Annotated in this window: 47 protein-coding genes and 1 pseudogene (1 of these 48 cut by a window edge); 27 read left to right on the top strand and 21 right to left on the bottom strand. The window is 66.6% G+C overall.

Features of this window, described 5'->3' with window-relative positions; translation table 11 throughout:
• Positions 1-141, bottom strand: the 5' portion of a protein-coding gene (locus tag ACIQ67_RS06040) for a TetR/AcrR family transcriptional regulator (protein ID WP_397533455.1). It extends 591 nt beyond the left edge of the window; the window shows 141 of its 732 coding nt (coding positions 1-141); its start codon is at positions 139-141; the stop codon falls past the left edge of the window.
• A 159-nt stretch (positions 142-300) separates the two neighbouring features.
• Between ACIQ67_RS06040 and ACIQ67_RS06035 the strand changes: the two genes are divergently transcribed.
• The 11 genes and pseudogenes from ACIQ67_RS06035 (at position 301) to ACIQ67_RS05985 (ending at position 12,627) form a co-directional block, all read left to right on the top strand.
• On the top strand, positions 301-1,908 hold the full coding sequence (locus ACIQ67_RS06035; protein WP_397533454.1) for a carboxyl transferase domain-containing protein: 1,608 nt from the start codon (positions 301-303) through the stop codon (positions 1,906-1,908).
• Between the two features lie 9 nt (positions 1,909-1,917).
• Positions 1,918-2,379: pseudogene (locus tag ACIQ67_RS06030) on the top strand (GNAT family N-acetyltransferase); the annotation flags it as partial.
• A 39-nt stretch (positions 2,380-2,418) separates the two neighbouring features.
• Positions 2,419-2,964 (top strand): DinB family protein, encoded by a 546-nt coding sequence (locus ACIQ67_RS06025; RefSeq protein WP_397533460.1) that lies wholly within the window; start codon positions 2,419-2,421, stop codon positions 2,962-2,964.
• Positions 2,937-4,214: an alpha/beta hydrolase family protein gene (locus ACIQ67_RS06020; RefSeq protein WP_397533453.1), complete on the top strand. Its 1,278-nt coding sequence runs from the start codon at positions 2,937-2,939 to the stop codon at positions 4,212-4,214. Before ACIQ67_RS06025 ends, ACIQ67_RS06020 begins: the two co-directional genes overlap by 28 nt.
• Positions 4,211-4,993 carry an enoyl-CoA hydratase/isomerase family protein gene (locus ACIQ67_RS06015; RefSeq protein WP_397533452.1) on the top strand — a complete coding sequence of 261 codons (783 nt, stop codon included), beginning with the start codon at positions 4,211-4,213 and terminating at the stop codon, positions 4,991-4,993. Before ACIQ67_RS06020 ends, ACIQ67_RS06015 begins: the two co-directional genes overlap by 4 nt.
• 16 nt (positions 4,994-5,009) lie before the next feature.
• Entirely contained in the window at positions 5,010-6,434 is a 1,425-nt protein-coding gene (locus tag ACIQ67_RS06010; protein ID WP_397533451.1) for an aminotransferase class III-fold pyridoxal phosphate-dependent enzyme, read from the top strand.
• Positions 6,409-7,695 (top strand): 8-amino-7-oxononanoate synthase, encoded by a 1,287-nt coding sequence (gene bioF, locus ACIQ67_RS06005; protein ID WP_397533450.1) that lies wholly within the window; start codon positions 6,409-6,411, stop codon positions 7,693-7,695. Before ACIQ67_RS06010 ends, bioF begins: the two co-directional genes overlap by 26 nt.
• Positions 7,692-8,408 carry a dethiobiotin synthase gene (gene bioD, locus ACIQ67_RS06000; protein WP_397533449.1) on the top strand — a complete coding sequence of 239 codons (717 nt, stop codon included), beginning with the start codon at positions 7,692-7,694 and terminating at the stop codon, positions 8,406-8,408. Before bioF ends, bioD begins: the two co-directional genes overlap by 4 nt.
• Before the next feature lie 59 nt (positions 8,409-8,467).
• Positions 8,468-9,571: a biotin synthase BioB gene (gene bioB, locus ACIQ67_RS05995; protein WP_397533448.1), complete on the top strand. Its 1,104-nt coding sequence runs from the start codon at positions 8,468-8,470 to the stop codon at positions 9,569-9,571.
• 142 nt (positions 9,572-9,713) lie between these two features.
• On the top strand, positions 9,714-11,705 hold the full coding sequence (locus ACIQ67_RS05990; RefSeq protein WP_397533447.1) for an acetyl/propionyl/methylcrotonyl-CoA carboxylase subunit alpha: 1,992 nt from the start codon (positions 9,714-9,716) through the stop codon (positions 11,703-11,705).
• A gap of 7 nt (positions 11,706-11,712) precedes the next feature.
• A complete protein-coding gene (locus ACIQ67_RS05985) occupies positions 11,713-12,627 on the top strand; it encodes a hydroxymethylglutaryl-CoA lyase (RefSeq protein ID WP_397533446.1) in 915 nt (304 codons plus the stop codon).
• 38 nt (positions 12,628-12,665) lie between these two features.
• On the opposite strand, the gene ACIQ67_RS05980 is transcribed toward ACIQ67_RS05985, so the two are convergent.
• A complete protein-coding gene (locus ACIQ67_RS05980; RefSeq protein WP_397533445.1) occupies positions 12,666-13,136 on the bottom strand; it encodes a hypothetical protein in 471 nt (156 codons plus the stop codon).
• 249 nt (positions 13,137-13,385) lie between these two features.
• On the opposite strand from ACIQ67_RS05980, the gene ACIQ67_RS05975 reads away from it, so the two are divergent.
• The gene (locus ACIQ67_RS05975; protein ID WP_397533444.1) at positions 13,386-13,952 is read left to right on the top strand and encodes a PaaI family thioesterase; all 567 of its coding nucleotides are present in this window, start codon (positions 13,386-13,388) and stop codon (positions 13,950-13,952) included.
• Between the two features lie 26 nt (positions 13,953-13,978).
• Here ACIQ67_RS05975 and ACIQ67_RS05970 read toward each other — a convergent pair whose 3' ends face one another.
• Together ACIQ67_RS05970 and ACIQ67_RS05965 are read right to left on the bottom strand one after the other, a co-directional pair.
• Entirely contained in the window at positions 13,979-15,034 is a 1,056-nt protein-coding gene (locus tag ACIQ67_RS05970; RefSeq protein ID WP_397533443.1) for a hypothetical protein, read from the bottom strand.
• A gap of 121 nt (positions 15,035-15,155) precedes the next feature.
• Entirely contained in the window at positions 15,156-15,812 is a 657-nt protein-coding gene (locus ACIQ67_RS05965) for a dienelactone hydrolase family protein (protein ID WP_397533442.1), read from the bottom strand.
• A 127-nt stretch (positions 15,813-15,939) separates the two neighbouring features.
• On the opposite strand from ACIQ67_RS05965, the gene ACIQ67_RS05960 reads away from it, so the two are divergent.
• Positions 15,940-16,935, top strand: coding sequence for a hypothetical protein (locus ACIQ67_RS05960; protein ID WP_397533441.1), 996 nt, complete (start codon positions 15,940-15,942; stop codon positions 16,933-16,935).
• Here the strand turns inward: ACIQ67_RS05960 and ACIQ67_RS05955 are convergent.
• Positions 16,917-18,302 (bottom strand): ATP-binding protein, encoded by a 1,386-nt coding sequence (locus ACIQ67_RS05955; RefSeq protein WP_397533440.1) that lies wholly within the window; start codon positions 18,300-18,302, stop codon positions 16,917-16,919. The two genes, ACIQ67_RS05960 and ACIQ67_RS05955, sit on opposite strands and share 19 nt — an antisense overlap.
• Positions 18,299-18,976 carry a response regulator transcription factor gene (locus ACIQ67_RS05950; RefSeq protein ID WP_397533439.1) on the bottom strand — a complete coding sequence of 226 codons (678 nt, stop codon included), beginning with the start codon at positions 18,974-18,976 and terminating at the stop codon, positions 18,299-18,301. The genes ACIQ67_RS05955 and ACIQ67_RS05950 overlap by 4 nt, the downstream gene beginning before the upstream one ends.
• A gap of 194 nt (positions 18,977-19,170) precedes the next feature.
• Here ACIQ67_RS05950 and ACIQ67_RS05945 point away from each other — a divergent pair, with 194 nt between their 5' ends.
• Positions 19,171-19,947 (top strand): MipA/OmpV family protein, encoded by a 777-nt coding sequence (locus ACIQ67_RS05945; RefSeq protein ID WP_397533438.1) that lies wholly within the window; start codon positions 19,171-19,173, stop codon positions 19,945-19,947.
• Between the two features lie 13 nt (positions 19,948-19,960).
• Here ACIQ67_RS05945 and ACIQ67_RS05940 read toward each other — a convergent pair whose 3' ends face one another.
• Positions 19,961-21,178, bottom strand: coding sequence for a 6-phosphofructokinase (locus tag ACIQ67_RS05940; RefSeq protein WP_397533437.1), 1,218 nt, complete (start codon positions 21,176-21,178; stop codon positions 19,961-19,963).
• Between the two features lie 156 nt (positions 21,179-21,334).
• On the opposite strand from ACIQ67_RS05940, the gene ald reads away from it, so the two are divergent.
• Together ald and ACIQ67_RS05930 are read left to right on the top strand one after the other, a co-directional pair.
• A complete protein-coding gene (gene ald, locus ACIQ67_RS05935; RefSeq protein ID WP_397533436.1) occupies positions 21,335-22,447 on the top strand; it encodes an alanine dehydrogenase in 1,113 nt (370 codons plus the stop codon).
• 77 nt (positions 22,448-22,524) lie between these two features.
• Positions 22,525-22,833, top strand: a complete 309-nt coding sequence (locus ACIQ67_RS05930; protein ID WP_397533435.1) for a YqjD family protein — start codon at positions 22,525-22,527, stop codon at positions 22,831-22,833.
• A 33-nt stretch (positions 22,834-22,866) separates the two neighbouring features.
• Here the strand turns inward: ACIQ67_RS05930 and ACIQ67_RS05925 are convergent, their stop codons facing one another.
• Positions 22,867-25,116, bottom strand: a complete 2,250-nt coding sequence (locus ACIQ67_RS05925) for an EAL domain-containing protein (protein WP_397533434.1) — start codon at positions 25,114-25,116, stop codon at positions 22,867-22,869.
• Between the two features lie 263 nt (positions 25,117-25,379).
• Here ACIQ67_RS05925 and ACIQ67_RS05920 point away from each other — a divergent pair, with 263 nt between their 5' ends.
• Positions 25,380-25,766, top strand: coding sequence for a phage holin family protein (locus ACIQ67_RS05920; RefSeq protein ID WP_397533433.1), 387 nt, complete (start codon positions 25,380-25,382; stop codon positions 25,764-25,766).
• Complete coding sequence (locus ACIQ67_RS05915) at positions 25,766-26,062, top strand: hypothetical protein (protein ID WP_397533432.1); 297 nt, start codon at positions 25,766-25,768, stop codon at positions 26,060-26,062. The genes ACIQ67_RS05920 and ACIQ67_RS05915 overlap by 1 nt, the downstream gene beginning before the upstream one ends.
• Positions 26,063-26,077: 15 nt before the next feature.
• Here the strand turns inward: ACIQ67_RS05915 and ACIQ67_RS05910 are convergent, their stop codons facing one another.
• Complete coding sequence (locus ACIQ67_RS05910; RefSeq protein WP_397533431.1) at positions 26,078-28,450, bottom strand: YgiQ family radical SAM protein; 2,373 nt, start codon at positions 28,448-28,450, stop codon at positions 26,078-26,080.
• A 122-nt stretch (positions 28,451-28,572) separates the two neighbouring features.
• The gene (locus ACIQ67_RS05905; RefSeq protein WP_397533430.1) at positions 28,573-29,301 is read right to left on the bottom strand and encodes a TetR family transcriptional regulator; all 729 of its coding nucleotides are present in this window, start codon (positions 29,299-29,301) and stop codon (positions 28,573-28,575) included.
• A 174-nt stretch (positions 29,302-29,475) separates the two neighbouring features.
• On the opposite strand from ACIQ67_RS05905, the gene ACIQ67_RS05900 reads away from it, so the two are divergent.
• Genes ACIQ67_RS05900 through ACIQ67_RS05890 form a run of 3 tightly spaced genes read left to right on the top strand, consistent with a single transcriptional unit; the run spans position 29,476 to position 35,360 of the window.
• Positions 29,476-30,744: an efflux RND transporter periplasmic adaptor subunit gene (locus ACIQ67_RS05900; protein WP_397533429.1), complete on the top strand. Its 1,269-nt coding sequence runs from the start codon at positions 29,476-29,478 to the stop codon at positions 30,742-30,744.
• Positions 30,745-30,768: 24 nt separating this feature from the next.
• On the top strand, positions 30,769-33,942 hold the full coding sequence (locus ACIQ67_RS05895; RefSeq protein ID WP_397533428.1) for an efflux RND transporter permease subunit: 3,174 nt from the start codon (positions 30,769-30,771) through the stop codon (positions 33,940-33,942).
• On the top strand, positions 33,939-35,360 hold the full coding sequence (locus tag ACIQ67_RS05890) for an efflux transporter outer membrane subunit (protein ID WP_397533427.1): 1,422 nt from the start codon (positions 33,939-33,941) through the stop codon (positions 35,358-35,360). Before ACIQ67_RS05895 ends, ACIQ67_RS05890 begins: the two co-directional genes overlap by 4 nt.
• A gap of 93 nt (positions 35,361-35,453) precedes the next feature.
• Here the strand turns inward: ACIQ67_RS05890 and ACIQ67_RS05885 are convergent, their stop codons facing one another.
• From ACIQ67_RS05885 to ACIQ67_RS05865, 5 genes are all read right to left on the bottom strand, one after another.
• The gene (locus tag ACIQ67_RS05885; RefSeq protein ID WP_397533426.1) at positions 35,454-35,672 is read right to left on the bottom strand and encodes a hypothetical protein; all 219 of its coding nucleotides are present in this window, start codon (positions 35,670-35,672) and stop codon (positions 35,454-35,456) included.
• Between the two features lie 247 nt (positions 35,673-35,919).
• Positions 35,920-36,126: a cold-shock protein gene (locus ACIQ67_RS05880; RefSeq protein WP_397533459.1), complete on the bottom strand. Its 207-nt coding sequence runs from the start codon at positions 36,124-36,126 to the stop codon at positions 35,920-35,922.
• A gap of 220 nt (positions 36,127-36,346) precedes the next feature.
• Positions 36,347-38,581 (bottom strand): molybdopterin-dependent oxidoreductase, encoded by a 2,235-nt coding sequence (locus ACIQ67_RS05875; RefSeq protein WP_397533425.1) that lies wholly within the window; start codon positions 38,579-38,581, stop codon positions 36,347-36,349.
• 88 nt (positions 38,582-38,669) lie between these two features.
• On the bottom strand, positions 38,670-39,350 hold the full coding sequence (locus ACIQ67_RS05870; protein ID WP_397533424.1) for a protein tyrosine phosphatase family protein: 681 nt from the start codon (positions 39,348-39,350) through the stop codon (positions 38,670-38,672).
• On the bottom strand, positions 39,347-40,144 hold the full coding sequence (locus tag ACIQ67_RS05865; RefSeq protein WP_397533423.1) for a nitroreductase family protein: 798 nt from the start codon (positions 40,142-40,144) through the stop codon (positions 39,347-39,349). The genes ACIQ67_RS05870 and ACIQ67_RS05865 overlap by 4 nt, the downstream gene beginning before the upstream one ends.
• A gap of 89 nt (positions 40,145-40,233) precedes the next feature.
• On the opposite strand from ACIQ67_RS05865, the gene ACIQ67_RS05860 reads away from it, so the two are divergent.
• Entirely contained in the window at positions 40,234-41,082 is an 849-nt protein-coding gene (locus ACIQ67_RS05860) for an alpha/beta fold hydrolase (protein ID WP_397533422.1), read from the top strand.
• 18 nt (positions 41,083-41,100) lie between these two features.
• On the opposite strand, the gene ACIQ67_RS05855 is transcribed toward ACIQ67_RS05860, so the two are convergent.
• Both ACIQ67_RS05855 and ACIQ67_RS05850 read right to left on the bottom strand, forming a co-directional pair.
• Complete coding sequence (locus ACIQ67_RS05855; RefSeq protein WP_397533421.1) at positions 41,101-41,457, bottom strand: PilZ domain-containing protein; 357 nt, start codon at positions 41,455-41,457, stop codon at positions 41,101-41,103.
• Positions 41,458-41,526: 69 nt separating this feature from the next.
• A complete protein-coding gene (locus ACIQ67_RS05850) occupies positions 41,527-41,964 on the bottom strand; it encodes a hypothetical protein (protein WP_397533420.1) in 438 nt (145 codons plus the stop codon).
• Positions 41,965-42,179: 215 nt separating this feature from the next.
• Between ACIQ67_RS05850 and ACIQ67_RS05845 the strand changes: the two genes are divergently transcribed.
• Entirely contained in the window at positions 42,180-42,779 is a 600-nt protein-coding gene (locus tag ACIQ67_RS05845) for a DUF1134 domain-containing protein (RefSeq protein ID WP_397533419.1), read from the top strand.
• On the opposite strand, the gene ACIQ67_RS05840 is transcribed toward ACIQ67_RS05845, so the two are convergent.
• Entirely contained in the window at positions 42,776-43,453 is a 678-nt protein-coding gene (locus tag ACIQ67_RS05840) for a GGDEF domain-containing protein (protein WP_397533418.1), read from the bottom strand. The two genes, ACIQ67_RS05845 and ACIQ67_RS05840, sit on opposite strands and share 4 nt — an antisense overlap.
• Before the next feature lie 266 nt (positions 43,454-43,719).
• Between ACIQ67_RS05840 and ACIQ67_RS05835 the strand changes: the two genes are divergently transcribed.
• Positions 43,720-47,799 (top strand): LAGLIDADG family homing endonuclease, encoded by a 4,080-nt coding sequence (locus ACIQ67_RS05835; RefSeq protein WP_397533417.1) that lies wholly within the window; start codon positions 43,720-43,722, stop codon positions 47,797-47,799.
• Positions 47,800-48,034: 235 nt separating this feature from the next.
• On the opposite strand, the gene ACIQ67_RS05830 is transcribed toward ACIQ67_RS05835, so the two are convergent.
• On the bottom strand, positions 48,035-48,799 hold the full coding sequence (locus tag ACIQ67_RS05830) for a PEP-CTERM sorting domain-containing protein (RefSeq protein ID WP_397533416.1): 765 nt from the start codon (positions 48,797-48,799) through the stop codon (positions 48,035-48,037).
• A gap of 282 nt (positions 48,800-49,081) precedes the next feature.
• Here ACIQ67_RS05830 and ACIQ67_RS05825 point away from each other — a divergent pair, with 282 nt between their 5' ends.
• The gene (locus tag ACIQ67_RS05825) at positions 49,082-50,461 is read left to right on the top strand and encodes a sensor histidine kinase (protein WP_397533415.1); all 1,380 of its coding nucleotides are present in this window, start codon (positions 49,082-49,084) and stop codon (positions 50,459-50,461) included.
• Between the two features lie 33 nt (positions 50,462-50,494).
• Here the strand turns inward: ACIQ67_RS05825 and ACIQ67_RS05820 are convergent, their stop codons facing one another.
• Positions 50,495-51,139, bottom strand: coding sequence for a response regulator (locus tag ACIQ67_RS05820; protein WP_397533414.1), 645 nt, complete (start codon positions 51,137-51,139; stop codon positions 50,495-50,497).
• A gap of 336 nt (positions 51,140-51,475) precedes the next feature.
• The gene (locus ACIQ67_RS05815) at positions 51,476-53,308 is read right to left on the bottom strand and encodes an alpha/beta hydrolase family protein (RefSeq protein WP_397533413.1); all 1,833 of its coding nucleotides are present in this window, start codon (positions 53,306-53,308) and stop codon (positions 51,476-51,478) included.
• Positions 53,309-54,103: 795 nt separating this feature from the next.
• Between ACIQ67_RS05815 and ACIQ67_RS05810 the strand changes: the two genes are divergently transcribed.
• Positions 54,104-55,366 (top strand): nitronate monooxygenase, encoded by a 1,263-nt coding sequence (locus ACIQ67_RS05810; RefSeq protein ID WP_397533412.1) that lies wholly within the window; start codon positions 54,104-54,106, stop codon positions 55,364-55,366.
• 146 nt (positions 55,367-55,512) lie between these two features.
• The coding region (locus ACIQ67_RS05805; protein ID WP_397533411.1) for a tripartite tricarboxylate transporter substrate binding protein at positions 55,513-56,473 on the top strand (961 nt) is incomplete at its 3' end.

Here is a 56,473-nt window from a genome sequence, read left to right as displayed (position 1 = left end):
GGTAGCGCGCTCGTAGCCGGTGGTGGCGAACACCTCGCGCCCAACGCGCAGGATGTCCTTGACGCGCTGCTCCGACTTGGCGCTGGCCGGCGCACGGCGTTGCGGCTGCGGCGGTGTCAGGGGCGGTGCCTTGCGTGTCATGGGACTGATTCTGCACAAGAGTTGAGTAAGACTCAAGTCATGCTTGTGCCGCGTCGGCAACTCATTTATTCTTGGCGCCTCGATGTGATTTCGAGTATTGACAGCGCAGCTTTCAGAACTTATTGAGCCTTGCTCAAGCCAAGGCGCCCAGGAGACTCCATGCCGTTCATCACCACCAAGCTCAATGCCCGCTCGGCCGACTTCAAGGCCAATGCCGAGGCCATGCGCAGCCAGCTTGACGATCTGAACGCCCGCCTGGCCAAGATTGCCGAGGGCGGCGGCGAGGCGGCGCGGGCCAAGCACACCGCGCGCGGCAAGCTGCTGCCGCGCGAGCGGGTCGAGCTGCTCCTCGATCCCGGCACGCCCTTCCTGGAGATCGCGCCGCTGGCCGGCCTGAACATGTATGACAACGCCGCGCCGGGCGGCGGCATGATTGCCGGCATCGGCCGCGTCAAGGGTGTCGAGTGCGTGATCGTCTGCAACGACGCCACCGTCAAGGGCGGCACCTATTACCCGATCACGGTCAAGAAGCACCTGCGCGCGCAGGAGATCGCCGAGCAGAACCGCCTGCCCTGCGTCTATCTGGTGGACAGCGGCGGCGCCAACCTGCCCAACCAGGACGAGGTCTTCCCCGACCGCGACCACTTCGGCCGCATCTTCTTCAACCAGGCCAATCTCTCGGCCCAAGGCATCCCGCAGGTGGCGGTGGTGATGGGCAGTTGCACCGCCGGGGGTGCCTATGTGCCGGCGATGAGCGACGAGACCATCATCGTCAAGAACCAGGGCACCATCTTCCTGGGCGGCCCGCCGCTGGTGAAGGCCGCCACCGGCGAGGTGGTCAGCGCCGAAGACCTGGGCGGCGGCGATGTGCACACGCGCCTCTCCGGCGTGGCCGACCATCTGGCCGAGAACGACACCCATGCTCTGGCGCTGGCCCGCAATATCGTCGCCAACCTGAACTGGACCAAGCCCAGCCCGCTGCGCCTGCAGGAGCCGAAGGCGCCGCTGCTGGACCCGAGCGAGCTGCACGGCGTCATTCCCACCGACACGCGCAAGCCTTTCGATGTGCGCGAGGTGATCGCGCGCGTGGTTGATGGCAGCGAGTTCGACGAATTCAAGGCCCGCTACGGCGCCACGCTGGTGTGCGGCTTCGCGCATATCGAGGGCATGCCGGTGGGCATCGTCGCCAACAACGGCATCCTGTTTGCCGAAAGCGCCAACAAAGGCGCGCACTTCATCGAGCTGTGCTGCCAGCGCAAGATCCCGCTAGTCTTCCTGCAGAACATCACCGGCTTCATGGTCGGCCGAAAATACGAGAACGAGGGCATCGCCCGCGCCGGCGCCAAGATGGTGACGGCGGTGGCCTGCGCCAATGTGCCCAAGTTCACCGTCATCATCGGCGGGTCTTTTGGCGCCGGCAATTACGGCATGTGCGGCCGCGCCTACAGCCCGCGCTTCCTGTGGATGTGGCCCAACGCGCGCATCAGCGTGATGGGCGGCGAGCAGGCGGCCAGCGTGCTGGCCACCGTCAAGCGCGACGGCATCGAGGCCAAGGGCGGCCAGTGGAGTGCCGCCGAGGAGGAAGCCTTCAAGGCTCCGATCCGCCAGCAGTACGAAGACCAGGGCCATCCTTACTACGCCAGTGCCCGTCTGTGGGACGACGGCGTGATCGACCCGGCTGATACGCGCCGCGTGCTGGCCCTGGGCCTGAGCGCCGCGCTGAACGCGCCGATCCCCGACGCCAAGTTCGGCGTGTTCCGCATGTAAGCGCCTGCGATGAGCCTCACGCTGCGGCCGTTGGCCGCCACCGATTCACTGCCGGAACTCACCGCGCTGCTGCACAAGGCCTACGCGGCGCTGGGCGCACAGGGCTGGAACTTCACCGCGGTGGACCAGAGCGTGGAGCTGACCGCCAAGCGCGTGGCCGGCGGCGGCTGCCTGGTGGCTGTAGATGAGGCGGAGCGCTTGGTCGGCACGGTGAACATGCGCGGCCCTTACCGACCCGAGCAAGACGCCTGGAGCCTGGCCACGCCCTGGTATCTGCGTGATGACACGGCCATCCTGTCGCAGTTCGCGGTCGACCCCGACTGCCAGGGCCTGGGCCTGGGCGCGCGCCTGATGGACGCGGCCGAGGCCTGGGCGACCCAGCGCGGCCACCTCTACGTGGCGCTGGACACTGCCGAGCCTGCCGAACAACTGCAGCGCCGCTATGCGCAGCGCGGCTACCGCAGGGTGGGCCGCACGCAGTGGGAGGGCAAGACCTACGCCAGCGTGCTGATGGCCAAAGCCCTGCCGCACTCGCCGCTGCGCGCTGCGCTGCTGCGCCTGGCGCACTACGAGCTGTGGGCCACGCGGCGTCTGCTGAAGGCGGTGGATGGCTTGAGCGACGCGCAGTACCGCCAGGACGCCGGCCTGTTCTTCAAGAGCGTGCATGGCACGCTGAACCATCTGCTGGTGGGGCAGTCGCTGCTGTGGCTGCCGCGCTTTGCCGAGGGCGGCTCGCCGGTGATGGCGCTGAATGCCGAGGCCGAGCCCGACCGCGCCCGGCTGTGCGAGCGCCTGCTGGACGGCGCGGCGTGCTGGTCCGCAGCAATCGCGGCGCTGGACGAGACGCGGCTGAGCGAAGGCACGCTGGACTACCGCACCAGCCAGGGCGAGCCGGCCAGTGTGCCGATGGCCGCCTGCCTGCAGCATGTGTTCAACCACGGCACCCACCACCGCGGCCAGATCAGCGCCGCGCTGACGGCGCTGGGGCAGGCCGGCCCAGAGCTGGACCTGATGCACATGCTGCGCGAATGGCCAGTCGCCAAGGAGATGCGATGACGGCGCCGCACGAGACGCAAGGCCAGGGTCTGCCGACCAGCACCCAGGCGGGCGCAGGCCGGCGGCGCTCCGGCCGGGCTTGGGCTGCGCTGGCAGGCGGGCTTGCCGGCCTGCTGGTGACACTGGCTTCGTGGGCGCAGGCGCCTGCCGCCGAGCGCCTGCACATCGATGTGCGCGAGGCCATCGTGCGCGTGCCGGCCGAGGTGAAGGATGCCTTCGGCAAGCCCAGCATGGGCGAGCTGCTGGTCACCACGTTCAAGCCGGTGGGGCCGGGCCCGTTTCCGCTGGTCGTCATCAGCCACGGGCGCTCTTCCGAGAAGCGCGCCAGCTACCCGCGCCAGCGCTACGAGACTGCCGCGCGATTCTTCGTGCGCAAGGGTTTTGCCGTGGCCGTGCCTTTGCGTCTGGGCTACGGCGAACTGGCCGAGGCTGGCGATCCGGAAAGCAGCGTCTCCTGCCAGAGCCCGCGCTTCGAGCCCGCCGTGGCCGCTGCAGCTGCGCAGATCCTGGCGGTGGCGCGGCATCTGCAGGCGCAGCCCGATATCGACCCGGCGCGCGTGGTGCTGCTGGGGCAGTCGGTTGGGGGCATCTCCACCGTGGCCGCCACCGCGATAGGCCTGCCCGGGCAGGTAGCGGCCATCAACTTTGCCGGCGGCCATGGCGGCGATCCCGAGAAGCGACCGGGCGACCCTTGCGGCGGCGAGCAGCTGCGCCGGCTCTATCGCGAGTACGGTGAACTCACGGTCAAGCAGGCGCCGCAGCTGCCCTCGCTGTGGATCTACACCGAGAACGACAAGTACTTCGGACCCAGGGTGAGCCAGCGCTGGGTCGCCGCCTTTGCTGAAAGCGGTGCGGCGCTGGAGGCACGTTTGCTGCCTGCCTTCGGCGAGGACGGCCATCAGCTCTTTGGTGCCGGCAATGACCTGTGGCAACCCCTGGTCGACGAGTTCCTGACGCGGCTGGGCTTTGGCACGTCAGGTCGTGTCGCGCTGCCAGAGCCCAATCCGGCGCTGGATGTGCGGGATGAGCAGGCCGTTCCGGCCCCCAGTGCTTCCGCCCGCGAGGCCTACCGGAAGTTCCTGGCGGCCCCGGCGCCGCGCGCCTTTGCTTTCAATGCCGAGGGCCGCGTGGGCTATGCCTATGGCGATGCGGCGCCGGCGCGGGCCTTGGCCTTCTGCCAGCGCTACAGCGCGGCGCCTTGTCAGTTGTATGCGGTGAATGACACCGTGGTCTGGAGTTTCAAACCATGAGCAGTGCTCTCAAGATTGAACGCAGCGGCGATGTGGCCCGCGTCACCCTCAACCGTCCTGATGTGCGCAACGCCTTCAACGAAGCCTTGATCGCCGAGCTGACGGCGGCCTTTGCTGACTTGGGGCAGGACGCCAGCCTGCGTGCCATCGTGCTGGCCGCCGAAGGCAAGGCCTTCTGCGCCGGTGCCGATCTCAACTGGATGAAGGCCATGGCCGGCTACAGCTGGGATGAAAACCATGCCGATGCCGCCAAGCTGGCCGAGATGCTGTGGACGATCTACAGCTGCCCGCTGCCAGTGATCGCGCGCGTACAGGGCGATGTCTATGCCGGCGGCGTGGGCCTGGTGTCCTGCGCCGACATCGTCGTTGCGGTGGACACGGCGGGCTTCTGCCTGTCGGAAGCCAAGCTCGGCCTGCTGCCGGCCACCATCGGGCCCTATGTGGTGCGCGCCCTGGGCGAGCAGGCCTCGCGCCGCTACTTCGTCACCGCCGAGCGCTTCAGCGCTACCGAGGCGCATAGCCTGGGCCTGGTGCAAGAGCTGGCGACGGCCGAGACCCTGGACGAGAAGGTGGCTGCGCTGACCGGCGCCCTCTGCGCTAACGGCCCGGCCGCGGTGAAGGCCTGCAAGAAGCTGGTGCAGGACCTGGCGCATGCGCCGATCACGCCAGCGCTGCGCGATGACACCGCGCGCCGCATCGCCGACATCCGCGCCAGCGCCGAAGGGCGCGAGGGTGTGCAGAGCTTTTTGAACAAGTCCAAGCCGAGCTGGCTGGCCTGAACTGTCTGACAGATCGATGAGCCCCACGCAAGCCACGCCCAGCCCGCAGACGCTGCAGCGCCGCAGCCTGGATGCGGTGTGGCATCCCTGCACGCAGATGGCGCGTGCTGAGCGCGTGCCGCCGCTGCCGATCATGCGCGGCCAGGGGCCGTGGCTGTACGACGACGAAGGCCGGCGCTATTTCGACGCCAACAGCTCCTGGTGGGTGAACCTCTTCGGCCATGCTGATGCCGGCATCAATGCGGCGATCAAGCAGCAGCTCGACACGCTGCCGCATGTAATGCTGGCCGGCTGCACGCATGAGCCGGCGGTGCGCCTGGCTGAACGCCTGTCGGCGCTGACCGGCCACGTGCTGGGGCACTGCTTCTTCGCCAGCGACGGCGCCAGCGCAGTGGAGATCGCGCTGAAGCAGAGTTTCCACAGCTGGCGCAACCGCGGCCGTGCCGACAAGCGCGAGTTCGCCTGCCTGCGGAACAGCTATCACGGCGAAACCATCGGCGCGCTGGCCGTCACCGATGTGGCGGTGTTCCGCGATGCCTACGACCCGCTGCTGATGCGCGCCCACATCGTCGAGGCGCCCGATGCGCGCCTGGGCAACGAGGCGCAGGCGCTGCAGGCCATGCGCACCCTGCTGGCCGAGCGCCACGCGCACATGGCCGCCGTGATCGTCGAGCCCTTGGTGCAGGGCGCCGCCGGCATGGTGATGCACTCGCCTGCTTATCTGCGCGGCCTGCGCGCGCTATGCAGCGAGTTCGACGTGCACCTGATCGCTGACGAGATCGCGGTGGGCTGCGGGCGCACTGGCCGGTTCTTCGCATGGGACCATGTCAGCCCCCGGCCGACGGATACGTTGTCCGCCCCCGAAGGGGGCGCGGCCGCCCTTGGGAGCGGCCCGGCGGGCGACCGCTTCACCGAGCTCAAGGCCAAGCAGGATTGGCCCGATTTCATCTTGCTGTCCAAAGGCATCACCGCCGGCACGCTGCCTTTGTCGCTGGTGCTGACGACCGACGCGGTCTATCAGGCCTTCTGGAGCGAGGATGTCTCGCGCGGCTTTTTGCACTCGCATTCCTACACCGGCAATGCGCTCGCCTGCGCGGCGGCCAATGCGGTGCTTGATCGCTTCGACGCCGGCCAGTTGCAGATCAATGGCGAACAGGCGCAGCGCCTGGCACGTGCCTTCGCGCCGCTGGCCCAAGACCCGCGCGTGGCGGGCTGGCGTCAGCAGGGCATGATCCTGGCCTTCGAGGTGCCAGAGGCGCAGGCCGGTTTTGCCGAGCGCTTCCATCTCGCCGCCCGTGCACATGAGCTGCTGATCCGCCCGATCGGCCGCACGGTCTACCTGATGCCGCCTTACCTGATTGACGACGCCGCGACAGCCGACTGGCTGGCCGATGCGGTGCGCAAGACGCTTGACGATGCCTTCCTCCTCATCCCTGCTTGATCACCTGCAAGCCAAGCTGGACACGATCGCGGCGGCCGATCAGCGCCGATTCGTGCGTGCCGCCGAGAGCCCGACGGCGCCGCGCCAGCGCGTGCGTGGCGCCGACGGCATCGCGCGTGAGCTGCTGATGTTCTGCAGCAATGACTACCTGGGCCTGGCCGCGCATCCGCGCATCGCCAGCGCGATTGCCGAAGGCGCGCGTCTGTGGGGCGGCGGTTCGGGCGCCTCGCCCCTGGTCAGCGGCCATACGGTGGCACATGCGCGGGTCGAGTCGCTGTTGGCCGACTGGTTCGCGCCGCACATCCCGCAAGCGCGCGCTCTGGGCTTCAACACCGGCTATATGGCCAACCTGGCCGTGCTCACCGCGCTGGGCGACGAGCACACGCAGATCTTCTCCGAGCAGCTCAACCACGCCTCGCTGATCGACGGTGCGCGCCTGGCCCGCGCCGAGGTGAGCCGCTATGCGCATCTCGACCTGGCGGATCTGCGCCACCAGCTGCAGGCCAGCCGCGCCAAGCTGAAGCTGATCGTCACCGACGCGGTGTTCAGCATGGACGGCGACATCGCGCCGCTGCCCCAGCTGCTGGCGCTGGCCGACGAGTTCGATGCCTTGCTGGTCGTCGACGATGCGCATGGCTTCGGCGTGCTCGGCGAGCGCGGCCGTGGCGCGCTGGAGCACTTCGATCTGCGCAGCGAGCGGCTGGTGCTGGTCGGCACCTTGGGAAAGGCCGCGGCGCTGTCCGGTGCCTTCGTGGTGGCCCATCACATCATCACTGACTACTTGCTGCAGGCCGGGCGCAACTACATCTTCTCGACCGCCTCGCCGCCCGCGGTCGAGCACGCCTTGCTGAGCAGTCTGGATCTGATCGGGGGCGAGACCGGCCGCCAGCGTCGCCAGCAGCTGCAGGCCTTGCGCACGCAGCTGCGTGCCGGCCTGCAGGCGCTGATCGCCCGCCACCCGCAGCTGGACTGGCGTCTGCCCGATTCGGAGACACCGATTCAGCCGCTGATCGTCGGCAGCAACAGCGCGGCGATGAGCCTGGCCGCGGCCCTGGAGCGCGAAGGGCTGCGGGTGCCGGGCATCCGCCCGCCCACCGTGCCCGCCGGACAGGCGCGGCTGCGCATTACCCTCAGCGCCACGCACAGCGCGGCCGAGGTGCAGCACCTGCTGTCGGCGCTGGAGCGCGCCGCGCGGACGCTGGCCACCACGGAACAGTTGCAAAAGCAGCAGCAAGCGAACTTGCAGGAGCACAGCCCGTGAGCCCCGGACTCTTCATCACTGGCACCGATACCGAGATCGGCAAGACATTCGTCACCGCGGCCCTGACCCATGCGCTGCAGCTGGCGGGCGCCCGCGTGGTGCCCATCAAGCCGCTGGCGGCCGGGCAGAGCTACGACGCGGCCAGCGCTCGCTGGGTCAACGAGGATGTGGCCCAGCTGCATGCGGTGCAGACCCTGGGCCTGACGGCAGAGCAGGTGGGGCCGTTCCAGTACCGCGAGGCCTGCGCGCCGCATATCGCGGCTCGGCTTGAAGGGCGCAGCATTGAGCGGGAGCCGCTGCTCGTGGCCATTGCGGCCAGCGCTGCGCTGGGCGAGCTTGCTTTGGTCGAAGGTGTGGGCGGCTTCCGCGTGCCGCTGCGGGAGGGCTGGGACACCGCCGATCTGGCCTGCGACCTGGGCCTGCCGGTGCTGCTGGTCGTCGGCCTGCGGCTGGGCTGCATCAGCCATGCCTTGCTCACCGCAGAGGCCGTCCGTGCGCGCGGCCTGCGCCTGGTCGGCTGGGTGGCCAACACGGTGGACCCGGACCAGCCCCATGTGGCTGACAATCTCAGCGCCCTGGATGCGGGGCTCGGCGTGCCCTGCTGGGGCTTCATTCCCCGCCTGCCCGCAGCCAGTGCGGCGGCCGCGGCGCAGCACTTTTCGCTCGCGCCAGCGGAACTGCTGCAGGCCGTCCTCCAGGCCCAGACCTGCTGAGGGCCGGCGTGCCTGACACACAACAAGATTCAACGAGACAAGCGAACCGCAATCACCCCATGAGCACCACGACGATGAAGCAGAACGTCAACCAGATCCAGTCGCTGACGCCGACCACCGATGAGCAGCGCCGCAACGCCAAGCCCTGGACCGTGAACGAAGTGGCGGCGCTGTTCGAGCTGCCCTTCAACGATCTGCTGTTCCGCGCACAGCAGGTGCATCGTGAGCACTTCGATGCCAATGCGGTGCAGCTGTCCACGCTGCTGTCCATCAAGACCGGCGGCTGCGAGGAAGACTGTGCCTACTGCCCGCAGTCGGCGCACTTCGACACCGGCCTGAAGGCCGAAAAGCTGATTCCGCTGCAAGAGGTGCTGGAGGCCGCGCGTGCCGCCAAGGCCAACGGCGCGACGCGCTTCTGTATGGGGGCGGCCTGGCGCTCGCCCAAGGAGCGACACATCGAAGCGATTGGCGAGATGGTCAAGGAAGTGAAGGCTCTGGGCCTGGAAACCTGCCTGACCGCCGGCATGCTGGCCGACGGCCAGGCCGAAGCGCTGCAGCAGGCGGGGCTGGACTACTACAACCACAACCTCGACACCGCGCCCGAGTTCTACGGCCAGATCATCACCACCCGCACCTATCAGGACCGGCTGGACACGCTGGACCGCGTGCGCCAGGTCGGCCTGAAGGTCTGCTCGGGCGGCATCGTCGGCATGGGCGAGACACGCCGCCAGCGCGCTGGCCTGATCGTGCAGCTGGCCAATCTGGACCCCTATCCCGAGAGCGTGCCGATCAACAACCTGGTGCAGGTGGAAGGCACGCCGCTGGCCGGTACCGAGGCGCTGGATCCGTTTGAATTCGTGCGCACCATCGCGGTCGCCCGCATCACGATGCCGCGCGCCATGGTGCGCCTGTCGGCCGGCCGCGAGCAGATGCCTGAGTCGCTGCAGTCGCTGTGCTTCTTGGCGGGCGCGAATTCGATGTTCTATGGCGACAAGCTGCTCACTACATCGAATCCGCAGGCTGAGAAAGATCGCGCGCTGCTGGAGCGGCTGGGGATGCATTGCGCAACGGAGGCGGAGTTGTCCGAGAGCAAGCAGGCCGAGGCCAAGATCAAGCTGATGAGCGGCAGTGCAGAAGGCCAGCGCGCCTGTCAGGCGCATTGAGACCAGTAAGCCTTAGCAACCAAACCACAGAGGCACGGAGTCGCAGAGCCGCCCAGCCCAGCAAGCCGCGTGGCCTTCGCTCTGTGTCTCCGTGCCGCAGTGGTCGTGTTTAGTATTGCCGTCAAGCAAGGAGTTATTCGCCATGTTCAAGAAAATCCTTATCGCCAACCGCGGCGAAATCGCCTGCCGAGTCGCCGCAACCGCGCGCCGCCTGGGTGTCAAGACAGTGGCCGTGTACTCCGAGGCGGACGCGAAAGCCAAGCATGTGCAGGCCTGCGATGAGGCAGTGCTGATCGGCGGCCCGGCGCCGCGTGACTCGTACCTGCAGTGGCAGCGCATCCTCGATGCCGCCAAGGCCACCGGCGCCGAGGCGGTGCACCCGGGCTATGGCTTCCTGAGCGAGAACGAAGAGTTCGCTCAGGCCTGCGCTGACGCTGGCCTGGTGTTCATAGGCCCACCGCCGTCGGCTATCAAAGCTATGGGCCTGAAGGCGGAGTCCAAGCGCCTGATGGAGGCGGCCCGCGTGCCGCTGGTGCCCGGCTATCACGGGGCCGACCAGGACCAGGTGCTGCTCAAGAAGGAGGCCGAGCGCATCGGCTATCCGGTGCTGATCAAGGCCAGCGCCGGCGGCGGTGGCAAGGGCATGCGGGCGGTGTTTGCAGCGGATGAGTTCGACGCCGCGCTGTCTTCGTGCAAGCGCGAGGCGATCAACAGCTTCGGCGACGACGCGGTGCTGATCGAGCGCTATGTGCAGAAGCCCCGCCATATCGAGATCCAGGTATTTGGCGACAGCCATGGCGACTGCGTCTACCTGTTCGAGCGCGATTGCTCGGTGCAGCGCCGCCACCAGAAGGTGCTGGAAGAAGCGCCCGCGCCCGGCATGACGGCCGAGCGCCGCGCTGAGATGGGCAATGCCGCTGTGGCAGCCGCCAAGGCGGTGGGTTATGTGGGCGCTGGCACGGTGGAGTTCATCGCCGAGCAGGACGGCCGCTTCTACTTCATGGAAATGAACACGCGGCTGCAGGTCGAGCATCCGGTGACGGAGGCCATCACCGGCCAGGACCTGGTGGAGTGGCAGCTGCGCGTGGCCGCCGGCGAGCCGCTGCCGCTCAAGCAATCCGAGCTGCGCATGCACGGCCATGCGATCGAGGCGCGCATCTGCGCGGAGAACCCCGAGGCAGGATTCCTGCCGGCCACCGGCGCGCTGAAGGTGGCGCGCTGGCCGGCGCATGTGAGCTTCGAGCGCGGCGACGTGCGGATTGATTCCGGCGTGGGCGAGGGCGACGAGATCAGCCCCTATTACGACTCGATGGTCGCCAAGCTGATTGTCTGGGGCGAGGACCGCGCGCAGGCGCTGGCGCGGCTGGATGCGGCGCTGCGCGACACGCATATCGTCGGTCTGCAGACCAATGTTGCCTTCCTGCGCCGCTGCGCGGCGACGGTCTCCTTCGCCGGCGCCGATCTGGACACCGGCCTGATCGAGCGCGAAAAGACGCAGCTCTTCGGCCAGCCCGGCCTGTCGCTGGCGCTGAGCGCCGCGGCCGTGGTGGCGCACACGCTGGCCGAGGAGGCCACCCGCGAGAGCCGCGACCCCTGGAGCCGCGCCGACGGCTGGCGCATGTTCGGCGCCTCGACGCGCCGCTTCGAGCTGGAGTTCAACGGCGAGCACCACCAGGTGCTGCTGTCGCGCCACCACCAGGGCGGCATGCATCTGAGCGTGGCCGGCGAGGTAATTCCATTTGCTTTGAGTTCGCGCAGCCTGGAGTCGCATGAGCTGCTGCTGGGCGAGGGGCTCACGCAGCAGCGCGTGACGGTGAAGACCTACAAAGTCGGCGAACAGGTGGCGGTGTTCGCAGCCGTTGGAAGCGCGCTCCTGACCGAGGTGGATGTGATCGCCCATGCCGGCGAGGGCGGCAGCGAAGGCGGGCGCCTGACAGCGCCGATGCCGGGCAAGATGGTGGCCTTCCTGGCTCAGCCGGGCGACACCGTCACGAAGGGCCAGCCGCTGGCGGTGATGGAAGCGATGAAGATGGAGCACACCATCAACGCGCCGCGCGACGGCGTGGTGGCCGAGCTGCTTTACGGTATCGGCGACCAGGTCGGCGATGGCGCCGAACTCTTGCGTTTGGAGTGAACGAGCGATGAGCACCACCTTGCCTACCCATGTGACCCTGGTCGATGTCGGCCCGCGTGACGGTCTGCAGAACGAGAAGGAGCCGGTCGCCACCGAGCACAAGGCGCGCCTGGTCACGATGCTGCAGGACGCTGGCCTGAAGGAGGTCGAGGTCACTAGCTTCGTGAGCCCCAAGTGGGTGCCGCAGATGGCCGACAACACGGCGGTGATGGCGGCGATAGAGCGCCGCCCCGGCGTGCGCTACTCGGTGCTGACGCCGAACATGAAGGGCCTGGAGAGCGCGCTGCCCACCCAGCCCGACGAGATCGTCGTCTTCGCCGCGGCCTCGGAAGCCTTCTCGCAGAAGAACATCAACTGCTCGATCGCCGAGAGCATCGAGCGTTTCGCGCCGGTGGTGGCGGCCGCGCATGAGGCCGGAATCAAGGTACGCGGCGCGCTGTCCTGCGCGATGGGCTGCCCCTACCAGGGCGAGGTCAGCGCCGATGAGGTCGAGCGTGTCGTGCAGCTGATGAAGGGCATCGGCGTCGACCATATGGGCATCGCCGACACCATCGGCGTGGGCACGCCGCGTAAGGTGCAGGCGGCGATGGAGCGCGCGCTGAAGCACTATCCGTTGGTCGAGGTCAGCGGCCATTTTCACGACACCTACGGCCAGGCGCTGACCAATATCTACGCCTGCCTGGAGATGGGCATCCACACCTTCGATGCCAGCGTTGCGGGTCTGGGCGGCTGTCCCTATGCCAAGGGCGCCACCGGCAATGTGGCGACCGAAGATGTGGTGTTCATGCTCAACGGGCTGGGCATAGCCACCGGCATCGATATCGACAAGCTGGTTGATGCCGGTGCCTACATCTCGCAGCTGCTGGGCCGTGCGCCGGTGTCGCGCGTGGGGCGTGCGCTGCTGGCCAAGCGGGCCGGCTGATCGAGGCTCTGCTTGCGGGGACTGGCGCGTGCCCGCAGTCAGCGAGCGTCTGCAACAACCCGCTCAAGGAAGAACTTCGCGCGGTCGGCACTCGAGGCTTGTTCGATCTGCTGCGCGCAGGTCTGCAACCAGCTGATGAAGGCCTGTTCATCGTTGACTGCCCGCGCTGCCTGACGCAGGGCCTCGTCCTTGCCCGCCAGCATGCGCGCGGCAAGATCGAGGGCATAGAACTTGGCGTTCACCAGCCGTTTGGTATCGTCGCCAGCGGCAGCATCAGGCGCGCCGGCAGGCTCGGGCCAGCTCAGCATGCCGAGTCGGCGCAGCTCCACGAAGGCCTGCAGATCGTGGCCCAGGCCGGTGGCGATGGCGCACAACTGGTCTAGCGTCTTGCGCCCATCCACCAGGATCAGCAGCATGCGCAGCTTGGGGCTCACGGCTTGTCGATCACCGGCCAGCGCTGCATGCGCAGCCGCCGTCTTCTGCGGAATCATTGTCCTTACCATCGTCATCGGCTTGCTCTCACTGGCGCTCCGGCTTTCGGCAGGCCCGCATGGTCCTTGCCCTGCATTTCGGTCCTGTGACGAATGCATGTCAGGCTCGACTGTTCGTGAACGTCTTCACAGACCGCCTGTGCTGCGGGCCGGGCGCTGCAATGCCGCGGCTTAGCGCGGGTAGGTCGGCCTGTCCTGGAGGTGACGCTCGCTGAGCGTTGGCCTTGCTATAAAGGGCGGTCCAACCCGCACGCAGGAGACCCTCGAATGAGCAGCAGCATTGGCGGCGACAGCGCCGCGGTCGCAGCACAGTGGCAAGAAGAGTTCGAGCGCGTGCGTGCCCGCATCGCCGCTGGCGGCGGCAAGCCGGGGCTGGCCGATCCGGCCAAGGCGGCCGGCATGAGCGGCTTGCAGCTGATGCAGGCCATGCTGGCGGGTGAGATGCCTTATGCGCATATCGCCGACACGCTGGACTTCTCGCTGATCGAGGTGGCGGAGGGGCGCGCAGTGTTCCAGGGCACGCCGCAGCTCAAGCACTACAACCCGCTGGGCACGGTGCATGGCGGCTGGTACGCGACGCTGCTGGATTCGGCCCTGGGCTGCGCGGTGCACACCACCATGCCGGTAGGCTTTGCCTACACCACGGCCGAGCTGGGCGTGAACATCGTGCGCGCGGCCAGCGCCAAGACCGGCCCCTTGCGCGCCATTGGGCAGGTCATCCATGGCGGCCGCCAACTGGCCACTGCCGAGGCCCGCATCGTCGGGCCGGACGGCAAGCTCTATGCGCACGCCACCACCACCTGTCTGGTGTTTCCGACGCGCGCGCCAGCCTGAGCAGGCCGGGGCCGTCCGGCGGTGGTTCAGCCGCCGCGTGCAGACAGGCTGAGTCCGGCGGCCTCGTGCTCGCGCAAGCGCCGCACCTCGGCGTCCAGTTGCTGTTGCTCCGTCTGGTTCAAGGTCTGCGTGACGGCATTGTGCAGATCGGGTAGCAGATCGCGGACGCGTTCAATGGCGGCTTGCTCCTGTTGCAGCATGGCCGCGCTTCGGTGGCGGGCCGCATCTGCTTCGTCGGCGCGGCCGAGCGCGTCCAAGGTTTCTACCAGCAGGCCCTGGTGCAACTTCGCTTGCAGCAGGCGCATGGGCCGTTCTCCTGGACTGTCGATCTGCTGCAAATGCTCCAGGGCTTCGTTCCAGCGCGCGGCGGCACACGCAAAGCGCGCCAGGTCCAGCCGCAGGGTGCGACGGATATTGCCCCAGCCGCGCGTGTCGGCCTCGGCCAGCTGCGCGAGCAGCAGCTGGCGATGGGCTTCGCTGTCCTCGCGCCGGCATTGCCAGCGTGCCAGATTGGCCGCCCAGATGCGGCGCTCGTAGTGGCGTCGGGCCTGATGCTCGATCTTGCTGCCCTGGACGACAAAGCGCTGCATGCGCTGCGCCAGCGCCTGCGCCTCGCCGTGGCGGGCGGCGGCGCACAGTGCGTCATAGAGGGTGATCAGCAGCACCAGGCCGTTTGAATAGCGCAGCAGGCTGGTGTCGGCATCGCCGAGTTGGTGGCAGTAGCCGATGGCTTCAAGCAGGTAGCGTTCGGCCAGCCCGGCGTCGCCCAGCCAGAGATAGCTCATGGCGAGGCGGTCCAGCGCCTGCGCGCTGTGGGCGGGCGAGCGCCGCTGCAACGAGAGCTGCAGTGCCGCGAAGGCCGCGCGCAGGCTCATCTCGGCATCGCCCAGCTGGATCTCGCCGTAGGACAGCAGGATCAGTGTGTCCATCGCGGCTTCATGGTCCGCGAGTTCGGGCTGAGCCAGCAGCGCATTGCCTTCACGCGCCAGCGCTTCCCACTGCTCCAGCTTGGCCAGGCAGCGCAGCTGCAGCACGCCGGCGCGCCAGCGTGAGGCGCGGTCTGCCTCAGGGCTGCCAGCCACTGCAGCAGCTGGGGCAGCAGCTCGGCGAAACTACCCTGGTCGTACAAGGCTTGCAGCGCGTCCAGGCGGTCGCGCGAGATCGGGTCCTGTTCTTGATGCATCGTTGCGCCGCGGGCTGCCTTCAGTCCAGGTGTTTGTGGAAGAAGGCCAGCGTGCGCTCCCAAGCCTGCTGGGCGCAGGCGGCGTCGTAGACCTCGGGGCGTTTGTCGTTGAAGAAGGCGTGATCGGCTGGGTAGCGGTAGAGCTCGGCAGGCACGGTTAGCGCGGCCTGCAAGCCATCGACCGCAGCCGGCGTGCACCAGTCGTCGCGGTCGGCGAAGTGGCCCTGGAAAGGCATGGCGATCTTGGCGGGATCGGCGAATGCCGCGGGCGGGATGCCGTAGAAGCAACTGGCAGCGGCATAACCTGGAATATGCACGGCTGCGGCCACGGTCAGCGCGCCGCCCATGCAGAAGCCGGTGACGCCGACCTTGGTGCCGCGCTCCTGCAAATAGCTGAGCGCACCGGCCAGGTCCTGGTGGGTGGCGTCGCCGAAGTCCAGCCCGGTCATCAGGTGATTGGCCTCGTCGGCGCTGCTGGCGACGCGGCCGCGATACAGATCGGGCGCCAGCGTCGTGAAGCCGGCGGCAGCGAAGCGATCCGCGACTTCACAGATGTGGGGGTTCAAGCCCCACCACTCCTGGATCAGCACCAGGCCGGGCGTGCCGGCGCCGGCATCGGCCAGATAGGCGCGGCTGCTGCCGCCATCGGGGCGTTGGAACTCGATCATCTGGCTCATGGTGTGCGCGCTCCGTCAAACAGGGTTGAGGGTTGAAAAGCTGGCGCGATGCTGCCAGCCTCAGCGCCCCAGGGTCAAGCCCTCGGGGCGGCGGTCGCATACTTGGCGCCAGGGAGGCGTCCGCCGGATGCTGTTTCTTGTCCTGATACCCATTTTGCTGCCCTTGTTGGGCCTGGTCTGGCTGCTGCGCCGGCGGCGCTATCGCGGGCTTTCCGAGGGGGCATTGCTGGGCCTGCTGGTGCTGGGCGTGGGTGTGTGGGCGGTGTTCCAGTCGCGCTCGTCCACCGGCGCCCTTGGGCTGCTGCCCCTGCCGCTTTATGCCAGCCTGGCGGGAACGCTGGGCTGGGCCGGCAGCCTGGGTTGGCACAGCCCGCAGCGCCTGCGGCGAGGGCTGGGCACCCTGGCCCTGGGTGCGGTGCTGCTCCTGCTGGGCCTCTTGCTGGCCGATGGTTTGCACACTCGGGCCCGCAATCAGGAATCTGATGCCCAGATGGCTGCCCAACGCGCCGAGATCGAGGCCCACCGCGCCGCCATCCGTGCCCAGCTGGCCCGGCATCCTGGCGAGGAGGGCGCCCAGCTGGATGCCCTGAGCCACCAGCATGCTGGGCAGCGGACCTGGCTGCTGCCGCTGCTGGAGCAGCCTGAGCTGCCCCAGGCCACCTTGGAGCGCCTGGCAAAGACCGAGGATGCCGGCCTGCTGCTGGCCGCCATCCGCCACCCGCGTGCACCGGCCACCTTGCTGGAGCGGGTCTACCGCGAGAGCCACTTGCCGGACTACTTCTTCAGTGACCTGGCCCGGCATCCCAACACCCCGCCCGCGCTGCTGCGCGAGCTCTACCACCGGCCGCGCAGCATCATGCATCTGGATCGCCAGTTCGCCGCCAATCCGGCCCTACCGGCCGAGTTGCGGCGCGAGCTGCTGGCGCAAACACGGGATGTGTATGTGCTGCAAGGCCTGCTGGGTCTGCCCGAGCTGGACTGCAGCCTGCTGCCGGCGCTGCGCCAGGCGCTGGCCCGCAGCGAGCGGCCGGATGATGAATACAGCCAGCGCCAGCTGCAAGCCCTGGGCGCGGGGCGCTGTGCCGCTGCGGCGGCCGGCGCGGCTCAGTTGGCGGGCGGATAGCGCAGGCGCAGGCCCAGGCCACGGCCGTCCAGGCCGTCCACGAATTCGAGCCGGGCGCGTTCCCGCTCCGCAATTCGCTTGACGATGGCCAGGCCCAGGCCGGTGCCCTGCGCAGTGCTGCCAGGCACACGGTAGAAGCGCTCGAACACCCGCTCGCGCTGCTCGGCCGCCAGGCCCGGGCCGTTGTCGCGCACGATCAGCGTCAGTCCTGCTGCGCCGCTGGCCTCGCAGCCCTCCAGGGCCACTTCCACGCGGGCGCCATCGGGGCTATAGCGAATGGCGTTATCCACCAGGTTGTCAACCACCGAGCACAGGCCGCCGCGCTCCAACAGTGCTTCGCAATGTGCGGGCGCCTGCAGTTCGAGCTGGATGCCGCGCTGGCGCGCCAGCGGCGCCAGCAGGGCCACGCGCTCACGCAGCAGGGCCGCCATATCCAGGCGCTCGGGGCGCAGGGTCTGCACCGCGGTCTCGGCCCGCGCCAGGGTCAGGAGCTGGGCCAGCAGATGCGAGACCCGCGCCACGCCGGCGCGCAGGGCCTGCGCGGCCTCCTGTCGTGCCTGCGGCTCCTGTTCGCCGAGCAGCAGATGGGCCTGGGCGTTGACGGCCGCCAGCGGGGTGCGCAACTCGTGCGCAGCATCGGCCAGGAAGCGCCGGTCGGCCTCCAGCCGCTGGCCTTCGCGTGCGAGCAGGTCGTTGAGCGCGCTGACCAGCGGGGCGGTCTCGGTGTAGAGCCGGTCGACCTGCACGGGCGCCAGGTCACCCGCGCGACGCTGGGCGATGCGCTGGGCCAGCTGGGCCAGGGGCCTGAGGCCGAAGCGCACGCTCAGCCAGATCACCAGTCCATGCCAGAGAAAGACGCCCAGCTGTGACTTCAAGACCAGCCACAGCACCGGCAGCACCGCGCCGAAGTCGGCCTCGCGAGGCTCGGCGACCAGCAGCACGCGGCCCTGGCCCGGGGCCGCGCGCTGCACCAGCCAGCGGGCGGCTTCGCCGGCCCCAGCTTCTGCGTCCAGACGGGTGGCCGGGGCGTTGGCGCTGCGATGGAGCAGGCGGCCCTCAGCGTCCCAGACCTGGTAGGCCGGATGCAGGCCTGAGCCCACGTCTCCGTCCAGACCCAGCAGCGCCAGCACTGCATCATCGATGGCCTTCAGGCGCTGTGCCAACTCCGCCTCGGGGCTGGCCGCAGCCGGCGCGAGCACCGTGGCCATCTGCTGCAGCCGGCCATTTACCTCGACTTCGCCCCAGGCCACGCCGCGCCAGGTCAGCAAGCCGGCCAGCACCAGCCAGGCCACAAAAAGGGCAAACGCCTGCCAGGCGATCAGCCGACCGCTCAGCGAAGCCGGCGCCCAGCATGTCGCCGGGATCATGAGGAGGCGGCGCAGGCCGGCGCCTCCAGCACATAGCCCACGCCACGCACCGTGGCGATCCAGTCATTGCCCAGCTTCTTGCGCAGCTTGTAGACATGGACATCGATGGCATTGCTGTCCAGCAGCTCGCTGCCACCGAGGCCGCGCTCGATCTGCTCGCGCGTCAGCACCCGGCCGGGCTCGGCCGCCAGGGTCAGCAGGATGTCGTACTCGCGTGCCGACAGGGCCACCTCGGCCTCGGCCAGCAGCACGCGCCGACGCGCCGTGTCGATCACCAGCTCGCCGAGCTGCCAGGTGTTGCTGGACTGGCCGCTGTGGCGGCGCAGCAGCGCACGCACCCGCGACAGCAATTCCTCCATCGCGAAGGGCTTGCCCAGATAGTCGTCGGCACCGGCGTCCAAGCCCTCGACCCGCTCCTCGACGCTGTCGCGCGCCGTGATCAGCATCACCGGCGTGGCCCGGCCCAGAGAGCGCCACCAGGCCAGCAGCGCGAGCCCGCTTTCGTCGGGCAGGCCGATGTCCAGCAGCAGAAGATCGAAGGGCAACTCGCCAAGGAAGCGCCGCGCGTCGCTGGCGCTGCGCAACCACACGACGCGGTGGCCGGCCATGCTGAGCACGCGTTGCAGTGAGTGCCCCAGTGGCAGGTCGTCCTCGATCAGCAGAATGCTGGACATGCGGGTCTGTCTCCTGTTGCTTCGCGCCGTGTCGGCAATCGCCGCGCATTCTAGAAGCGCGGTAGCGCGCGGCTTTGGCAGTGAACGGCAGGCCTTCATCAAGGCTTCATGTGGCAGCGCTGGGCTTCACCGAGGCTTCATCACCGGCTTTGCACACTGGCGGCGTCATCAACTGCCAGAGCGCAATCCTCATCATGAATCGAAGCCTTCCTCTTCTTGTTCTGCCCCTCGGCCTGCTGGCCGCTTGCCGCCCGGCGGTCGCTGCCGATGGCGACTGGAACCTGCGCGGCGGTGTTGCTGCTGTCGCGCTGCCGAAGCACATCGGCGCCGACGACCAGCGCCTGCTGGCGGTGCCGCTGATCGATGCGCGCTGGCGCAAGCATTACTTCCTGGACAGTCTGCGCGGAGCCGGCTTCGAGGCTGAAGTTGCCGAGGGTTTCGGCGTCAGCGCCTCATTGGCGCTTGATCCTCACCAGCGACGCCGCAAGGACGGCGTGCGAGTGCAGGCGCTTGACGAGGTCAAGCTGGCGCCAGCCCTGCGGCTGGGCGCAGAGCTGGCACTGGGCCAGGTGTTCGTCAACGCGGTCAGCCACACGCGCCTGGGCAGCGGCAGCAAGCCAGGTGCGCGCGGCAGTAGCGTGGAGTTCGAAGCGGGCTACGGCCTGCTGCCAGCGCCCGGCATGATGCTGGCCTTCGGCGCCTCCGCCAAGCTGATGGATGCCAAGCTGGGCCAGGCCCTGCTTGGCATCAACCGCGCCCAGGCTGCTGCCTCTGGCTTGCGGCCGCATCAGGTCGGTGCTGGCCTGCACAGCCTGGGGGTGTTTGCCCAGCTGAGCTACTCGCTCAGCCCGGACTGGCAGCTGTTCGGCAAGTTGAACGCAAGCAGCCTGCGTGGCGATGCGGCTTCCAGCCCGCTGGTGCAAAGCAAGCGCCAGCCTTCGCTCACGCTTGCAGTCAGCCGAAACTTCTGACTCGCGCAGCAGCTCAGCCCTTGCCGAGCACCTTGGCGACCGGGTTGGGTCGCAGGCGGAAGGCGTCCGGCATGCCCGAGCCGAGCAGCGGGCGCAGGTAAAGACGGAAGGCGTCGGTCACATCGGTGCCGCTGGCGGCGATGAACTCGTCTTCCATCACCCGAGTCTTGCCGGCCACCATCTCAAGGGGTAGCAACTCGTAGTCGACTGAATAGAAGCCGCTGCGTTTGATCGCCACCGAGCCATCGCGGTCGCCATGGAAGGCGAATTGCACGGCTTTCTCGCCGACCTCGCGCGCTTCGCGCTGGTCCACATCGGACACGCAGCCGATGAAGCTGCGCTGAAGATAGCCGAAGGTGTCGCCGCGCACGCGCTTGATCTTGAGCCGGGTCTTGATCTCCTCGCACAGCAGATCGGCCAGCGCGCCATTGCCGGAGAGCTGCACATTGCCATGCGCATCGAGCTCCAGGTCCTTGGCGAGCTGCGCGGCGATGGCCTGGCCCGACGCATCGTGGATGCCTTCGGACACGGCGATGACGCAGCGGCCGTGACGCTCATAGATAGCCTTCACATCGGCCAGGAAGCGCTCCAGCTCGAACACCCGCTCGGGCAGATAGATCAGGTGCGGGCCGTCATCGGCGAACTTCTTGCCCAGCGCCGACGCAGCGGTCAGGAAGCCGGCATGGCGGCCCATCACCACGCCCAGATAGACGCCGGGCAGCGCGGCGTTGTCCAGGTTGGCGCCGGCAAAGGCCTGGGCCACGAAGCGTGCGGCCGAGGGGAAGCCCGGCGTGTGGTCGTTGCAGACCAGGTCGTTGTCGATGGTCTTGGGAATGTGGATGCAGCGCAGCGGATAGCCGGCGGCGCGGGCCTCGTCGGCAACGATGCGCAGCGCGTCCGAGGAGTCATTGCCGCCGATATTGAAAAAGTGCGTGATGCCATGCGCCTGGAGCACGGTGAAGATGCGGTGGCAGTAGGCGGTGTCAGGCTTGTCGCGCGTGGAGCCCAGCGCGGAGGAGGGCGTCTGCGCCACCAGCTCCAGGTTGTGGCTGGTCTCCTGCGTCAGGTCGACGAAGTCTTCGCCGACGATGCCGCGCATGCCGTGGCGCGCGCCGTAGACGCTTTGCACCTGCCGATGGCGGCGCGCTTCCAGCACCACGCCGACCAGGGACTGGTTGATCACGGCCGTGGGGCCGCCGCCTTGGGCGATGAGGATCTTGGCTGCGTTCACGGTCATGGCTCCTGTTGCGAGGATTGCGTGTGATTGTGGCCCGGCCGCCAGCGGATTAGCGCCGCTTATGCGCCTGAAATGATTTGAATCTCGCTTCACAAGCGGGCTGGGCCGGCAGTACAACCCAGCCACACACCACAACAGATGGAGACAAGCATGCGTATCGGATGCCCCAAGGAAATCAAGAACCACGAGTACCGCGTCGGCCTGACGCCGGCCAGCGTGCATGAGCTGGTACAGCACGGCCATCAGCTGATGGTGCAGAGCGGCGCCGGCGCTGCCATAGGCCTGAGTGATGAGCAGTATGTGGCGGCGGGCGCGGAGATCGCGCCGGACGCTGCCACGGTGTTTGCGCGCAGCGAGATGATCGTCAAGGTCAAGGAGCCGCAGGCGCAGGAATGCGCGATGCTGCGCGAAGGCCAGATCCTCTACACCTATCTGCACCTGGCGCCGGACCCTGAACAGACCGCCGCGCTGGTTAAGAGCGGCGCGGTCTGCATCGCCTACGAAACCATCACCGGCCCGGGCGGCGGCCTGCCGCTGCTGGCACCGATGAGCGAGGTGGCCGGCCGCATGTCCATCCAGGCCGGTGCGGCGCATCTGGAGAAGAGCAAGGGCGGCATGGGCGTGCTGCTGGGCGGCGTGCCCGGCGTGGCCCCGGCACATGTGGTGGTGATCGGCGCCGGCGTGGTCGGCACGCATGCCTTGCAGATGGCGGTGGGCATGGGGGCCCGGGTGACGGTGCTGGACAAAAACGTGGATCGCCTGCGGCAGCTGGATCTGGTCTACGGCAACCGGATCAGCACCCTGTACTCCAGCGCCCATGCCTTGGAGGAGGCGGTGCTGGCGGCCGATCTGGTGATTGGCGGGGTGCTGATTCCCGGCGCTGCGGCGCCCAAGTTGGTGACGCGCCAGATGGTGTCACGCATGCGCAAGGGCGCGGTGGTGGTGGATGTCGCCATCGACCAGGGCGGCTGTTTCGAGACCTCGCACGCCACCACCCATGCCGAGCCGACTTTCGTCGTCGACGGCGTGGTGCATTACTGCGTGGCCAACATGCCGGGTGCGGTGGCGCGCACCTCGACCTTTGCGCTCAACAACGCCACCATCGGCCACGCGCTGGCGCTGGCTGACAAGGGCTGGCGCCAGGCGCTGAAGGACAGCATGCACCTGAAGGCCGGCCTCAATGTGGCGCTTGGCAAGGTCTGCTACGAGGCGGTGGCCCAGTCTCTGGGTTATGCCTATGTGCCGGCCGACAGCCTGCTCTGAACTTCGGCATGACCTGAGGCAGACAAACGCATGTGAAACGCAGTATGGTGGCGTCTGCAACTACAAGGAGGTAATGCATGTCCAATCCCGAAGTTCACAAGCAGCGCCTGGTCAGTGATCTGCAGGCCGTCGTTGCCGAGGCGGAAGCGCTGTTGAAGGCCACGGCGGGCCAGGCCGGCGAAGGGGCTGACGAGGTACGCCAGCGCATCAAGGCCAGCCTGGAGCGCGCCCGACGCAATCTGGTCGACATCGAGGAGGCGGCGCTGGAAAAGGCCAAGGCCGCGGGCCGGGCCACCGATGCCTATGTCCACGAGAACCCCTGGCAGTCGATTGGCGTGGCCGCTGGCGTGGGCCTGCTGCTGGGCCTGTTGATCGGTCGCCGCTGAAGAGAGTGCTGAGCGCAGGCGCCCCGCCTGCGCTCAGTTGCGGGTGTCCTGCATCCAGCGTTCGAGCTGATCGGCCTGCATGGGCTTGGCGAACAGCCAGCCCTGTCCTTCATGGCAACCCAGCGCCAGCAATTGCTGGCGTTGTTCTTCGGTCTCCACGCCTTCCGCGATGACCCGCAGGCCCAGGCCGCGGCCCAGGTTGATCACCATCTGCGCGATGGTCAGGCCGGCGCTGGAGGTCTGCGCTTCATGCACAAACGCACGGTCGATCTTGAGGCGCTCCACATCAAGCTGACGCAGATGGCTCAGGCTGGAGAAGCCGGTGCCGAAGTCATCAATGGCCACCGTCACGCCGGTGCGCTTGATGTCTGCCAGCAGATGCAGCACCAGTTCGGTGTCCTCCATCGCCATGGATTCAGTGATCTCCAGTTCGAGATTGACCGGGTTGACCTCGGTATCCCGCAGGGCGGCTGTCAGGCTGTCGATGAAGCCGATGTGACGGAACTGCGCAAGCGAAATGTTCACGCAGACGCGGAAGTCCGGCCAACCAGCCTGCTCCATGCGCTTGAGCTGGAAGCAGGCGGTGCGCAGCACGAATTCGCCAATGCTGATGATCAAACCCGACTGCTCGGCCAAGGGGATGAACTGGTCGGGCGGCACGAAGCTGCCGTCCTCGCGCCGCCAGCGCAGCAGGGCCTCGGCGCCGATCGCCGTCCCGCTGGCGAGTTCCACCTGGGGCTGATAGACGACGAACAGACGCTGCTCTTCAAAGCCGGCCCGCAGCCCCTTGAGCAGCTTGAAGCGCTCGCGTGCATCGGTGCCCATGGCCGGGGAAAAGTACTCGGACGCGCCACGGTGTTTCTGCTTGGCACGCTTGAGGGCGATCTGCGCGTCCAGCAGCAGTTCTGAGCCAATGGATGAGGAGTCGCCCAGGCGCACCAAGCCGGTGGTGGCTGAGAGCTGCAGACGTTCACCGGCCACATCGAAAGGCTCGACGAAGACGGCCGGAATGGTGTCGGCATTGACCAGTGCGTCCGGGCCGATGAGACCGAACACATCCGCTGCAACGCGCGCCATCGAGGTGTGAAAACCGAGCTGGGTGCCCAGCCGATGGACCACGGCCTGAAGCACCTGATCGCCGAAGCCATGGCCGAAAGCGTCGTTGATGTCGGAGAAATCGTCCAGATCGATCAGCGCCAAGGTGACGCCTTCGGGGTCTTTAAGGTTCTGATCCAGCAACTCGATGAAGCGCAAGCGATTGGGCAGGCGCAGCAGCTGGTCGTTGTAGGCTTGGTCGAGCAACTGGCTGTAGAGGAGCACGTTCTCGAAGCCGACCGCGATGTTGGAGCAGAAGGCGCGCAAGAGCTGCAGGTCGACCGGGGTCAGCGGACGCCCGGCATCGACCAGTGCGGCAATGGAGCGACCGTTGGACAGCCCGAAGTACAGGCAGTTGCCATCGTCCAGCACGTGTTGCTTGAGCTCAAGGCAGCGTTGCAGGCGCTCGCGCACATGCGGCAGCTGTACGGCAGACAGCGGCGTGTCGATCAGGCTGCTGAACTGGCCGGCAGCCGCCACGATGCGGGCGCCCTCCAGCCCCGCGCCTTCGCCATGTGCGCCTTGAGCGCAGACCAGGCCTTCCGGCAGCATGCCCAGCAGTGCGCAGAGCTGGGTCACCACGCCCTCGGCGAAGCGTTGCAGGCCGCGCAGCCGGCTCAGTTCGGCACTGCCCTCGACGATCAGCTCCAGGCCCTGGCGGTTCGACTCCAGTGCGCAGATCTGCTTGTAGGAGCGGATGGCCGCGGTCAGCACCGTGTAGAGCCGCGTGCGGGTCAGCTCGGACTTGGTCTTGTAGTCGTTGATGTCATAGGCCTGCACCGTCTCGATCTCAGGTGCATAGCCAGGCTGGCCGGTGCGCAGCACGATGCGGATGGCATGTTGCTGAAGGTTCTCTCGGATATAACGCACCAGCCGCAAGCCGGCATCCTCGGACTCCATCACCACGTCCAGCAGCGCCACGGCCAGATCGCGTTCGGTGCGCAGCAAGGTGCGGGCCTCGGCGGCGGAGCTGGCGTGCAAGAAGGCCAGTGGCCGTCCCTCGACGCGCAGGCCTTGCATGGCAAGCTCGGTCGCCTTGTGCACGTCGGCGTCGTCATCGACGATCAGGATGCGCCAGGGCGGCTCGGTGACGACGGTACCTTCTTCGGCTTCGTCGGGCCCATCCAGGAACTCGATCAAGTCGGCGTCATGGTCCTGCGCGGCAGCTTGTGCGCTGATCTGTTGCATGAATCGATCCAGTCCTGCCGCAGGCGCCAGTGGAGACGCGCCTCCAACGACGGGCACCGGCTGTTGGGGTGTCGCCGCTGTCGCGGTGGTTCTGTTGGGAGGCGCCTGCATACTTTGCAATATGCATCAAGTTTGCCTCAGCTCAGGGCTCAAAGAAGCGACAGAAAACCCTGACATGCAAACATTGACAGGCGTGCTCGGGCGTGCCGCGTCGGCGAAAGCAGCGTGCCGGGAGTAAGCTGTGGGGCAAGGAGAAGGACCTTATGAGTGATCAAGAGTCGGCGCCTGCGGGCCTGCTCGCTGCCTTGCAACGATTGGGCAGCCATGGGCTGGAATTGCTGCAGCTGCGACTGACGCTGCTGGGCACCGAGTTGGAGGCTGAGAAGCTACGCCTCACCCAGGCTTTGCTGGGTGTTCTTGTGGTCGTGCTGATGCTGGGTGCTGGCTTGCTGATGCTCAGCGTCACTGTGTTGCTGATTTGCCCGGAGGCCTGGCGTTGGTTGGCGGCGCTGCTGCTTGCCTGTGGCTTCGGCCTGGGTGCGTGGCTCTTGTGGCGGCGCGTGCAGGCGGACATGAGTGCGCCTGGCGGCCTGTTCGCCACCAGTCTGGCCGAGTTTCAGCGGGATCGCGACGCCATGGAGCAACGTTGATGTTCAGGGCCGAGCAAGCGCGGGTGCGTCAGCGGCAGCTGGCGCTGCGGCTGCGCAGCGCCGAGTTGCGTGCGGCCATCGTCGACGATGTGCAGGCTTTCCGTCCGGTTCTGCGCTGGGGTGAGCGCGGCTTGGGCGCATGGGCCTGGATGCAGGCGATGCCGGCGCCGCTGCGGCTGGCGCCGGCCTTGGCGCTGGCGCTGTTGCTGCGCCGTCCGGCGCGTGCCCTGCGCTGGACGGGCCTGGCGCTCAGTGCGCTGCGTTGGGCCCGCTTGATCCGGCAAGCGCTGCGCTGAGCGCGCGGCGCAGGATCAGCGCGGGCGTCGCGGCTTGGTTGCCGTCGCCTTGCCCGCTTGCTTGCCCGGGGCACGAGCGCCAGTCTCTCGCGGCGGCAGGCCGGTGTGCTGGGTCAGCAACTGTCCCTGGCGCGGCTTGGCGACGGAATTGGGGGTTGTGCTCGCTGAGCTGGCTGCGGCCCGCGCCTTGGCCAAGGGCTTAGCCACCGATGTCTTGACACCGGTGGGAGTCGAGTTCTTGCGGCGTGCGCTTTCATAAGCGCCATCGGTCATGGGCTGGAAGGTCGGGATCAGATGGTGCTTGCCATTGCCGATCAATTCCTCATGGCCCATGGTCTTCAGCGCTTCGCGCAGCAGCGGCCAGTTGTTGGGGTCGTGATAGCGCAGGAAGGCCTTGTGCAGACGGCGGCGGCGCTCGCCTCGCACGATGTCCACCGTTTCGCTGTCTCGCGTCACCTTCTTCAGCGGGTTCTTGTTCGAGTGGTACATGGCCGTCGCGGTGGCCATGGGGCTGGGATAGAAGGTCTGCACCTGGTCGGCGCGGAAGCCGTTCTTCTTGAGCCAGACCGCCAGATTCATCATGTCCTCATCGGCAGTGCCCGGGTGGGCCGCGATGAAGTAGGGGATCAAGTACTGCTTCTTGCCGGCTTCCTCGCTGGCCTGCTCGAACAGCTTCTTGAACTTGTCGTAGGTGCCGATGCCCGGCTTCATCATCTTGGACAGCGGGCCGCCTTCGGTGTGCTCGGGCGCGATCTTCAGATAGCCACCGACATGGTGCGTGACGAGCTCCTTGATGTACTCCGGCGACTCGATCGCCAGGTCGTAGCGCAGCCCGGATCCGATCAGGATCTTCTTGATGCCCTTGAGCGCGCGGGCGCGCCGGTACATATGGATCAGCGGGCCGTGATCGGTGTGCAGGTTCTGGCAGATGCCGGGGTAGACGCAGCTTGGCTTGCGGCAGGCGGCCTCGATTTCGGGCGACTTGCAGCCGATGCGATACATATTCGCGGTCGGCCCGCCGAGGTCGGAGATCACGCCGGTGAAGCCCTTGACCTTGTCTCGGATCTCCTCGATCTCGCGGATCACGCTGTCTTCCGAGCGGCTCTGGATGATGCGGCCCTCGTGCTCGGTGATCGAGCAGAAGGTGCAGCCGCCGAAGCAGCCGCGCATGATGTTGACGCTGAAGCGGATCATCTCCCAGGCCGGGATCTTGGTGGCACCGTCATGGCCGCCTTGCTCGTCCGCATAACTGGGGTGCGGGCTGCGCGCATAGGGCAGGTCGAACACATGGTCCATCTCGGCGGTGCTGAGCGGGATCGGAGGCGGGTTGATCCACAGATCGCGTTCGCCATGGCGCTGCACCAGCGCGCGCGCATTGCCCGGATTGGTCTCCAGATGCAGCACGCGGTTGGCGTGCGCGTACAGCACCGAATCGCTCTTGACCTGCTCGTAGGCGGGTAGACGGATCACGGTCTTGTCGCGCGGCGGCAGGGCCAGCTTGCCGCTGCGGTGGATGGTGATGGGCTTGGCGCCGTCGCTGTCAGCGCCGGCCTGGCCGGTGGCGCAGGAGGCGCCCTTGTCAGCGGCGGTTTCCTCGATGGTCTGGTAGGGGCTGATCAGTTCGTCGATGCGCCCGGGCGTGTCGACCGAGGTGGAATCGAGCTCGAACCAGCCCTCGGCCGTCGGGTCATTGGTGCGGCGCATGAAGGCCGTGCCGCGGATGTCGGTAATGCTCTCGACTGGTTTCTTCTGCGCGATGCGGTGCGCGATTTCGACGATGGCACGCTCGGCATTGCCGTAGACCAGCAGATCGGCCTTGGCGTCGACCAGCACCGAGCGGCGCACCTTGTCGCTCCAGTAGTCGTAGTGCGCGATGCGGCGTAGCGAGGCCTCGATGCCGCCGATCACTACCGGCACATCGTTCCAGGCTTCCTTGCAGCGCTGGGTGTAGACCAGTGTGGCGCGGTCCGGCCGCTTGCCGGCCTCGCCGCCAGGCGTGTAGGCATCATCGCTACGGATCTTGCGGTCCGCCGTGTAGCGATTGATCATCGAATCCATATTGCCGGCGGCCACGCCGAAGAAGAGATTCGGCTTGCCCAGCGCCTTGAAAGGCTCGGCGCTCTGCCAGTCCGGCTGCGCGATGATGCCGACCCGAAAGCCCTGGGCCTCTAGCGTGCGGCCGATCACCGCCATGCCGAAGCTGGGGTGGTCCACATAGGCATCGCCGGTGACGATGATGATGTCGCAGCTGTCCCAGCCGAGCTGGTCCATCTCGGCGCGGCTCATGGGCAGGAAGGGGGCCGGCCCGAAGCGCTTGGCCCAGAAGGGGCGGTATGCCGTCAGGGCCTTGCTGGCTTTTGGGGGGCTGATGGCGGGATGGCTGGACACGGCAATGCTTCTCGATGGGCCCGCGATGCAGGCAATTGCGTATTGTCCCCGGCCTTCATCGATCCTGCTCATCGCCCGGCGAATCGCAGGGCCTTCCGTGTGGCTGAGTTGGCGCCGCTCGCTCAGTCTTCGGCAGGTCGTGGCCGCAGCGGGCACACCGCGACCTGGCCCAGCCTCGCCCGTTCGGCGTCGCTCAAGGGCGGCAGCTTGGGCTGTCCCGGCCCGCCTAGGCAGGCCAGATAGTCTTCGACGGCAGTCTGACCCACCTCGAGCAGGTTGAAGCTGTCCGGTGCCATCACCCACTCATCGATCAAGCCGCCGACCAAGGCGACCAAGGTGATGGCGGCTCGCTCGGCGTTCGTGTCCGCGAGCAGCTGGCCTTGGCGGATGGCCTGCTCGAAGCAGGCGCGGTTTTCTCCGCGCCAGCGCAGGTGGGCGTCCAGCTGGCGCTGTTTCAGGCTGTGCAACTCGCCTGCGAACTCGACTTTGTGCTTGACGATTTCAAAGGCGCGACGGGTGCGCAGGTTGTACATCGTCGAGTGAAAGACGTTGATCAAGCCCCAGCGCAACTCTGCCAGCGTCAACGCCGCGGCCGCGGCCGCGTCTCGTCCGTCCTCCCGGACTGGATTCATGCCCTCTTCAAGCGGCATAGTGGCGCGATCCATCATCGCGTTGAAGACCTCGACCTTGTCCTTGAAGTGCCAGTAGATCGCGCCCCGCGTCACCTCGGCCTCGGCCGCGATGTCCTGCAGCGAGGTTTGCGACACGCCTTGGCTGTGGAACAGCCGCTCCGCGGCATCGAGGATGCGCTCGCGGGTCTCCTGGGCTTCTTGTTTGGTTTTTCTGACCATGATGGGGGCATTCTACGCCAAACCACATACATCCGTGAATGTATGTATATGCTGGGGCCCTGTGCCGAGCTGCTGCATGCTGCGCCCCGGGGTGCACATTGCGGTGGTTCCAAATTTGCAAACGCGTCGTTTCCCGTCCGGGCTGCGCACGCACCGATGACGAAAGCCTGCTCCGTGAAGACTTCTTCTCAACCCTCATCGACGGCGGCGCAGCGGCCCGCCCAACGCTGGCAGGCCCGCCTGCTGTACCTGGCACCGCTGAGCGTCGCGATCGCGTCCTTGCTGGTTGCGTGCTCCAAGGAAGGGGCGCCGCCTGCCAGCTCGCCCGGTGGCATGCCGCCGCCTGCGGTCGGCGTGGTCACTGTCGCGCAGCAGGCCGTGCCGCTGCAGACTGAACTGCCGGGCCGCGTTGAGGCCGTTCGCAGTGCCCAGGTGCGGGCGCGCGTCAATGGTGTGGTGCTCAAGCGCCTATTCACCGAGGGCAGCGAGGTCAAGGCCGGGCAGATGCTGTTCCAGATCGACCCCGCCCCATACCAAGCCACGCTGGACAGTGCGCTGGCCCAACTGGCCAAAGCACAAGCCAACCTGAGCCAGGCCGCGCCGCTGGCTGAGCGCAACAAGCCCCTGGCCGACGCCAAGGCCATCAGCCAGCAGGACTATCTTGTTTCTCTTGCAGCTGCCAAGCAGGCGGAAGCCGATGTCGTAGCCGCCAGGGCCGCCGTGACCACCGCGCGACTGAATCTGGATTACGCCGCCGTGCGTGCGCCGATCAGCGGGCGCATCGGCCGCGCGCTGGTGACCGAGGGCGCGCTGGTCAGCGCTGCCGAGGCCACGCAGCTGGCGCTGATCCAGCAAACCACCTCGGTCTATGTGAACTTCACCCAGTCCGCCAACGAGGTGCAGCAGCTGCGCCGCGCACTGAGCCAAGGCCAGCTGCGCGCGTTTGGTGGCAATGGCGCCAGCCAGGCGGCCCAGGTGCGCGTCGTTCTGGACGACGGTAGCGAGCTGGCCAAGCCGGGCCGCCTGCTGTTCACCGATCTGAGCGTTGACGCCAGCTCGGGCCAGGTGACCTTGCGTGCCGAGGTGCCGAACGAGCAGGGGCAGTTGTTGCCTGGCCAGTATGTGCGCGTGCGCCTGGTGCAGGCCGAGCTGCCGTCGGCGATGCTGTTGCCGCAGCAGGCGGTGAAGCGCAGCAACACGGGGGACACCGTGCTGGTGGTCGGTCAGGATGGCAAGCCGCAGACGCGCCAGGTGCGCCTGGGTTCGGCGCAGGTCAACAAGGACGGTGCCTTCTGGGTCGTGCTGGACGGACTGAAGCCGGGTGAGCAGGTGATCGCCGACGGCTTCCAGAAGATGTTCGTGCCCGGGGCGCCGGTCAAGCCGGTGCCATGGACGCCGGGTGCCTCAGCGCCCGCTGCCGCATCGGCTGCGGCCAGCCGCTAAAGCGCTCAGCAAGCGAGGACCCTCATGGCACGTTTCTTCATTGACCGCCCGGTTTTTGCCTGGGTGATTGCACTTTTCATCCTCGTCTTTGGCGGGGTTGCGATCACCAAGCTGCCGGTTGCGCAGTACCCCACCGTCGCGCCCCCGTCGCTGTCGGTCAACGTCGCCTATCCCGGCGCGTCGGCCAAGACTCTGGACGAGAGCGTGATCTCCGTGATCGAGCAGGAGCTCAACGGCGCCCCCGGCCTGGCCTATATGGAATCGGTCAGCCAGGCCAATGGCACGGGCGCGATCACTGTCACTTTTGAACCAGGCACCAATATCGATCTGGCCCAGGTCGAGGTGCAGAACCGCCTGTCGCGCGCCAGCCCGCGCCTGCCGGCTGCAGTGACGCAGCAGGGTGTGCGTGTCGACAAGGCGCGCAACAACTTCCTGCTGTTCGTGACCCTGTCCAGCGAGGACGGCAAGATGGATCCGGTGGCGCTCGGCGACTATGCCGCGCGCAACATCATTCCCGAGATCCAGCGCCTGCCCGGCATCGGCCAAGCGCAGCTGTTCGGCACCGAGCGCGCGATGCGCATCTGGCTGGAACCGGCCAAGATGCTGTCCTTCAACATCAGCCCGGCTGAGGTCAATGCCGCGATCCGCGCGCAAAACGCGTTGGTGCCGGCCGGCACCATGGGCGATCTGCCGAATCTGAGCAGCCAGTCCATGTCGGCCACTGTCGTGGTCAAGGGGCAGTTGGAGAACGTCGAGCAGTTCGGCGCCATCGTGCTGCGCGCCAATACGGATGGCTCGACCGTGCGCCTGAAGGACGTGGCCCGCATCGAGCTGGGCGGGCAGGGCTACAGCACCTATGCACGCCTGAACGGCAAGCCGTCCACCGGCATCGGTGTACAGCTCTCCAACAGCGGCAATGCACTGGCCGCGGCCGGCGCCGTCAAGGAGCGCATGGCCGAGCTCAAGCGCTTTTTCCCGGAAGGCGTGATCTACGAGATTCCCTATGACTCGTCCAAGTTCGTCGACATCTCGATCAGCCAGGTGGTGCAGACACTGATCGAGGCCATCATCCTGGTGTTCCTGGTGATGTACTTGTTCCTGCAGAACTGGCGCTACACGCTGATTCCGACGCTGGTGGTGCCGGTGGCGCTGCTGGGCACCTTCGCGGTGATGCTGGGCATGGGCTACTCGATCAACGTGCTGACGCTGTTCGGCATGGTGCTGGCGATCGGCATCTTGGTGGACGACGCCATCGTGGTGGTCGAGAACGTCGAGCGCATCATGAGCGAGGAGGGCTTGTCGCCGCGCGAAGCCACGCGCAAGGCCATGGGTCAGATCTCGGGCGCCATCATCGGCATCACCGTGGTGCTGATCGCTGTGTTCGTGCCGATGGCCTTCTTCGCCGGCTCGGTGGGCAATATCTACCGCCAGTTCTCGTTGGCGATGGTGGCCTCGATGGGTCTGTCCGCGCTGATGGCGCTGACGCTGACGCCCGCACTGTGTGCCACGCTGCTCAAGCCGGTGGAGGCGGGCCATCACCATGCCAAGCGCGGCTTCTTCGGCTGGTTCAACCGCGGCTTTGCCCGCACCGCCAAGGGCTACGAAGGCTGGGTCGCCAAGTTGCTCAAGCGCAGCTCCAGCATGCTGGTGGCCTTTGTCGCCATCGTCGCCGTGGTGGGCTGGCTCTATATGCGCCTGCCGACCTCCTTCCTGCCCAATGAAGACCAGGGCTACCTGATCGTCAACGTGCAGCTGCCCCCGGGCGCCACGGCAAATCGCACCGAGCAGGCGGTCAAGGCAGTCGAAGACTTCATGCTGAAGCAGCCCGAGGTGCAATCCACCATCGGCGTGATCGGTTTCTCCTTCTCGGGTCAGGGCCAAAATGCGGCGCTGGTGTTCGTGCCGCTCAAGCCCTGGAGCGAACGCAAGAAGCCCGAGAACAGCGCCAGCGCGCTGGCCCAGCGCGCCTTCGGCGCCATGATGATGACGGTGCGCGATGCCTTCATCTTCCCGCTGTCGCCGCCCCCCATCCCCGAGCTGGGCACGGCCACCGGCTTTGCGCTGCGCCTGCAGGACCGCGGCGGCCTCGGCCACGAAGCCCTGCTGGCCGCACGCAACCAGCTGATGGGCATGGCCAGCCAGAGCAAGCTGATCACCGGCATGCGCCCTGACGGCCTGGAGGATGCGCCGCAGCTGCAGATCGACATCGACCGCAATAAGGCCAATGCGCTGGGCGTGGGCTATGACGCGATCGCTGCCGTGCTGGGTACGCAGCTGGGTTCCGCCTATGTGAATGACTTCCCCAACCAGGGGCGTCTGCAACGCGTGGTGGTGCAGGCCGATGCCAAGGACCGCATGCAGCCCGAAGACCTGCTGCGCCTGAACGTGAGCAACGCGCAGGGCAAGTCGGTGCCGCTGTCGGCCTTCGCGACGACCCGCTGGATCAGCGGCCAGATGCAGGCCACGCGCTACAACGGCTATCCGGCCATGCGCCTGGCCGGCGATGCGGCACCGGGGGCTTCCACTGGCGCGGCCATGGCCGAACTGGAGAAGATGGTGGCGCAGCTGCCAGCCGGCATCGGCTATGAGTGGACGGGCCTTTCTCGCGAAGAGAAGCTGTCTGGCGCTCAGGCCACCGTGCTGCTGGTGTTCTCGCTGCTGGCGGTGTTCCTGTGCCTGGCCGCGCTGTATGAGAGCTGGTCCATCCCGGTCGCCGTGCTGCTGGTGGTGCCGCTCGGCATCCTGGGTGCGGTGCTAGGCGCCACGCTGCGCGGCATGCCCAATGACGTGTACTTCAAGGTGGGCCTGATCACCATCATCGGCCTGTCGGCGAAGAACGCGATCCTGATCATCGAGTTTGCCAAGGACTTGCAGGCGCAGGGCAAGGGCCTGGTTGAGTCCATCCTTGAAGCCTGCCACCTGCGCTTCCGCCCGATCATCATGACCTCGATGGCTTTCATCCTGGGCGTGACGCCGCTGTTCTTTGCCAGCGGTGCCGGTTCAGCCAGCCAGCGTGCCATCGGCACCGGTGTGCTCTCGGGCATGTTGACGGCCACCTTCCTGGCGGTGCTGTTCGTGCCGGTGTTCTTCCTGGTCGTGCGGCGCATCTTCAAGGGCAGCGAGCGCCAACGACGTTTGGACGCGCATGAAATCGAAGCCCCGGCTGTTGCCGACGTACAGGAAGGCAAGCTGCAATGAGCGCCAACAAGACGATGATGAAGAGAGTTTCGACCTTGCGTGTCAATCTATCGCTGATGGCCGCTGCGATGGCGCTGGCCGGCTGCGCCAATTTGGCGCCCACGCATGAGCGCCCGGCTCCGCCGGTGGCACCGAACTGGCCGCAGGCGGCCGCCCCGGTGCAGGGCAACGCTGCGCAAGCCCTGGCCTGGCAGCAGTTCTACGCCGGCGATGCACGGCTGCGCGCCCTGATCGAGCTGGCCCTGCAGAACAACCGCGATCTGCGCGTGGCGGCGCTGAATGCTGAACAGGCGCGGGCGCAGGCCCGCGTCAGCGATGCGAGCCGCTGGCCCACGATCAGCGCCGGCCTGATCAGCAGCCGCGCGACTGCGAGCAACGACCGCATCAGCAGCAGCTACAGCGCCGGCTTGCAGGTCAGTGCCTATGAAGTCGATTTGCTGGGCAAGCTGAAGAACAACAGCGATGCCGCCGCTGCACGCTACCTCGCCAGTGTCGAAGGCCAAAGGGCGGCGCAGATCACCCTGGTGGCCAGTGTGGCCGCTGCGCATCTGGCGCTGCAAGCCGACGAAGCGCTGCTCGCCCTGGCGGAGCGCACGCAGGCCAGTCGCAGCGACAGCCTGCGCCTGATCCGCCTGCGCTTCGATGCTGGCGTGGCTTCGGTGCTGGATCTGCGCTCGGCCGAGTCGGCCGAAGCCGCTGCTCGCGCCAGCCTGGCGCAGCTGCAGCGTCAGCGCGCGCAGGACGAGAATGCATTGGTCCTGTTGCTGGGCCAGGCCTTGCCAGCCGCACTGCCGGCGGCGACGCCGCTGGAGCGGCTGGCCCTCGCCGAAGTGCCTGCGGGCTTGCCGTCCGACGTGCTGGTGCAGCGGCCGGATGTCTTGCAGGCCGAGCAACAGCTGATTGCGGCCAACGCCAGCATCGGTGCGGCGCGGGCGGCATTCTTTCCGGCCATCACGCTGACGGCCAGCGCAGGCAGCGCCAGCGGCCAGCTCTCGGATCTGTTCAAGAACGGGGCCTGGAGCTTTGCCTCGCAGCTGCTGATGCCGATCTTCGATGCCGGGCGACTTGATGCCAATCTGGCCTCGGTGAAGGCCGGGCGCGAGATTGCGCAGGCACAGTACGAGAAAGCCATCCAACTGGCGTTCCGCGAGGTGGCGGATGCGCTGGCCGGCAATGCCACGCTTGGTCAGCAGCTGCAGGCGCAGACTGTGCAGACGCAGGCCGAACGTGACCGTCTGGCGCTGGTGGAGCTGCGCCATCGGCAAGGCGCGGCTGGCAGTCTCGAACTGCTTGACGCGCAGAGAGCCTCCTTCGCCGCGGAGCAGGCGCTGGTGCAGGTACAGCTGGCGCAGGCGCTCAACCGCGTGCAGGCCTACAAGGCGCTGGGCGGTGGCGTGAGCCAGGCGCTGCGACACTGACGGCTCCGCGTCCTGGCGCGGATGCAAAGCAAAAGGGGCGCCCGAAGGCGCCCCTGTTTCTTATGTCGCCGGCCGATCAGGGCCGCGGCTTGCTCAGTGGGCCTGCACCCAGGCCAGTCCCTCTCGGGTGGCGTAGTGCAGCGCGGACTGCGAGCACATGAAGCGCGGCGTGAATCGCATCACGCGGTCATGGCTGGCTTGGCCGTTGCCGGAGCGAATGGACACCGAGGCGGCAAAGCCACCGTCGGCATGGGGTTTGGTCATGGGTGAGACAAGGTAACGCCCCACCTCAATGCCTTTGTAGTTGTGCATTGTTTTTCCTTGAGGTGTGCGCCTTGAACAGGAGTCAGGCGAATCCGTCTTGGCGCGGTCTTTGTGAAACTTCGGAGGTCTACGGCATCTTCGGTGTGGCCGCAGCTGGCCCGGCGTGAGAGGCCGGGGAAGCGGCAGCGCTATAGAGCAGCTGCCGCTTGGAGTGTTTGCCCGAGCGGCCTTGCGGCTGTTCGGACCGGCAGCGCTCCCGCGCCGCCGTGGCAATCAGATCAGACGGGCTGAACGATTACAGGGGCTTGATGTTTGCAGCCTGCAGACCCTTGGGGCCTTGCTTGACTTCAAACTCAACCTGCTGGTTCTCGGCCAGCGTGCGGAAACCGCCGCCGTTCTTGATTTCGCTGTGGTGGGCGAACAGGTCCTTGCTGCCGTCGGCGGGGGTGATGAAACCGAAGCCCTTGCCGTCGTCAAACCACTTAACGGTGCCAGTTTGGATGGTGCTCATGATGTGTTCCTTTGGAAACGATTAAAGACAACCTCGCGGCCGAAAATGCCAGCGAGGACAGAAACACTCAAGAACAGTCAAACGGGGAGTTGAAACTGAAGCGAGCCGCTCGCGAACGATCATGCGGGGCTGCAGATTGAAGACCTTGAAGAAACGGTCTTGTGCGTATCTATGGCTCGAATGTAGCACAGATGCGTCTGCAGCGCCGGTATTAAATCGCGCAGAGCTCAACGGCCACGCCGCTGAGCACCGCATTGCCCGACAAGGGGTCGCGCGTGGCGTCGTCGAGCAGCGCATTCAGATTTGCGCCGGGACGTTCAGCGGCCAGCGAGAGGCGTGCACCTTCCAGGTTATGGCCCCAGCCATGCGGAAGACTGACGACGCCCGGCATCATCTCGTCGCTGATCCGCACTGAAACGGTCAGCTCGCTGAAGCAGTTGCGCAGGCTTGCCTGCGCGCCGTCGCTCAGGCCTCTTGCGGCCGCGTCGGCCGGGTGGATCAGCAGCGTGCAGCGCTCCGGGCCCTTGGCCAGGATCGGCAGGTTGTGCATCCAGCTGTTGCCTGAGCGCACATCGCGCCGGCCGATCACGAGCAGCTCATCCGCCGGCCGCTGCAGCGCGCCATCGACGGCGGCCAGATCGGCCAGCAGCAGTTCGGGCGCAAGCTCGATGCGGCCCGATGGCGTGCGCAGCACTTCGGGGATACGGGGCTGCAAGGCTCCCAGGTCGATGCCGCCCGGCGCGGCACGCACCTTGTCCAGGGTCAGGCCTTCCGGATTCAGGCCGAAGCGGTCGCCGTAGGGGCCGCTGCGCAGCGCCAGGTCGACGAGTCGCTCAGGCCCGCGCAAGGGCTTGAGTGCCTGCAGCACCATGGCCGCATGCTCGCCTGCCAGGCGCGCCACGTCGGCAGCGATGGCAGCATCGTCGAGCAGGGCCATATCGCCGCGCCAGTCGCGGCCTTCGATCATCGCGGCCAGGCGCAGCAGGGTCTCCCATTCCTCGGGCTGCCCGGCCTGGCGATCAAACACCGGCGGCGAGAAGCGCGCATGGTTGCGGAAGGACAGCTGCGGAAAGGCCACGTCGTAATGCAGATCCTCCAGCGGCGACAGCCCCGGCAGGATCACGTCGGCATGGCGGCTGGTTTCGTTCAGATAGATGTCCATGCTGAGCATGAACTCCAGGCTGTCGAGCGCACGCGCAATGCGCGGGCCGTTGGGGGCGGACAGCACCGGGTTGGCGGCCAGGCAGATCAGCGCCCGGACCTGGCCGGGGCCGGCGGTCTCGATCTCCTCGGCCAGCAGCGTGATCGGCAGTTCGCCGAACACTTCGGGTGCGCCGCTGACCCGGCTCTTGCGCCGGCCGGTCACGATGCCGCGTCCGCTGCCTGGTTTACCCAGCGTGTTGACGGCGAAAGCGGCAGCCTTGGGGAACATCATGCCGCCGGGCGCGTCCAGATGGCCGGTGAGGATGTTCAGCGCGTCGATCAGCCAGCTGTTGAGCGTGCCGAAGCGCTGCGTGCAGGTGCCGATGCGGCCATAGACCGCGGCGTGCTCGGCCGCGGCGAGTTCGCTTGCGAGGCGGCGCATCGTCGCTGCGCTGATGCCGCAGCCCGCCGCCATGCGCTCGGGCGCGTAGGGCTTGACGGCCTCTCGCAGCGCCTCCAGGCCGTTCAGATGCTCGGCCAGGCGGCCGGGCTTGACGAGCGCTTCATCAAACAAGGTGTGCACCAGCCCCAGCAGCAGGAAGACGTCGCCGCCGGGCTTGATCGGCAGATGCTCGTCAGCCGCCTGCGCGGTCTCGCTGCGGCGCGGGTCGACGACGATGATGCGGCCGCCGCGCGCGCGCATGGCTTTGGCCTTGCCGCGGTAGTCGGGCACGGTCCACAGGCTGCCGTTGCTGACGGCGGGGTTGGCGCCCAGCATCAGCAGCCAGTCGCAGCGCTCGATGTCGGGCACCGGAATGGACAGCCAGTGGCCATGCATCAGGCCGCTTGAGAGCTGCTTGGGCATCTGGTCCAGCGTCGAGGCCGAGAACACATTGCGCGTGCCCAGTGCCTTGACCACGCGCGGGAAGTAGCTCAGCAGCGAGACCTTGTGCGCGCTCGGGTTGCCGACCACGGCTGCCACCGCATCGCCGCCCTGGGCCTGGATGATGGGCAGCAGGCGGCGCTCCACCTCGGCCAGCGCCTCGTCCCAGGTGGCTTCGACAAACTGGCCGTCGCGCTTGATCATAGGCTGGCGCAGGCGGTCCGGGTCTTCGTGCAGATCTTTCAGCGACACGCCCTTCGGGCAGAGATAGCCCTGGCTGAAGACATCCTGCTCGGCGCCGCGGATCGCGATGACCTGGCCGCTGCGCGTCTGCACCTCCAGCCCGCAACAGGCCTCGCACAGCGGGCAGATGCGGTAGTGGCTCTGAGTTGGCTGCTGGCTGTCGGTGGCGGTGCTCATGGGGCTTGTCTCCGGCTTGTGTGATGTGTTGGCGCGCACGATGGCGCCTGCCGCGCGGCCTGGCGATCACCTGCGCGACAGGGCCGTCTCAGGGGAAGGGATCGAAGCCGATGTTCTGCTCGGCGAGCAGTTGCTGCACCAGGGCTTTCCAGGGGCCTAGCGGTGTCCAGACCTTCTGCACCGCGGCCCATGCGGCCTCGGGATCGGCGCCTTCGTTGCGCACGCGGTAGAGAAAGCTGAAGGTTGAGGCGCGCATATTGAGCTGGCAATGCACCAGTAGCTTCAGGTTCTGCGCTCGCCAGTCGTGCAGCTGTGCTTCAAAGGCGCGATAGTCGTCCAGCGTGGGGCGCGCAAAGTCCACCGGCACGTGGGCGAAGAGCAGGCCCTGGCCGCGCACGATCTCGGGCTCTTCAGCCACCGCGTCGCCGACGGTGAACGGCGCCAGATACAGCACCGCCTCGAAGCCCTTCTGCTTGAGCAAGCCCAGCCACGCCGCCGAGGGCTGCCCGGCGGTGCTCCAGCGCTCGTCGAGCATTGCCAGATTGGGCGGTTCGCGCAGCGGCTCCGCAGCAGCGGCTTTTCGCTTGCTCGTTTGGGCGGCCGGCTTCCTGGCGCTGTTGTTGGCCTTGGGTTTGGGCTTGGGTTTGGGTTTGGTTGTGCTGCTGCTGGCCGGGGCAGCCTGCGCTGGTGGAAGCACCGCCAGCAGGGCGGGCGCCATCAGCAGTGCAAGCGCTCGGCGGCGCGACGGCAAATGATCTGCACGACTCATCGGCGCGCATCCTCGGGCAGAAAGTGCTTGTCCACCAGCAGTTCGCGCAGCAGCGCCGAGTCGACCGCATGCTGGTCGGGGTCGTACTTGTGCGGGCTGGTGTAGAACTCGGCCAGCGAGCGGATGCCGTGCTCCTCGATCAGCGCGCGCAGGCGGGGAATGCTCAGATAGCGCTCCCAGCCCAGGCGTTCACGCTCGGCATAAAGGGCATCAAGCTCAGCCGCGTCGGGGCGCTGGTAGACCTCGTCGTGCAAGAAGGCGCGCAAGGGCAGGCGGTCGCGCTTGGGCGGATCTTCATCGGGGTAGCCGACTACCAAGCTGGTGACTGGCAGGCAGGTGTCGGGCAGCTCCAGAAACTCGGCGATGGCGCGCATCGAATTCAGCGTCGTGCCCATGTAGCAGATGCCCAGGCCGCGCGCTTCAAAGGCCAGGGCCAGGTTCTGCGCCACGATGATGGCGTCGAAGGCCGCCACGTGATAGCCGATCAGGTTATTGAAGTTGTCGCGCGCGCCGCGTGCGGCCAGCCACTGGCGGGTGCGCCACCAGTCGGCACAAAGCGTCACCGTCAGTGGTGCCTGCAGCACCATGTCCTGCTGATGATGCAGCTCCCACAGGCGTTGGCGCCGCGTCGCGTCGCGGCTCAGTACGATGGAGATGCTGTTCAGATTGCCTGAAGACGAGGCGCCGGCAATCGCCTCGGCGCAAGCCTGCTCGATCAGCTTCGGGTCGATCGTATCGGGCTTGTACTGACGGATCGAGCGGTGGCCGTTGAGGAGTTCGGTCAGCGATTTCATCAGCGCAGTTTATGGGCGTGGCAGCGGGCTTTGCCGTCGATACTTGCGTCAGTCTGTGCTGGCCTGTTGGGCGGGCCGGGAGCAAGGTGATGCGTATCGATATTGGTGGTGGTGTGCGGCTGTTCGTGGACGTCGAGGGCCTGGGCCTGGTGCCTGATGGCGCCAGCATGCGCGAGAAGCCCACGCTGATCTGCATGCACGGCGGCCCGGGCTTCGACCACAGCGCCTTCAAGCCCGGCTTCGGCGCCTTTGCCGACATCGCGCAAGTCATCTACTACGACCACCGCGGCCACGGCCGCAGCGACCCGCGGCCGCGCGCGGAGTGGACGCTGGATACCTGGGCCGATGATGTGGTGCGCCTGTGCGACGCGCTGGGCATCGTCAAACCCATCGTGCTGGGACAGAGCTTCGGAGGCTTCGTGGCGCAGCGCTACATCGCGCGCCATCCCGGCCATGCCAGCAAGGTGGTGCTGTCCAGCACTTCGCCGCATATGGGCCTGGATCGCAAGCGCGTGATGTTCGAGAAGCTGGGCGGGGCTGATGCACGCGACCGTGCGGTCGCCTTCTGGAGCCACCCGACGCCCGAGACCTGGGCCCACTACTGGGCCAGCTGCCGTAAGCTCTACAACACGCAGCCGCCGGCCGACCCGCTGGCGGGCGAGCGCGTGCTGGCCAACTACGAGATCCTGCTGCACTTTGCCGGCGGCGAAATGCAGACGCTGGACCTGCTGCCCGGCTTGGCCGCCGCGCAATGCCCGGTGCTGGTGCTGACGGGCGACCATGATCCGGTCTGCCCGCTGGAGGATTCGAGGGATATCGCCGCTGCGCTGCCCGCGGCACTGGCGCAGCTGAAGGTGGTGCCAGGGGCCGGCCACGGCACCTGGCGTGACAAGCCGCTGGAGGCCATGGCCTTTTTGCGCCAGTTCCTTCAGGCCTGAGCCGGATCGATGCAGCGCTCAGGCGCCTGAGATCAGTGCCTTCAGTTCGCGTTCGAGCAGGCGCGCATCGCCGAGGTTCACCTCGATCAGGCGGCGCAGATGGGTGATGCTTTCGATGTCGATGCTGCGGCAAAGCACGCCGATCTGATCGCCGTGCACATGGGCGATCTCGGCCGCCATTGCGATGCGCAGATCGCCGAGCTTGACCTCGACCAGGCAAGGCGCGCCGGCGCTCACCGGGAGCGCCGCACATTGGCGCAGCAAGGCACCTTTGAGCGACAGGTCGATCACCTTGACCGCGAGCCTGTCCTCGGTGGTGGTCAGCACCGCGTCGGCATCGAAGGCGACCCGGGAGAAATGGCGGCGTTCATTCACGACGAGGACTCCAGCATCTGCGTCGGGCCATGCTAGCAGATGGCCGGCTGCGGTCGCGTTGAAACTCGCTCAGGCTTCCCCAGCGTGGATGGTGCTGAGCTCGATGGCTTGGTGCAGGCGTTGTGGCACCACCGCTTCCAGCCCCATCGATTCAAGCAGGAACCAGGTGGCGCGCAGGAAGGAGGCTGTGGATTCGCGTGCCTTGTGCGGCTGAGCCAGGCCGTCCAAGCGTGCCAGCGCCTGTTGGCCGTCACGCGCCTGGGCGTGGCTGCGCAGCGCGTAGTTGGGTGCGGTGTAGCGCAGGGCGATGCGGCGCAGCTGATCCTGCAATGCTTCGCTCTGCACCTGGTCGCCCAACAGCCGGTACAGATCGCCCAGTTGCTGCTCGGCGGCGGCGGCCAGCAGGCGTGCGGCCTCATCGCTGCCGCCTGCCAGATACAGGGCCGAGGCCAGGTCGGCATATTCCAGCGCCAGGCTCAGGCGAGCCAGATCAGCGTTCGGCTGCATCGCGGTGAGGCAGGCTGTAACAATCAGTCATTGAATGGATCCCTCATGCCCAGCCCGATCTGAATGCCGGCTGTGGCCGGGCCAGTGTAGGCTCAGGGTTGCCGGTGACGGTGCGACAAAGTTCACGCTGGCAATGCCTGCTTACATTCCAGCGCACGGCGCTCGGTGAGGTGACCGGGCTTGAGTTAGGGTGCTGTGCAAACAAGGAGCCTTAGATGACAACCGACCACCCCACATCCAGGATCGACCGCCGCGCTGCGTTGCTGCGCCTGGGCGCTGCAGGTGCCGTGCTGGGCTGCCCGATCCAGGGCGCCTTGGCTTCCGGCGACGAAGGCACTTACGACGAGGATTCCATCCTGAAGGCCGCCACCGACTTCTTCGGCTCGACGACCGAGGGCTTGGCCAAGGTGATCGAAAAGGCGTTCAAGGAGCAGGGCCGCCCCAATGCCTACATCAAGGGCGAAGAGGCCTCGGCCGCGCTGACGGTGGGGGTGCGCTACGGTGAAGGACGCCTGCAGATGAAGAGTGGCGGCAGCGCCAAAGTCTTTTGGGCCGGCCCGTCCATCGGCCTGGATGTGGGCGCCAACGCATCCAAGGTGTTCACCCTCATCTACAAGCTGCCCAAGGTCTCGGCGATCTATCAGCGCTTCCCGGGTGTTGAAGGCAGCCTCTATTACATCGGTGGTGCCGGCATCAACTATCAGCGCAGCGAGGGCATTACCCTCGCACCGATCCGTCTGGGTGTGGGCTTGCGCAGCGGTGCCAGCGTCGGCTATCTGCACTACCGGCGCGAGAAGTCCTACCTCCCCTTCTAAGCTCCACTGCGCACGCAGTTGCCGCCGTCCCGGCGGGCGCTGGCCAGCCCACCATCGGCACGCGCGCTCAGCAGCCGCATGTCGTCTCCATGTCGCAGTGCCGTCAGGCCGATGCTCAGGCTGACGCTCAGGGGCGCATGCAGGCGCGTCCAGTCGTGGCTTTGGACCGCACGCCGCAGGCGCTCGCAGATGCTGCGCGCCATCGCCAGTTCCACATCGCTGATCACCAGCGTCAGCAGGCCGCCGGGATCAGCGGCCGCCAGGTCCTTGCTGCGGCTGTTGGCGCGCAGTAGGGCGCCGAGTTCACGCAACACCGCTGCGCGCAGCTCAGCGGGCACATCCTTGGCCGGCTGCAGGGCGTCTAGCTCGATGCGCGCCATGCACATGCCCGCAGCGCTGGCCTGGGCTCGCTGCAGCATCAGCGGCAATTGCGTTTGCAAAGCCTGCCGGCTGGAGAGGCCGGTGCCCGGATCGAGCAAGGCTGGATCGATGCTGGCGGTCTGGGCGGACAGGCGCTGCTCCATCTGTTGTGCGTACAACTGGTGATAGCGCTGGAAATGGCGCAGCGCCTCCTGGTGCTCGCCCGCTGCGGCGCAGCTTTCGCTCTGGCGCAGGCAAAGCGCCATCTCGTCTGCCGCCGAAGCGGATGTCTGGTCAACTGAAGCTTCGTTCACGGCGCCCAGGATAGCGCGTTCGCGCGCTGGCTAGCGTGCGCGGCGGTGGCGCCGCAAAGCGCCCCGGGCTTACCCCAGGCTTGCGACTTTTGGAAAAATTTTTTGGCCCTACTGAGGACTGAAATCGCTGCTTCCGGAAGCCGAGCAAGGCTATTCTTGATGCTGCTTGAGCCGTCACAGCGCGGCTCACAAGAACATGAGCAGGCTCAAACCCGGGCCTGCCGCAGCGCGCCAAGATGGCTCGCTTTCAAATGGAGAGAAGCCCGATGAACGCCTCAGACCCGGTGCAGGATTCCGCCCAGCCCACCACCCGACTGGCCGATGCCGACACGCTGCCGGCCCAGGAAATCAGCGCCGAAGTGCTGCTTGAGAAATACGCCAAGGGCGAAGAGCGCACATTGGACGAATTGCGCCGCCGTGTGGCGCGCGCATTGGCCCAGGCTGAATCGCCCGAAGCACGCGCGCAGTGGGAGGCCCGCTTTCTTGATGCCCAGCGCCGCGGCTTTGTGCCCGCGGGACGCATTAACTCCGCTGCCGGCACCGAGCTCAGCGCCACGCTGATCAACTGCTTTGTGCAGCCGGTGGGCGATTCGATCGCCACCACCGAAGACGGAGTGCCTGGCATCTATACCGCGCTGACCGAAGCCGCCGAGACCATGCGCCGCGGCGGCGGCGTGGGCTACGACTTCAGCCGCATCCGCCCCAAGGGCGCCTGGGTGGGTTCGACGCAGAGCAGCGCCTCAGGCCCGGTGTCCTATATGCGCGTGTTCGACCGCAGCTGCGAGACGGTGGAAAGCGCCGGCAGCCGCCGCGGCGCGCAAATGGGCGTGCTGCGCTGCGACCACCCCGACATCGAAGACTTCATCCGCGCCAAAGACAAGGGCGATCTCAGCAACTTCAACATCTCGGTGGGTGTGACCGATGCCTTCATGCAGGCGGTCGAGGCCGATGCCGAGGTGGAGCTGGTGCACAAGGCCCAGCCCGGCGCGGCGCTGCGCGAGAGCGGTGGCGCCTACCAGCGTGGCGATGGCCTGTGGGTCTACCGCAAGCTTAAGGCCCGCAAGCTGTGGGATCAGGTGATGCGATCCACCTACGACCACGCCGAGCCCGGCGTGCTGTTCCTGGACCGCATCAACACCGACAACAACCTCTATTACTGCGAGTCGATCTCGGCCACCAACCCCTGCGTCACCGCCGATACCTGGGTGATGAGCGAGCAGGGCCCGCGTCAGGTGCGCGAGCTGATTGGCCGGCGTTTCACCGCCATCGTCGACGGCAAGCCCTTTGTCACCGAGTCCGAAGGCTTTTTTCCGACGGGCCACAAGCCGGTGCTGAAGCTGCGCACCGTTGAGGGCCAGGTCTTGCGCCTGACGGCCGATCACCCGGTGCGCCGCGTCAACCGCAAGACGCGCTATGTGCTGGAGAGCGAGTGGGTCGCAGCCGGCACGCTGCAAGCGGGCGATGAGTTGCTGCTGAACGACCACCGCGCCCTGGACGGCTGGGAGGGCCCGCTGAGCCAGGCTCAGGGCTATCTGATGGGCCTGCTGATCGGTGACGGCACGCTCAAGTCCGACAAGGCAGTTCTCTCGGTCTGGGCACCGGAGCTCAAGGCCGTGGGCAGCGACCTCAGCCTGCGACCGGCCAGCATCAGCGCGGTGATGGCCGCCGCCGAGCAGGCTGCCAGCGAGGCCTTGCCGCTGCGCGCCGATTTCAAGGGTTGGCAGAAGCCCGTCAGCGGGCGAGGCGAATACCGCATGGCTTCCGCCGGGCTGCGCGATCTGGCCCTGTCCCTGGGGGCTGCGCCGGGCCACAAGTGCATCACGCCCATGATGGAGTCCAGTTCGTCGGAATTCCACTGCGGCCTGCTGCGCGGGCTTTTTGATGCCGATGGTTCGGTGCAATGCAGCCAGGACAAAGGCGTCAGCGTGCGCCTGACCCAGGCGGACCTGGGCAATCTGCAGGCCGCGCAGCGCATGCTGATGCGCCTGGGCATCGTGTCGACAATTTACGAGGAGCGCCAACCCGCCGGCCTGCAGCTGCTGCCCGACGGACGCGGCGGCGAGCGCGAGTACGCCAGACAAGAGGTGTATGAGCTGGTCATCAGTGGTGCCAATCTGCAGCGCTATGCTGAACGCATCGGTTTCGAGGACAGCGCTAAGCAGGCGCGCCTGCAGGAGCTCCTGGCCGGCTACCAACGCGAGCTGAACCGCGAGCGCTTCACCGCCACCGTGCAGAGCCTGGAGGCCGATGGCGAGGCCGATGTTTTCGATGTCACTGTCGAGCATGTGCATGCCTTCGATGCCAATGGCCTATATGTGCACAACTGCGCCGAACAGCCGCTGCCGCCCTATGGCTGCTGCTGCCTGGGCTCGGTGGACCTGACGCATTTCGTGAGCGGCTCATTCGGGCGCGACGCCAGCTTTGACGAAGCAGCTTTTGCCGAGGTCTGCAAGGTCGCCACCCGCATGCTGGACAACGTGCTGGATGTGACGCCCTGGCCGCTGCCCGCGCAGCTTCAGGAGGCGCGCAACAAGCGCCGCGTCGGCCTGGGTTTCACCGGCCTGGGCGATACGCTGGTGATGCTGAACCTGCGCTACGACAGCGAGGCCGCGCGCGACATGGCCCGCCGCATCAGCGAGGTGATGCGCAACGCCGCCTATGAGGCCAGCGCCGATATGGCTGTTGAGCGCGGTGCCTTCCCGCTCTTCAATGCCGACCTCTATCTGTCGGGCGGCAACTTCGCCTCGCGCCTGCCGCAGCCGCTGAAGGACAAGATTCGCGCGCAAGGCCTGCGCAACTCGCACCTGCTGTCGATCGCGCCCACCGGCACCATCAGCCTGGCCTTTGCCGACAACGCCTCCAACGGCATCGAGCCCGCCTTCAGCTGGAGCTACACGCGCAAGAAGCGCATGGCCGACGGCGGCTTCAAGGAATACGCGGTCGAGGATCACGCCTGGCGCCTCTATCGCCACATGTTCGGCACCGATGCGCCGCTGTCCGAGGCCTTCGTCACCGCGCTGGAGTTGTCGGCCGCCGATCATGCGGCGATGGTCGCGGCGGTCGCGCCCTTCATCGACACCTCGATCTCGAAGACGGTCAATGTGCCGGCCGACTATCCCTATGCCGACTTTCAGGATCTCTACACGCAGGCCTGGAAGAGCGGGCTGAAGGGCTTGGCCACCTACCGGCCCAACAGCGTGCTGGGCTCGGTGCTGAGCGTCGAACCCACCGCGGTGCCCGAGCCGCTCAAGCCGGTGGCCGAGCATGGCAGCAACCAGCGCCTGCGCGTCGAGCGCCTACCCAAGCAAGTGCTGGCTTCGCTGCGCTGGCCCAGCCGGCCCGAGCTGCCCGGCGGCAACCCGGCCTGGAGCTACATGATCCGCCACCCGCATGGCGACTTCGCACTCTTCGTCGGCGAGCTGCCGGCGGTGGGGCCGGACGCAGGACTGTTCGGCAAGAACCTACCCTTCGAGGTGTGGGTCAACGGCGCCGAGCAGCCGCGCGGCCTGGCCGCGGTGGCCAAGACCTTGTCGATGGATTTGCGCAGCAATGACGCAGCCTGGCTGCGCCTGAAGCTGGATGCGCTGGCCACCGTGGCCGAGGAGCGCGCTTTTGAGATGCCCATGCCGCCCGGCGGAGAATCGCGCCTGTTCCCCGGCGTTGTGGCGGCCACGGCCGCGGTGATCCGCTGGCGCTGTGAGCAACTTGGCGCGCTGCAGGAAGGCGGCCCCACGCCGGTGATCGACGCCATGTTCAGCCGCGAAGAGCCGCGCACCAGCACCATGGGCACGCTGGCCTGGGCGGTGGACGTGGACAACCCGGCCACTGGCGAGCAGTTCACGCTGACGCTGAAGGAAGTGAGCCTGCCCACGCCCGACGGCGGCGTGGTGACCCGCCCCTGCGCGATGGGCTTCTCGGGCAACTACCCCAAGGCGCTGGACGGCATGGCGCGCCTGCTGTCGCTGGACATGCGCGTGATGGACCCGGCCTGGATCGGCATGAAGCTGCGCAAGCTGCTGAATGTGGGCGAGCCGCTCGGCCACTTCATGGCGCCGGTGCCCAGCCTCTCAGGCGAGCGCCGCCAGCAGATCTGGCCCTCCACCGTGGCCTATGTGGCCCGGCTGGTGATCCACCGCTACGCCATGCTCGGCGTGCTGGACGAGCAGGGCCAGCCGCTGGTGGAGATGGGCTTGCTGCAGGCGCCGCTGGCGCCCAAGAGCGCTGTTGGCCTGGCCGTGCAACAGCAGGCCGGCAAGCCCTGCCCTGAATGCGGCAACGCCACGATGATCCACAAGGACGGCTGCGATTTCTGCACGGCTTGTGGGTATGTGGGGCAGTGTGGGTGAGGGAGGGCGCGTGACCGGCGTGCTTGATGGGTGTGTACTGTCTTGCTGCGGCTATGCAGGGGCATCGCCGCTACCGCGCCAAGATCCAAAACGGAGTGCACAGCCGCAATAGCGAGCCTACGGAGGCTGTGGCCAGGAAGGTTAGCAAGGCGCGGTCGCGTTCCTGCTCGTCCGCCGTGCCGGCGGCAGGGCGTGCGAGGCGAGGTGAGGTGATGTCGGTTGGCGAGCCCTTTTTTCAAGCTTCACGCACGCTGTGCTTGGACTGCCGCGGTGCGAAGCGGGCGCCCAGTGCGGCCAGTGCCACCAGTGCCAGGCCCAGGCTGCCGGGCTCGGGAATCGGGGACGGGCCTGGTGTCGTGTCCGGGTTCAAGGCGGACGCGTAAGCCACGTCGTCGATGGCGAAGTTCCAAATGCAGCAGCCGGCCCCAAGGAAGACGATGCGGTTGAAGGTCTGGTCCGACGTGAAGCCGATGAACTGCAGTTCGCTGCCGGCAGCGTACTCGGGGCGCAGTTCATCCAAGTGGCGGTAGGAGCCGAATCCGTCCAGGCTGTCGCCATCCACCTTGATTGCCGTGGGCGCGCCGCGGAACCAGGCGCCGAAAGCCTTGATGGGGTCTGAGAAACGCAGGTCGGTCCCGCCACCCCAGACCAAGTCGATGCGCACATGGGTGCTGCCGTTGATGGTTCGCAGAGGGTCTGTGCCTGGGTTTGGTGCATCCACGTTCCAGGAGCCCTTCAGCATGAAGTCGCTCAGATTGAGCGTTTGACCGACGCCAAACATGTCGTTGTTGGTGTCCGCGGTGAAGGCGTTGAAGGTCTCGGATTTGACCGCCCCTACTGCGGCCAGGAAGGCGGCTTCGCTGTTGTAGGTCACATTCGCGGCCTGGGCGGAGGCCGCCATGCACAGTGCGGCGAGCACGGCTAGGGTGCGGCGCGCCGATGGCTTGGGGGCGCTGGGCAAAGCGGTGCTGGCGTGGGAGGTATTGATGGGGGTGCTCATGGGCTACTCCTGATGCATGGGGTTGTTGCTGGCGGTCTTGGGCTGCATGGGCCAAGCCGACAGCCCGAAAATTGGGGCCATGGGCTCTGGAGGCCAGTGTTCAAAACTGTAGGGTTGCGGGGGACAAACCGCCATTCGCCCGGCTGCGTAGCCTGGGGCCCGTGTTCTACGCACATGTGCGTAGACGGCAAGGCGCATCAGCCCGGCTGCGTTTGCCTGCGCTGAATGAAGTCGCAACAATGCGGCGCTTCGTTCATCTATCAACCCATGAGGGCGCTGCCCATGTCCCAGGCCGTTCCGCTTGAATCGCTCCAGACCTTTCAGGAAAAGGTCTTTGCCCGGCATGTGCTGTTTGATCTGCCTTTTCCCGTCGCCCCTTCGTTCTTGTTGATTGCGCTCATCAGTTGGGTGCTGTACAGCAAAGTGTCGGATGCCTGGGTGATGGCTTGGGCCGGGTCGTCGATGGCGGCAGTCCTGGCACGCATAGTGTTCGATCGCCTTATGCGCAAGCGGGTGAACGCCGGGCATGGCCATGCCATGACCTTGCGCGTCGGGGCCGCCCTGGCGCTGCCTCTGGGGCTGGTGTCCGGACTCTTTGCATGGCTTTACTTTGACGTGAATGAACCCACGACCATGGCCATCCTGAGCACCTATATGACCGTCATCATCGTGGGCTCGGTGGCGCCCACATCGGTGTACCTGCCGACCTTTTACGCGCTGGTGCTTGGGGCCTATGGGCCGTATTTTCTGAAGCTCTTGCAAGACGGCCGCGCGGGGCACTGGGTTGTGCTGGGTTTGAACCTCATGTTTTTGATGGTCACGTTTCGCTATGCCCATGCGGCCAATCGCATGCACCGCGATGCGGTGCGCCTGCGCCATGAGAAGCAGCAGTTGATTGATGACCTGAGTGAGCGCCGGGCGGCGGCTGAGCATGCGTCCAGCATCAAGTCTTTGTTTCTGGCCGGTGTCAGCCATGACTTGAAGCAACCCATTCGTGCGATGAGTTTGTACCTGGGGGCGCTGCAGCACACCCAGGCCCCGGAGCGCGCTGCCGCGCTGGAGCGGGTGCTGCCCAAGATGGAGAAAACGCTGAGCGAGCTGCACGGCCAAGTGACGCGCCTGCTGGAGTTGTCGCGTTTGGAATCGGGTGCCTTGCAGCTGCACATGGAGCGGGTGGAACTGAGCACGCTGTTTGCCGATCTGCGCGCTCTGTTTGAGGGTCAGGCCCGAGCCAAGGGCCTGCAGTTGCACTTTGCCAGCGTGGCGCGGCGGCGGCACGCGGCGGTGTGGGCCGACAAGAAAATGCTGGAGTCGGTGTTGCAAAACCTCATCAGCAATGCCATCAAGTACACGGCCAGCGGCACGGTCTACGTGGGCACGCGCCAGCGCGATGGCGGCAGTGAGGGGCGGCAATTGTGTTTGGAGGTGCGCGACAGCGGACGCGGCATTGCGCTGGAGCAGCAAGCGAACTTGTTTGATGCCTATCGCAGCTTTGACGACCGGCTCGCCCATGAAGGCCATGGTCTGGGGCTGGCCCTGGCCAAAGCACAGGCCAGCTACCTGGGGGCCGCCATTGTGCTGAAAAGCGCGCCAGGCCAGGGGGCGGTGTTCACGCTGTGCGGGCTGGGCCTTCCGAGCGGCGAAGCGCCGCTGGGCTCTTGATCTGACAGCATGACCGTACGCACTGGCCCGGGCTCAGCAATCCCCGGCCTCATCGGGGCGGCCCAGGGTGCGAATGGCATAGGCCGCCATTTCGGCGCTGTTGCGCAGGTTCAGTTTGCCGCGCAGGTTTTCCCGATGCTTGCGCACCGTGCCTTCGCGAATGCCCAGCTTGCTGCCGATTTCCTTGCTGGTCAGACCCTCGCCGACCAGTTGAAGAACGGTGGTTTCGCTGGCGGTGAGCTTGACCTCGGCGTCAGCGGCCGGGCCCTCCACAAAGAGTTGAGCGATGTCTTGGCTGATGTAGCTTCGCCCCTGCGCGACGCGCCGCAGTGCCAGCAGCAGTTCGCTGCTGCTCTCATTCTTTGGCACATAGCCCAGCGCGCCGAGCGCCAATGCCGCACGCACCGAACCCGCGTCCATGCGCGCCGTCACCACGAGGCAGCGTGGCGGTGCCTCCGAGGCCTGCAGAGCTCTGATCACCGCCAGTCCATCCAGACCGGGCAAGCCAAGATCCAGCAGCAGCACGTCCGGGCGGAGTTGCTGCGCCTGCGACAGCGCGCTGACACCATCGGCCGCCACGCCTATGCACTCCATGTCAGCTTGGGTATCGAGCAGCATGCCCAGCGAATCGGCCAGCATGACATGGTCTTCTGCGATGAGGATTCGGATCGTGGACATGGACTGTCACTGGAAGGAGCGTGGAGGTAGCCACGAGGTGGTTCAGGCCTTGATGGCACGGAACGCCCTGGACTCAGTATGACGTCCCTGAGGCGGTTTGCCCATCCCAACTTCTCTTTGGCACTGCCAGCGCTAAGTGCTGGCGACTTCAAACATGCACCCGGCCACCACGGCGCCTGCCTCATCCTCGCCGCCGTTGTCCCCGTCCAAGGCCCTGATGCGTTCTCTGCTGGCGCGCAAGCAAGCTTCTTGCCTGAACAAAGGCCGTCCGCTTCGAGCTCTGGCGCAAGCACTTCCACGCGGAAGCCTGTGGCAAGCGCCCCCAGCTCGCCGGGCTCACTTCTTGGCATCCCCTGCCGCGGCGGCCCCCGCCCCGATGTGCCGGTCGAGAAACTTCTCGACGCGCCCCCAGAAGTCCACATTCGTTTGCAGTTTGCGCCAGCCGTGGCCTTCGTCGGCATAGACCACCCACTCCACATCAGGATTGGTCTTGCTGACGACTGCCTTGAACTCGGTGCCGTGCTTGATGGGCACACGGTAGTCGTCAGTGCCATAGGCCATCAAGAGCGGGCGCTGGATCTTGGCCGCCTGGGAAATCGGCGACGTCGCTTTGAGTTGAGCAGCGTCCTTGCTGCGGTCACCGATCAGCGTGGGCATACCGTACTGCTTCCAGTCGCCGGAGAAATCGCTCCAGTGGATGGAGTACATCAGATCGATATCGGTGACGCCCGCCCAGTTGACTGCACAACGGTAGTGTTCCGGGTGGCGCGCCACGCCCATCAAGGCGGCATACCCCCCATAGCTGGCGCCGGCAATGCACACCCGCTTGGCATCCACCCAGCCCTGCTTGACGGCCCAATCCACCGCGTCAGCCAGGTCGTCTTGCATGGCCAAGCCCCACTGCTTCCAGCCTGCTTTGAAATGGGGATGGCCATAGCCGGCGCTACCGCGGAACTCTGGCTCAATCACCACATAACCACGCGACGCCAGGAACTGAGCCTCGGGCTCCCAGGCCCAATGCGTGCCGCGCACCCACGGCCCGCCATGAACCAGCACAACGGCGGGCTTGGGGGTGTCGTTCTTGCCCGCTGGCAAGGTCACCAAAGTCGGAATCGACAGGCCGTCGCGGGCCTTGAAGCGATGCACATCTCGCTGACCCATGGTCTTGCCACGCAGCCATGGGCGGCTGGCAAACAAGGGGGTGAGGCGCTGGGTGGCGCGCTGGTACAAGTAGTACTCGACCGGCTGAATATCAGACTCCGCCGCCACCAGCACCCGAGGCGCCGCCTCGCAGCGATCGCACAGCAGGCGATTCACCTTGTTCGGCAACTGGGCGTCCACCTGCTTCTGGACTTCCTTCAGCCCCGCGTCAAACCAGGTGCTGCCTTTGGCATCGGTCTCGAAGTGCAGCCCCAGCAAGCGCTTGGCATCCTGGCTCAGCAAGACTTGCCCCGTGAAGTCATAGCCTTCCAGGCTCAACAGCAGGTCGGGCGTGGCTGAAGGGTTGGAGGGGTCCACACGGAACAGGGCCGAGGTGCCTTGCGGGCTGGCCATCACGATGAACAACTCACCGCTGGCACCGATGGCCACCACATCCGGTGCGCTGCTGCGCACCGGATCGCCTTCTTGCCACTTCACCCAAGCCTCACCTTCGCGTCTGTAGCTGGTGTAGCGGCCCGCGGCTTCGCTGGTAGCTACCCGAGGATTGCCGCGCGGGTCCACGGCCCATTGAATGACGTTGGGCGGTGCGCCATCGGTCAGGGGCGTGGTCAGGCCGGTGCGGGTGTCCAGGCGCGACAAGGCAATCGACACCACCTCCCACAGGCTGTTGAACTGGAAGTTGCCGACCACCACATCGCTGGAGCCATCCGCAAGCGTTTGATAGAAGCCCCAGTCCCACCCCAGCACGCGCTCCTTGCCCAGGACGCGGGAGCCAGTGCGCTGAATCTCGCGATAGTCCGCGCGAATCAATTGACGGAAATCGCTGCCATCTCGATTGACAGCCCACAGGCCGGGCCGCACCGGTCGGTCGCGCGGTGGGTCGCGGTCAAAGGCATCAAACACCAGGCGCTCGTCGTTGATCCACCAAATGCGGTTGATGTCATTGTCAGGAAATGCGCCCACTGCCTTGGGCGGCCCGCCTTGCTCCAGGTCCTGCACTGCCAACATGGTTCTGGCTGAGCCCTGCGTCAGTGCAAAGGCAAGGTAGCGTCCGTTGGGCGAGAGCCTGGGGCTTGCGGCTAAAGGCGGCTTAAAAAAATCGGCCACCGGGATCGTTGGCCCGGCCACCGCCGGTGTGATGACCTGTGCCTGGGCAGCACCCGACCCCCATAGCCCACTCGCCACCGACACACCAAAAACGAGCGCGCATCTGCGCACTGCTCGATTCAAGAAATTCATGGCCCCCCCTGCGCTCGCGTTTCACTAACGCTGATTAAGAATTCATCTGCCGCTTGGACATGACGCTTCAATGTAGCGGCTAATCCGGAATGATTACAAGCCAGCATCAACGGCTTGTCATTGGAGTTTGCAGCTTGAAGGGTGCCTCTTGGCGCTTGGGAATTTCAGGAAATTCCTGGCGGCTGTGGATCCAGCCGCAGATCCCTGACGACCCGGCCAGCCTCAATCGAGAAGCCCTGCTGGGTCGGCAGTCCTGCGCTTGTACGCTGCGTGCCAGCCCGGTGCTTACAGCTTCTGCGCCCATCTCGGCGGGAACTTGCATGGAACGCCGGAGTCTCTCCGCCAAGTCCGTCCCAGATGGGAATCTGAACCCGCCATACACGGGTCCACCGAAGACCCTGCCGCGCTCTCTGCTTGCGCACAAGCAAGCTTTTTGTTGGCCGGAACTAAGATAATCCGCGCCGAGACAAGGCAGCGTGCGCTCTGGCGGGCGCTGCCTCGCAGCAATCCCAGCCGGCCCGGTTTTTTAGCCCGGGCCGATTCACAAGAGTTGGAACACGACATATGAAATGCCTGGACGACTTCCGCATGCGCATGGGGCGCAACGAGTTGGTGCCCATCATGATCGGTGGCATGGGCGTGGACATTTCCTCGTCCGACCTGGCGCTGGAAGCGGCCCGTCTGGGCGGTGTCGGCCATATCTCTGACGCGATGATCAAGACGGTCACTGACCGCCGCTACAAGACCAAGTACGTCAAGGCCAAGCAGGCGCAGTACAAGTACAACGTCGAGTCGTCCGACAAGTCCGAGGTGAAGTTCGACCTGGGCCATCTGGCCGAGGCCACCCAGATGCACGTCGAGAAGACCATGTCGCGCAAGCAGGGCAGCGGGCTGGTGTTCATCAATTGCATGGAAAAGCTGACCATGAACGCGCCCAAGGAGACCTTGAAGGTGCGCATGAGTGCGGCGCTGGACGCTGGCATCGACGGCATTACGCTTGCGGCCGGCCTTCACCTGGGCTCGTTCGCGCTGATCGAAGACCACCCGCGCTTCCGCGATGCCAAGCTGGGCATCATCGTCTCATCGCTGCGCGCGCTGCAGCTGTTCCTGAAGAAGAATTCTCGCCTGAACCGCCTGCCCGATTACGTGGTGGTGGAAGGCCCGCTGGCCGGCGGCCACCTGGGCTTCGGCATGGACTGGGCGCAGTACGACCTGGCCACCATCGTGACCGAGATCATGGCCTGGATGAAGGCCGAGAACCTGGACATTCCGGTGATCCCGGCCGGCGGCATCTTCACCGGTAGCGATGCGGTGCGCTTTGCCGAGATGGGCGCCGCTGGCGTGCAGGTGGCCACGCGCTTTACCGTGACGCGTGAATGCGGCCTGCCGGACGATGTGAAGCAGGAATACTTCCGCGCTGATGAGGACGATATCGAGGTCAACCAGATCTCTCCCACCGGCTATCCGATGCGCATGATCAAGAGCAGCCCTGGCATCGGTGACGGTATCCGCCCGAACTGCGAGGCCTATGGCTATCTGCTCGATGCCAGCGGCAAGTGCGCCTATATCGACTCGTACAACCGCGAGGTGGCCGCGCACCCCGAGGCCAAGCGCATCGCGGTGATGGACAAGACCTGCCTGTGCACGCACATGCGCAACTTCGCCATCTGGACCTGCGGCCAGCTGACCTGGCGCCTGAAGGACACCTCGCTGCAGCGCCCGGACGGTAGCTTCCAGCTGCTGACGGCCGAGCATGTGTTCAAGGACTACCAGTTCAGCACCGGCGGCCAGGTGCAGCGCCCCGAGCTGGAAGCCGTCGCGGCCTAAGGCTTGCCGGCTGTGCGGTCTGCGCGCTCAGGGAATGTCCTGGGCTGGCAGGTCGCGCAGGTGACGCACGGCCGCGCGTCGCTTGTCTGAACATCGGTCTCCCTGCCTATCGAGCAGGGCATGACAAACCGACAGGAGACAAGCGAATGACGACGAGTTCATCATCAGCCAAGCGACGGGCCGTGTCAGGCCTCTGCGCTTCTTCATCTTCTTCCTCATCCTCAGCACCGGCCCAGCCCGGGCGCCGCCGTCTGCTGGTGGGTGCTGCGGCGCTGGCTGCGCCGGCGCTAGTCAGCCCATGGGCGCGCGCGCAGGACAAGTTCCCGGCGCGCCCGATCACGCTGATCGCGCCCTGGCCCACCGGCGGCAGCAGCGACGCGGTGATGCGGGCCTTTGCTGAAAGCGCCAGCAAGGCCCTGGGCGGCACGGTGCTGATCGAGAACAAGCCCGGCGCCGGCGGCACCATGGGCGCCACCGCGATGCTGCAGGCCAAGCCCGATGGCTACACGCTGACGCAGCTGCCGCTGGGCATCTACCGTCTGCCGCATATGCAGAAGATGGCCTTCGATCCGGTGAAGGACATCACCCACATCGTCTGCCTGACCGGCTACACCTTTGGCCTGGCTGCGGCGGCGGATGCGCCCTACAAGACGCTGAAGGAGATGGTGGCCTATGCCAAGGCCAATCCGGGCAAGGTGCAATACGGCCACACCGGCACCGGCACCACGCCGCATCTGGCGATCGAGGAGTTCGCGGCCAAGGCGGGTATCCAGCTGAGCGACATTCCCTACAAGGGCTCGGCCGAGATTCTGCAGGCCATCCTGGGCGGCCACATTCCGCTGATGAGCGGCACCACCGAATTCGCGCCGCATGTGAAGAGCGGCAAGCTGCGCCTGCTGGCCACGCTGGGCCGTGAGCGCAACAAGGCCTTTGCCGATGTGCCGACGGTGAAGGAAAGCGGCTGGGACACGGTGACCGAATCGCCCTTCGGCATCGGCGGCCCCAAGGGCATGGATCCTGCGCTGGTGAAGCTGCTGCACGACGCCTTCCGCAAGACCCTGGAAGACCCCAAGGTGCAGGAGACGCTGGACAAGTTCTACATGCCGA

Source organism: Roseateles sp. (genome assembly GCF_044373315.1).
Lineage (GTDB): Bacteria > Pseudomonadota > Gammaproteobacteria > Burkholderiales > Burkholderiaceae_C > JACDQM01.
Note: the sequence above shows the minus strand (reverse complement) of the source record. Positions and strands in the feature narration are given on the sequence as shown.

What these genes read in the sequence shown, in the direction of transcription:
- ACIQ67_RS06010 (WP_397533451.1), top strand. Translation starts at nt 5,010, where the DNA reads ATGAGCCCCACGCAAGCCACGCCCAGCCCGCAGACGCTGCAGCGCCGC.
- ACIQ67_RS05925 (WP_397533434.1), bottom strand. Translation starts at nt 25,116, where the DNA reads ATGCAACAGATCAGCGCACAAGCTGCCGCGCAGGACCATGACGCCGAC.
- ACIQ67_RS05850 (WP_397533420.1), bottom strand. Translation starts at nt 41,964, where the DNA reads ATGCAGCCGAACGCTGATCTGGCTCGCCTGAGCCTGGCGCTGGAATAT.
- ACIQ67_RS05835 (WP_397533417.1), top strand. Translation starts at nt 43,720, where the DNA reads ATGAACGCCTCAGACCCGGTGCAGGATTCCGCCCAGCCCACCACCCGA.
- ACIQ67_RS05915 (WP_397533432.1), top strand. Translation starts at nt 25,766, where the DNA reads ATGTTCAGGGCCGAGCAAGCGCGGGTGCGTCAGCGGCAGCTGGCGCTG.
- ACIQ67_RS05825 (WP_397533415.1), top strand. Translation starts at nt 49,082, where the DNA reads ATGTCCCAGGCCGTTCCGCTTGAATCGCTCCAGACCTTTCAGGAAAAG.
- ACIQ67_RS05920 (WP_397533433.1), top strand. Translation starts at nt 25,380, where the DNA reads ATGAGTGATCAAGAGTCGGCGCCTGCGGGCCTGCTCGCTGCCTTGCAA.
- ACIQ67_RS05980 (WP_397533445.1), bottom strand. Translation starts at nt 13,136, where the DNA reads ATGACGATGGTAAGGACAATGATTCCGCAGAAGACGGCGGCTGCGCAT.
- bioB (WP_397533448.1), top strand. Translation starts at nt 8,468, where the DNA reads ATGAGCACCACGACGATGAAGCAGAACGTCAACCAGATCCAGTCGCTG.
- ACIQ67_RS05895 (WP_397533428.1), top strand. Translation starts at nt 30,769, where the DNA reads ATGGCACGTTTCTTCATTGACCGCCCGGTTTTTGCCTGGGTGATTGCA.
- ACIQ67_RS05965 (WP_397533442.1), bottom strand. Translation starts at nt 15,812, where the DNA reads ATGAGCCAGATGATCGAGTTCCAACGCCCCGATGGCGGCAGCAGCCGC.
- ACIQ67_RS06025 (WP_397533460.1), top strand. Translation starts at nt 2,419, where the DNA reads ATGGCCAAAGCCCTGCCGCACTCGCCGCTGCGCGCTGCGCTGCTGCGC.
- ACIQ67_RS05990 (WP_397533447.1), top strand. Translation starts at nt 9,714, where the DNA reads ATGTTCAAGAAAATCCTTATCGCCAACCGCGGCGAAATCGCCTGCCGA.
- ACIQ67_RS05830 (WP_397533416.1), bottom strand. Translation starts at nt 48,799, where the DNA reads ATGAGCACCCCCATCAATACCTCCCACGCCAGCACCGCTTTGCCCAGC.
- ACIQ67_RS05810 (WP_397533412.1), top strand. Translation starts at nt 54,104, where the DNA reads ATGAAATGCCTGGACGACTTCCGCATGCGCATGGGGCGCAACGAGTTG.
- ACIQ67_RS05960 (WP_397533441.1), top strand. Translation starts at nt 15,940, where the DNA reads ATGCTGTTTCTTGTCCTGATACCCATTTTGCTGCCCTTGTTGGGCCTG.
- ACIQ67_RS06035 (WP_397533454.1), top strand. Translation starts at nt 301, where the DNA reads ATGCCGTTCATCACCACCAAGCTCAATGCCCGCTCGGCCGACTTCAAG.
- ACIQ67_RS06015 (WP_397533452.1), top strand. Translation starts at nt 4,211, where the DNA reads ATGAGCAGTGCTCTCAAGATTGAACGCAGCGGCGATGTGGCCCGCGTC.
- ACIQ67_RS05870 (WP_397533424.1), bottom strand. Translation starts at nt 39,350, where the DNA reads ATGAGTCGTGCAGATCATTTGCCGTCGCGCCGCCGAGCGCTTGCACTG.
- ACIQ67_RS05930 (WP_397533435.1), top strand. Translation starts at nt 22,525, where the DNA reads ATGTCCAATCCCGAAGTTCACAAGCAGCGCCTGGTCAGTGATCTGCAG.
- ACIQ67_RS05865 (WP_397533423.1), bottom strand. Translation starts at nt 40,144, where the DNA reads ATGAAATCGCTGACCGAACTCCTCAACGGCCACCGCTCGATCCGTCAG.
- ACIQ67_RS05860 (WP_397533422.1), top strand. Translation starts at nt 40,234, where the DNA reads ATGCGTATCGATATTGGTGGTGGTGTGCGGCTGTTCGTGGACGTCGAG.
- ACIQ67_RS05820 (WP_397533414.1), bottom strand. Translation starts at nt 51,139, where the DNA reads ATGTCCACGATCCGAATCCTCATCGCAGAAGACCATGTCATGCTGGCC.
- ACIQ67_RS05985 (WP_397533446.1), top strand. Translation starts at nt 11,713, where the DNA reads ATGAGCACCACCTTGCCTACCCATGTGACCCTGGTCGATGTCGGCCCG.
- ACIQ67_RS05885 (WP_397533426.1), bottom strand. Translation starts at nt 35,672, where the DNA reads ATGCACAACTACAAAGGCATTGAGGTGGGGCGTTACCTTGTCTCACCC.
- ACIQ67_RS05845 (WP_397533419.1), top strand. Translation starts at nt 42,180, where the DNA reads ATGACAACCGACCACCCCACATCCAGGATCGACCGCCGCGCTGCGTTG.
- ACIQ67_RS05945 (WP_397533438.1), top strand. Translation starts at nt 19,171, where the DNA reads ATGAATCGAAGCCTTCCTCTTCTTGTTCTGCCCCTCGGCCTGCTGGCC.
- bioF (WP_397533450.1), top strand. Translation starts at nt 6,409, where the DNA reads ATGCCTTCCTCCTCATCCCTGCTTGATCACCTGCAAGCCAAGCTGGAC.
- ACIQ67_RS05890 (WP_397533427.1), top strand. Translation starts at nt 33,939, where the DNA reads ATGAGCGCCAACAAGACGATGATGAAGAGAGTTTCGACCTTGCGTGTC.
- ACIQ67_RS05955 (WP_397533440.1), bottom strand. Translation starts at nt 18,302, where the DNA reads ATGATCCCGGCGACATGCTGGGCGCCGGCTTCGCTGAGCGGTCGGCTG.
- ACIQ67_RS05905 (WP_397533430.1), bottom strand. Translation starts at nt 29,301, where the DNA reads ATGGTCAGAAAAACCAAACAAGAAGCCCAGGAGACCCGCGAGCGCATC.
- ACIQ67_RS05815 (WP_397533413.1), bottom strand. Translation starts at nt 53,308, where the DNA reads ATGTTGGCAGTGCAGGACCTGGAGCAAGGCGGGCCGCCCAAGGCAGTG.
- ACIQ67_RS05975 (WP_397533444.1), top strand. Translation starts at nt 13,386, where the DNA reads ATGAGCAGCAGCATTGGCGGCGACAGCGCCGCGGTCGCAGCACAGTGG.
- ACIQ67_RS05950 (WP_397533439.1), bottom strand. Translation starts at nt 18,976, where the DNA reads ATGTCCAGCATTCTGCTGATCGAGGACGACCTGCCACTGGGGCACTCA.
- ACIQ67_RS06020 (WP_397533453.1), top strand. Translation starts at nt 2,937, where the DNA reads ATGGCCAGTCGCCAAGGAGATGCGATGACGGCGCCGCACGAGACGCAA.
- ACIQ67_RS05875 (WP_397533425.1), bottom strand. Translation starts at nt 38,581, where the DNA reads ATGAGCACCGCCACCGACAGCCAGCAGCCAACTCAGAGCCACTACCGC.
- ald (WP_397533436.1), top strand. Translation starts at nt 21,335, where the DNA reads ATGCGTATCGGATGCCCCAAGGAAATCAAGAACCACGAGTACCGCGTC.